The 57,228-nt window shown below is 63.3% G+C and carries 52 protein-coding genes (2 of these 52 only partly in view); 32 read left to right on the plus strand and 20 right to left on the minus strand.

All coding sequences use genetic code 11. The annotated features are described in order from the left end of the window. Window positions 1-2,246: the 5' portion of a CHASE domain-containing protein gene (locus tag GM658_RS15690; RefSeq protein ID WP_155454992.1), read on the minus strand. It extends 841 nt beyond the left edge of the window; the window shows 2,246 of its 3,087 coding nt (coding positions 1-2,246); its start codon is at window positions 2,244-2,246; the stop codon falls past the left edge of the window. A gap of 81 nt (window positions 2,247-2,327) precedes the next feature. Here GM658_RS15690 and GM658_RS15695 point away from each other — a divergent pair, with 81 nt between their 5' ends. After that, window positions 2,328-3,977 carry a CehA/McbA family metallohydrolase gene (locus GM658_RS15695; protein ID WP_229416929.1) on the plus strand — a complete coding sequence of 550 codons (1,650 nt, stop codon included), beginning with the start codon at window positions 2,328-2,330 and terminating at the stop codon, window positions 3,975-3,977. Here the strand turns inward: GM658_RS15695 and GM658_RS15700 are convergent. Then, the gene (locus GM658_RS15700) at window positions 3,964-4,644 is read right to left on the minus strand and encodes a hypothetical protein (protein WP_155454993.1); all 681 of its coding nucleotides are present in this window, start codon (window positions 4,642-4,644) and stop codon (window positions 3,964-3,966) included. The two genes, GM658_RS15695 and GM658_RS15700, sit on opposite strands and share 14 nt — an antisense overlap. Before the next feature lie 74 nt (window positions 4,645-4,718). Between GM658_RS15700 and ypfJ the strand changes: the two genes are divergently transcribed. The 4 genes from ypfJ (at window position 4,719) to GM658_RS15720 (ending at window position 13,650) form a co-directional block, all read left to right on the plus strand. Further along, on the plus strand, window positions 4,719-5,606 hold the full coding sequence (ypfJ, locus tag GM658_RS15705) for a KPN_02809 family neutral zinc metallopeptidase (RefSeq protein ID WP_155454994.1): 888 nt from the start codon (window positions 4,719-4,721) through the stop codon (window positions 5,604-5,606). Continuing rightward, window positions 5,603-7,633, plus strand: a complete 2,031-nt coding sequence (locus tag GM658_RS15710; RefSeq protein WP_170298835.1) for a prolyl oligopeptidase family serine peptidase — start codon at window positions 5,603-5,605, stop codon at window positions 7,631-7,633. Before ypfJ ends, GM658_RS15710 begins: the two co-directional genes overlap by 4 nt. Before the next feature lie 276 nt (window positions 7,634-7,909). After that, window positions 7,910-12,802, plus strand: a complete 4,893-nt coding sequence (locus GM658_RS15715; RefSeq protein ID WP_155454995.1) for a HAMP domain-containing protein — start codon at window positions 7,910-7,912, stop codon at window positions 12,800-12,802. Then, window positions 12,790-13,650, plus strand: coding sequence for a CheR family methyltransferase (locus GM658_RS15720; protein ID WP_229416930.1), 861 nt, complete (start codon window positions 12,790-12,792; stop codon window positions 13,648-13,650). Before GM658_RS15715 ends, GM658_RS15720 begins: the two co-directional genes overlap by 13 nt. Here GM658_RS15720 and GM658_RS15725 read toward each other — a convergent pair. Continuing rightward, window positions 13,643-15,874, minus strand: coding sequence for an alpha-galactosidase (locus tag GM658_RS15725; RefSeq protein ID WP_155454996.1), 2,232 nt, complete (start codon window positions 15,872-15,874; stop codon window positions 13,643-13,645). The genes GM658_RS15720 and GM658_RS15725 overlap by 8 nt on opposite strands. 216 nt (window positions 15,875-16,090) lie before the next feature. Between GM658_RS15725 and GM658_RS15730 the strand changes: the two genes are divergently transcribed. The 5 genes from GM658_RS15730 (at window position 16,091) to GM658_RS15750 (ending at window position 23,086) form a co-directional block, all read left to right on the plus strand. Further along, window positions 16,091-18,427: a TonB-dependent receptor gene (locus tag GM658_RS15730; RefSeq protein ID WP_170298836.1), complete on the plus strand. Its 2,337-nt coding sequence runs from the start codon at window positions 16,091-16,093 to the stop codon at window positions 18,425-18,427. A 129-nt stretch (window positions 18,428-18,556) separates the two neighbouring features. Continuing rightward, window positions 18,557-21,199 carry a LuxR family transcriptional regulator gene (locus GM658_RS15735; RefSeq protein ID WP_155454998.1) on the plus strand — a complete coding sequence of 881 codons (2,643 nt, stop codon included), beginning with the start codon at window positions 18,557-18,559 and terminating at the stop codon, window positions 21,197-21,199. 150 nt (window positions 21,200-21,349) lie between these two features. Next, on the plus strand, window positions 21,350-21,613 hold the full coding sequence (locus GM658_RS15740) for a hypothetical protein (RefSeq protein ID WP_155454999.1): 264 nt from the start codon (window positions 21,350-21,352) through the stop codon (window positions 21,611-21,613). Beyond that, window positions 21,594-22,475 (plus strand): MbnB/TglH/ChrH family RiPP precursor modification enzyme, encoded by an 882-nt coding sequence (locus GM658_RS15745; RefSeq protein WP_155455000.1) that lies wholly within the window; start codon window positions 21,594-21,596, stop codon window positions 22,473-22,475. Before GM658_RS15740 ends, GM658_RS15745 begins: the two co-directional genes overlap by 20 nt. A 2-nt stretch (window positions 22,476-22,477) precedes the next feature. Further along, window positions 22,478-23,086 (plus strand): hypothetical protein, encoded by a 609-nt coding sequence (locus GM658_RS15750; protein WP_155455001.1) that lies wholly within the window; start codon window positions 22,478-22,480, stop codon window positions 23,084-23,086. Here the strand turns inward: GM658_RS15750 and GM658_RS15755 are convergent. Next, on the minus strand, window positions 22,972-23,874 hold the full coding sequence (locus GM658_RS15755; RefSeq protein ID WP_155455002.1) for a LysR family transcriptional regulator: 903 nt from the start codon (window positions 23,872-23,874) through the stop codon (window positions 22,972-22,974). The two genes, GM658_RS15750 and GM658_RS15755, sit on opposite strands and share 115 nt — an antisense overlap. 137 nt (window positions 23,875-24,011) lie before the next feature. Between GM658_RS15755 and GM658_RS15760 the strand changes: the two genes are divergently transcribed. The 6 genes from GM658_RS15760 to GM658_RS15785 are packed head-to-tail and all read left to right on the plus strand — an operon-like array spanning window position 24,012 to window position 29,605. Next, complete coding sequence (locus GM658_RS15760; protein ID WP_155455003.1) at window positions 24,012-24,878, plus strand: alpha/beta fold hydrolase; 867 nt, start codon at window positions 24,012-24,014, stop codon at window positions 24,876-24,878. A 1-nt stretch (window position 24,879) separates the two neighbouring features. Continuing rightward, window positions 24,880-26,049 (plus strand): substrate-binding domain-containing protein, encoded by a 1,170-nt coding sequence (locus GM658_RS15765; RefSeq protein WP_155455004.1) that lies wholly within the window; start codon window positions 24,880-24,882, stop codon window positions 26,047-26,049. 12 nt (window positions 26,050-26,061) lie between these two features. After that, window positions 26,062-26,811 (plus strand): ABC transporter ATP-binding protein, encoded by a 750-nt coding sequence (locus GM658_RS15770; RefSeq protein WP_371865128.1) that lies wholly within the window; start codon window positions 26,062-26,064, stop codon window positions 26,809-26,811. Further along, on the plus strand, window positions 26,804-27,526 hold the full coding sequence (locus GM658_RS15775) for an ABC transporter ATP-binding protein (RefSeq protein WP_155455006.1): 723 nt from the start codon (window positions 26,804-26,806) through the stop codon (window positions 27,524-27,526). The genes GM658_RS15770 and GM658_RS15775 overlap by 8 nt, the downstream gene beginning before the upstream one ends. 2 nt (window positions 27,527-27,528) lie before the next feature. Continuing rightward, complete coding sequence (locus GM658_RS15780) at window positions 27,529-28,536, plus strand: branched-chain amino acid ABC transporter permease (RefSeq protein ID WP_371865125.1); 1,008 nt, start codon at window positions 27,529-27,531, stop codon at window positions 28,534-28,536. Between the two features lies 1 nt (window position 28,537). Then, the gene (locus GM658_RS15785; protein WP_211841873.1) at window positions 28,538-29,605 is read left to right on the plus strand and encodes a branched-chain amino acid ABC transporter permease; all 1,068 of its coding nucleotides are present in this window, start codon (window positions 28,538-28,540) and stop codon (window positions 29,603-29,605) included. Here GM658_RS15785 and GM658_RS15790 read toward each other — a convergent pair. Genes GM658_RS15790 through GM658_RS15800 form a run of 3 tightly spaced genes read right to left on the minus strand, consistent with a single transcriptional unit; the run spans window position 29,574 to window position 31,677 of the window. Next, window positions 29,574-30,332, minus strand: coding sequence for a substrate-binding periplasmic protein (locus GM658_RS15790; protein WP_155455007.1), 759 nt, complete (start codon window positions 30,330-30,332; stop codon window positions 29,574-29,576). The two genes, GM658_RS15785 and GM658_RS15790, sit on opposite strands and share 32 nt — an antisense overlap. Window positions 30,333-30,335: 3 nt before the next feature. After that, on the minus strand, window positions 30,336-30,959 hold the full coding sequence (locus tag GM658_RS15795) for a glutathione S-transferase family protein (RefSeq protein ID WP_155455008.1): 624 nt from the start codon (window positions 30,957-30,959) through the stop codon (window positions 30,336-30,338). A 19-nt stretch (window positions 30,960-30,978) separates the two neighbouring features. Then, on the minus strand, window positions 30,979-31,677 hold the full coding sequence (locus tag GM658_RS15800) for a glutathione S-transferase family protein (RefSeq protein ID WP_155455009.1): 699 nt from the start codon (window positions 31,675-31,677) through the stop codon (window positions 30,979-30,981). A gap of 457 nt (window positions 31,678-32,134) precedes the next feature. On the opposite strand from GM658_RS15800, the gene GM658_RS15805 reads away from it, so the two are divergent. Continuing rightward, window positions 32,135-32,749 carry a YceI family protein gene (locus GM658_RS15805; RefSeq protein WP_155455010.1) on the plus strand — a complete coding sequence of 205 codons (615 nt, stop codon included), beginning with the start codon at window positions 32,135-32,137 and terminating at the stop codon, window positions 32,747-32,749. Here GM658_RS15805 and GM658_RS15810 read toward each other — a convergent pair. After that, window positions 32,733-33,362, minus strand: coding sequence for a LysE family translocator (locus GM658_RS15810; RefSeq protein ID WP_155455011.1), 630 nt, complete (start codon window positions 33,360-33,362; stop codon window positions 32,733-32,735). The two genes, GM658_RS15805 and GM658_RS15810, sit on opposite strands and share 17 nt — an antisense overlap. Window positions 33,363-33,545: 183 nt before the next feature. Between GM658_RS15810 and GM658_RS15815 the strand changes: the two genes are divergently transcribed. The 3 genes from GM658_RS15815 to GM658_RS15825 all read left to right on the plus strand — a co-directional run bounded on the left by GM658_RS15815 (window position 33,546) and on the right by GM658_RS15825 (window position 36,780). After that, complete coding sequence (locus GM658_RS15815; protein ID WP_155455012.1) at window positions 33,546-35,174, plus strand: ATP-binding protein; 1,629 nt, start codon at window positions 33,546-33,548, stop codon at window positions 35,172-35,174. Further along, complete coding sequence (locus GM658_RS15820; protein ID WP_155455013.1) at window positions 35,171-35,788, plus strand: phosphohydrolase; 618 nt, start codon at window positions 35,171-35,173, stop codon at window positions 35,786-35,788. The genes GM658_RS15815 and GM658_RS15820 overlap by 4 nt, the downstream gene beginning before the upstream one ends. A 293-nt stretch (window positions 35,789-36,081) precedes the next feature. Then, window positions 36,082-36,780, plus strand: a complete 699-nt coding sequence (locus tag GM658_RS15825; RefSeq protein WP_229416931.1) for a response regulator — start codon at window positions 36,082-36,084, stop codon at window positions 36,778-36,780. A gap of 286 nt (window positions 36,781-37,066) precedes the next feature. Here the strand turns inward: GM658_RS15825 and GM658_RS15830 are convergent, their stop codons facing one another. The 4 genes from GM658_RS15830 to epsC all read right to left on the minus strand — a co-directional run bounded on the left by GM658_RS15830 (window position 37,067) and on the right by epsC (window position 40,871). Beyond that, on the minus strand, window positions 37,067-37,270 hold the full coding sequence (locus GM658_RS15830) for a hypothetical protein (protein WP_155455014.1): 204 nt from the start codon (window positions 37,268-37,270) through the stop codon (window positions 37,067-37,069). Window positions 37,271-37,471: 201 nt separating this feature from the next. After that, a complete protein-coding gene (locus tag GM658_RS15835; protein ID WP_155455015.1) occupies window positions 37,472-39,232 on the minus strand; it encodes an amidohydrolase in 1,761 nt (586 codons plus the stop codon). 4 nt (window positions 39,233-39,236) lie between these two features. Continuing rightward, the gene (locus tag GM658_RS15840) at window positions 39,237-39,803 is read right to left on the minus strand and encodes a YceI family protein (protein WP_155455016.1); all 567 of its coding nucleotides are present in this window, start codon (window positions 39,801-39,803) and stop codon (window positions 39,237-39,239) included. 126 nt (window positions 39,804-39,929) lie between these two features. Continuing rightward, entirely contained in the window at window positions 39,930-40,871 is a 942-nt protein-coding gene (epsC, locus tag GM658_RS15845; RefSeq protein WP_155455017.1) for a serine O-acetyltransferase EpsC, read from the minus strand. Window positions 40,872-40,988: 117 nt separating this feature from the next. Here epsC and GM658_RS15850 point away from each other — a divergent pair, with 117 nt between their 5' ends. After that, window positions 40,989-42,206 (plus strand): multidrug effflux MFS transporter, encoded by a 1,218-nt coding sequence (locus GM658_RS15850; RefSeq protein WP_155455018.1) that lies wholly within the window; start codon window positions 40,989-40,991, stop codon window positions 42,204-42,206. On the opposite strand, the gene GM658_RS15855 is transcribed toward GM658_RS15850, so the two are convergent. Genes GM658_RS15855 through GM658_RS15870 form a run of 4 tightly spaced genes read right to left on the minus strand, consistent with a single transcriptional unit; the run spans window position 42,176 to window position 45,060 of the window. Beyond that, the gene (locus GM658_RS15855; RefSeq protein WP_155455019.1) at window positions 42,176-42,433 is read right to left on the minus strand and encodes a hypothetical protein; all 258 of its coding nucleotides are present in this window, start codon (window positions 42,431-42,433) and stop codon (window positions 42,176-42,178) included. The two genes, GM658_RS15850 and GM658_RS15855, sit on opposite strands and share 31 nt — an antisense overlap. A gap of 50 nt (window positions 42,434-42,483) precedes the next feature. Continuing rightward, window positions 42,484-43,104: a helix-turn-helix transcriptional regulator gene (locus GM658_RS15860; protein WP_155455020.1), complete on the minus strand. Its 621-nt coding sequence runs from the start codon at window positions 43,102-43,104 to the stop codon at window positions 42,484-42,486. Further along, complete coding sequence (locus GM658_RS15865; RefSeq protein ID WP_155455021.1) at window positions 43,101-44,342, minus strand: MFS transporter; 1,242 nt, start codon at window positions 44,340-44,342, stop codon at window positions 43,101-43,103. The genes GM658_RS15860 and GM658_RS15865 overlap by 4 nt, the downstream gene beginning before the upstream one ends. A 55-nt stretch (window positions 44,343-44,397) precedes the next feature. Next, window positions 44,398-45,060 (minus strand): GntR family transcriptional regulator, encoded by a 663-nt coding sequence (locus GM658_RS15870; RefSeq protein ID WP_155455022.1) that lies wholly within the window; start codon window positions 45,058-45,060, stop codon window positions 44,398-44,400. A 129-nt stretch (window positions 45,061-45,189) separates the two neighbouring features. Here GM658_RS15870 and dctP point away from each other — a divergent pair, with 129 nt between their 5' ends. The 10 genes from dctP to GM658_RS15920 are packed head-to-tail and all read left to right on the plus strand — an operon-like array spanning window position 45,190 to window position 54,210. After that, window positions 45,190-46,206 (plus strand): TRAP transporter substrate-binding protein DctP, encoded by a 1,017-nt coding sequence (gene dctP, locus GM658_RS15875; protein WP_155455023.1) that lies wholly within the window; start codon window positions 45,190-45,192, stop codon window positions 46,204-46,206. After that, entirely contained in the window at window positions 46,203-46,757 is a 555-nt protein-coding gene (locus GM658_RS15880; protein WP_170298837.1) for a TRAP transporter small permease, read from the plus strand. The genes dctP and GM658_RS15880 overlap by 4 nt, the downstream gene beginning before the upstream one ends. After that, the gene (locus GM658_RS15885) at window positions 46,754-48,103 is read left to right on the plus strand and encodes a TRAP transporter large permease (RefSeq protein ID WP_155455025.1); all 1,350 of its coding nucleotides are present in this window, start codon (window positions 46,754-46,756) and stop codon (window positions 48,101-48,103) included. Before GM658_RS15880 ends, GM658_RS15885 begins: the two co-directional genes overlap by 4 nt. Then, window positions 48,104-49,771: a malonate decarboxylase subunit alpha gene (mdcA, locus tag GM658_RS15890; RefSeq protein WP_155455026.1), complete on the plus strand. Its 1,668-nt coding sequence runs from the start codon at window positions 48,104-48,106 to the stop codon at window positions 49,769-49,771. Window positions 49,772-49,779: 8 nt separating this feature from the next. Next, window positions 49,780-50,094 (plus strand): malonate decarboxylase acyl carrier protein, encoded by a 315-nt coding sequence (gene mdcC / locus GM658_RS15895; RefSeq protein ID WP_155455027.1) that lies wholly within the window; start codon window positions 49,780-49,782, stop codon window positions 50,092-50,094. Next, a complete protein-coding gene (locus GM658_RS15900) occupies window positions 50,091-50,975 on the plus strand; it encodes a biotin-independent malonate decarboxylase subunit beta (RefSeq protein ID WP_155455028.1) in 885 nt (294 codons plus the stop codon). Before mdcC ends, GM658_RS15900 begins: the two co-directional genes overlap by 4 nt. Window positions 50,976-50,977: 2 nt before the next feature. Then, window positions 50,978-51,694 carry a biotin-independent malonate decarboxylase subunit gamma gene (mdcE, locus tag GM658_RS15905; protein ID WP_155455029.1) on the plus strand — a complete coding sequence of 239 codons (717 nt, stop codon included), beginning with the start codon at window positions 50,978-50,980 and terminating at the stop codon, window positions 51,692-51,694. Further along, entirely contained in the window at window positions 51,678-52,376 is a 699-nt protein-coding gene (mdcG, locus tag GM658_RS15910; RefSeq protein WP_155455030.1) for a malonate decarboxylase holo-[acyl-carrier-protein] synthase, read from the plus strand. Before mdcE ends, mdcG begins: the two co-directional genes overlap by 17 nt. Then, window positions 52,373-53,320 (plus strand): triphosphoribosyl-dephospho-CoA synthase MdcB, encoded by a 948-nt coding sequence (gene mdcB, locus GM658_RS15915; protein ID WP_155455031.1) that lies wholly within the window; start codon window positions 52,373-52,375, stop codon window positions 53,318-53,320. The genes mdcG and mdcB overlap by 4 nt, the downstream gene beginning before the upstream one ends. Beyond that, complete coding sequence (locus GM658_RS15920; protein WP_155455032.1) at window positions 53,317-54,210, plus strand: ACP S-malonyltransferase; 894 nt, start codon at window positions 53,317-53,319, stop codon at window positions 54,208-54,210. The genes mdcB and GM658_RS15920 overlap by 4 nt, the downstream gene beginning before the upstream one ends. Here the strand turns inward: GM658_RS15920 and trxC are convergent. Beyond that, window positions 54,207-54,641, minus strand: coding sequence for a thioredoxin TrxC (gene trxC / locus GM658_RS15925; RefSeq protein WP_155455033.1), 435 nt, complete (start codon window positions 54,639-54,641; stop codon window positions 54,207-54,209). The genes GM658_RS15920 and trxC overlap by 4 nt on opposite strands. A gap of 61 nt (window positions 54,642-54,702) precedes the next feature. Between trxC and GM658_RS15930 the strand changes: the two genes are divergently transcribed. Further along, window positions 54,703-55,584, plus strand: coding sequence for an alpha/beta fold hydrolase (locus GM658_RS15930; RefSeq protein ID WP_155455034.1), 882 nt, complete (start codon window positions 54,703-54,705; stop codon window positions 55,582-55,584). Here GM658_RS15930 and GM658_RS15935 read toward each other — a convergent pair. The 3 genes in view from GM658_RS15935 to GM658_RS15945 are tightly spaced (each overlapping or abutting the next) and all read right to left on the minus strand, a layout consistent with a single transcriptional unit that may run on beyond the window. Then, a complete protein-coding gene (locus GM658_RS15935; protein WP_155455035.1) occupies window positions 55,558-56,388 on the minus strand; it encodes an ABC transporter substrate-binding protein in 831 nt (276 codons plus the stop codon). The genes GM658_RS15930 and GM658_RS15935 overlap by 27 nt on opposite strands. After that, the gene (locus GM658_RS15940) at window positions 56,389-57,039 is read right to left on the minus strand and encodes an energy-coupling factor ABC transporter ATP-binding protein (protein ID WP_155455036.1); all 651 of its coding nucleotides are present in this window, start codon (window positions 57,037-57,039) and stop codon (window positions 56,389-56,391) included. It abuts the gene before it with no gap. Further along, on the minus strand, window positions 57,039-57,228 hold the 3' end of the coding sequence (locus tag GM658_RS15945; RefSeq protein WP_155455037.1) for an ABC transporter permease. It continues 518 nt past the right edge of the window; 190 of the gene's 708 nt are visible here — the last part of the coding sequence; the start codon falls outside the window, past its right edge; it ends in the stop codon at window positions 57,039-57,041. The genes GM658_RS15940 and GM658_RS15945 overlap by 1 nt, the downstream gene beginning before the upstream one ends.

Consider the following 57,228-nt stretch of genomic DNA (forward strand, 5'->3'; position numbering starts at 1 on the left):
ATCGGCGCCAGGATATCCGGCTGCAAAGCATTGCTGTCGGTTGCCTGCAGCAGGTGCGTGCCCTTTTGCAGCTTGGCCGTGAACCAGAAGGTGGAACCCTGCCCAGGTTCGCTCTCCACGCCCACGGTGCCGCACATCAGCTCCGCCAGCTGCTTGCTGATCACCAGGCCCAGGCCAGTGCCGCCGTATTTGCGCGTGGTCGACGTATCCCCCTGGTGGAACGACTGGAACAGGCTCGATACCTGGGCCGGGGTCATGCCGATGCCTGCATCCTGCACCTCGAAACGCACCACGGTATAGTTGTCGCGGTCTTCCACCGGCCGGGCGCGGATGTAGATCTTGTTATTTTCCGAGAACTTGATCGCGTTGCTGGTGAAGTTCAGCAGCACCTGTTCCAGCCGCAGCGGATCGCCGCGCAGCTGGTGCGACAGCCCCGGCCAGATTTCGAACACCAGCTCCAGGCCCTTGCGGCTGGCAGCATCGCCCAGCTGGCTCGAAATATTGGTCAGCAAGGATTCCAGCGCGAAGTCCAGCACTTCCAGGTCCAGCTTGCCCGCCTCGATCTTGGAAAAGTCGAGGATATCGTTGATGATGCCCAGCAGGTGCTGGCCCGAATGGTAGATCTTCTGCAGGTAGTCCTTCTGCTTCGGACTGGTGGCGCCCTTCAGCGCCAGGTGCGCCATGCCGATCACGGAATTCATCGGCGTGCGGATCTCATGGCTCATGTTCGACAGGAAGTCGCTCTTGGCCTGGTTGGCGGCGCGCGCCTGCTCCTTCAGCATATGCAGCTCGGTGACGTCGGTGGACAAGGCAATCACCACCGTCACGTCCTTGTCCAGCCGCACTGGCGCCTTCACCGTCCACAAGTGGTGCACCACCCCGTGACGGTCCGTGTAGCTCGCCTCGCCCGAGCGCTTCTGGCCATCCGCCAGTACCACGCGGTCTTCGCGCCAGGCTTCGTCGGCATCGCGCTTGTGCATCACCTCGACGTCGAGGCGGCCCAGGATCTCCTCCACCGGCAGCCCGATCACCTCCGCCATCTTGGCGTTGACGTAGACATAGCGCCGCTCCTGGTCCTTCATGTAGACATGCGCTTCCACGTTATCGAGCACGCTATCCAGCAAGCGGCGCTGCTCCAGTGCGTTGCGGCGCTGCGAATACATGGTGAAGAAGTAGCCGTACATCAGCAGCGTGCCGGCGAACCCGGTCATCAGCGCGATCGGGGGAAGCCAGCGGTCGAAGCCTACGATCATCGCGTCCTTGCGCGCATAGAACTGGGCCTTCCACAGGCTGCCATTGAAATCGATCGGCAGCACGGAAACGAAATAGTCGCCCGGAACGCCAGGCAGCGCGGCGGGCTTGTCGATCGAACCGTTATCGTTGAACAGCAGGCGATCCTCGCTCTCGATGGTCAGGCTGCGCTTGTCCGGATCGGTGGAGGAATCCGAATACAGGATCATGTGCACGTCACGGTTGGCCATTTCGTCGATCGCGCCCTGGATCAGCTTCGACACCGAAAATCCAATGCCCACCGAGCCAAGGAAGTTGGCGCGCCGGCTGGTGACGTCGTTGACCGGCATGCCGCGCTTGTACACCGGCAGGCGCATGCCCAGGCCAATGTGCGGAACCGGCTGCTTGACCACCACCGGCTGGCCGGAAGCGCTGATTTCCCCAGTGTCGCGCGAGAGCTGCATGGCGCGGTCAATCGCCTGGTTGGCGGTGATGTCCACGCCGAATTTCTCCATCAGCATGCCCATCGGCTCAAGATAGGTCAGCGGCGAGTAATGTTCGCGCTTGCCGGGCGGCTTGATATCGAATTTGGGATAGCCGCCGGGCGTCAGGCTCGAATCGGCCCGCACCGCCGCCACAAAGGCATCGCGCTGCTCCTCAGGCACGTCGGGCGCGAAATTGATCGCTTCGATGGCGGGGAAATGCTTGCCGATGTTCAGGGTGTTCACGTACTGGCGGAACTGCAGGCGGCTCACATGGTCGGATGTCTGGAACAGCGCAACCAGGCCGCGCACCACGTCCGAATAGGCTTTCACGCGCGCCGAAATGCTGTACTGGGTGGCGCGGTTCATATTGTCGAAGCGCAGCTGTGCCTCGTCCTCGACCGTGTTGGACGTGGTCGCATACAAGGTGGCGCCAACGGCGGTCGCCAGGGCCAGTCCCAACCCCCAGAACAAAACCCGCCCGCTCGCTAAGCCACCCAGCTTAAGCTTTATCCATTGAGAATAGTCTTGCATTTGAGCAGCATACTATTAAAGCAGCCTGGAACGGAACCAATTCCTTGTCCCCTGGTCCAACGCGGTTCAGGAGGACTCATCATGAAAAATGGTTTCCACATCTTACCGGCATCGCGCGCTTGCCGGAATTTCCTAGCCTGCTTGCACTACTTCACCACCTGCATGGCCGCGCCGGCCGGTGCGGCGCCGCCCGCGCCTGCCGCGCCAGTGCTGGAGCACCAGGAATTCGACGCCATGCTGGAGGCAGCCTTCCCATCTCCCGCGCCGGGTCGAAACAGGGCTTTCATAGTGCACTTTACGCTGCCGGGCCCACATCCGGTGCACCAGGTCGACTGGCGCCTGGGCCTGTACCGGCCCGACGGCAGCCTGCTGCGCCAGTGGCATGGACGCCACGCCATGTACCGTGAAAATAGTATGCTGAAGATCAATTGGCAGGCGGCGAGTACATTGCCGACCGGCATTTATGAATTACGCCTGGAAGCGGGCGGCATCCGCCAGCAGCGGCCCATCGCCATCGGCCGCCCGTCCCTGCTGTTTGCTGCCTCGGCAACTGCGATGCTGCCCAGGCACGGCCCTGGCTGGACGTCGCGGCCGCGCCTCGACACCCTGGGCTTCGACATCGTTGTCGGCGACCTGCACAGCCAGACCAACCACAGCGACGGCGGCGGCGATCCAGCGCATTGCCATGGCGCCCAGCCGCCCCAAAGCGGCGCTTTCGGGCCTGAAGACGCGTTCCAGTTCGCCCGCAGACACGGCCTGGACTTCCTGATGGCCTCCGAGCACAACCATATGTATGACGGCAGCGATGGCAGCGACCCGGCCGCCGATCCGCAAGCGGCGCGCGAGCGTTACCGGCTGGGGCTCGCCAGCGCCGAACAATTCAGCGCACGGCACCCAGGCTTTGTAGCCTTGTACGGCATGGAATGGGGCGTGATCAGCGGCGGCGGCCACCTCAATATCTTCAACAGCCCCGCCCTGCTGGGCTGGGAACGCAGCAGCAGCGGCGAGCCGTTTGCCGACGTCGTCACGCCGAAAAGCGATTACGCCGCGCTCTACACCCTGATGAAAGAACAGGGCTGGCTAGGTCAATTCAACCACCCCAACACCAGCCAGTTCGCGATCAATGGTGCGCCGCTGGCCTTCAGCGCGGACGGCGCCGCCGTCATGGCCCTGTGTGAAGTGATGAATAGCAACGCGTTTTCCAACCGGCTGGACGAGCGCGAAACGCGCCACAGCTTTTACGAGGAGGCCTGCGGCAAGCTGCTGGAAGCCGGCTACCGGCTGGCCTTCAGCAGCGACCAGGATAACCACTGCGCCAACTGGGGCGCGTCCTATGGCAACCGCACGGGCATCCTGCTGCCCGCCGGCACCGCGCCGACGCGGGAAGCGTTGCTCGACGCCATCCGCGCCCGCCGCGTTTTTGCCACCATGGACAAGCATTCAGCCATTGCCCTCACCGCCAACGGCGCCATGATGGGTGCAGAGCGCGACAACAGCGGCCCGCTCACACTGCGGGTACACTTCAACAGCAGTGCAGGCCGTGGCATTGCGGCCCTGGACATCATGCAAGGCGTGCCCGGCCGGCATGGCGCAGTGCAGCCGCTGCCGGGCGGCGGTGCGCTGCAGCAGACGTTCACTCCTGAACCGGGAGCGCATTTCTATTACGCCCGCGTCACCCAGGACGACGGCAAGCAGCTCTGGTCAGCCCCTGTATGGATCAATCAACGGTGATGTGAACCGGCTTGATCTCGCGCGCCAGCATCTGGCGCACGATTTCCGCCTCCTTGCGCACGATAGGCGGCACTTGCGGCCGATGCTCGCATTCGGCCAGCAATTTCTGCGCCGCCTCGGAATCGAGTTTTTCCCCTTCGCGCGACATGCGCAGCAAGCCATAACGCAGCGCTACCTTGCACAAACCGGCGCTGTCCGGCGCTGCCAGCAGGTCGGCCGGCGCCACGGCGCGCGCCGCAGCCATATCCGCATCCGCGCAAGAGCCGCCTAGACGAAAGTTCAGCGCGTCCAGCGCCGGCGCTTTCGGCAACAAGGCCTGCGCCTCCGCCGCGGAAAATGGCCCTGCATCGCCGCAGCCGGCGAACACGCGGCCGATGGCTTTCGGCTCGCCCATATTGGCCGCCGCACGCGTCCAACGGACAGCTTCCGCAGGCTGGCGCTTGTCAAAATACTCGGCCAGGGCAGCCATTGCTGCGCGGTCGCCATGCCCGGCAGCCGATTGCGACTGCACCAGGCAATACGGGCTCAATTGGGAAGGCGGCTGCTGCGCACAGGGCACACTGCCCCGGTCTTTCAAGCGCATGTTGTACCAGACGGCGCCGGCCGCCAACAGCAGGGCCGCAGCCGCGGCCAGCGACAGGATCATGGTTTTGCGTGGAATCTTCATGATGAGCATTGTACGTGCGCCTGCACGTCGCACCAATGCGTTACACTTAGCGAAAATAAACTAGGAGTTAAAGCATGCGCTGGGAAGGCAATCGGGAAAGTGACAACGTCGAAGACGTCCGCGGCGAAGGTGGCGGCGGAGGCGGCGGATTCGGCTTCGGCGGCCGCTCGATCGGCATCGGCACTATTGTCATCGCGTTGATTGGCGGCTGGTTGCTCGGCGTCAATCCCCTGACCATCCTCGGACTGCTGAGTGGCGGCGGCGGGCCTGCACAGGTAAGCCAGCAACAGCACCAGCCACGCCAGGAATCTGCCGCTGAAGCACGCGAATTCAAACTGATGAAAGTGGTGTTGGCCGACACCGAAGACGTGTGGACGGACCTGTTCCGCCAGAACGGCGGCACTTATCAGAAACCCAAGCTGAAGATCTTCAGCGGCAGCTACCCGACCGCCTGCGGCATGGGGCGCTCTGCCACCGGCCCGTTCTACTGTCCAGGCGACAAGGACGTCTACATCGACCTCGACTTCTTCCGCCTGATGGAACAGCGCTTCCACGCACCCGGAGAGTTCGCGCAAGCGTATGTGCTGGCGCACGAAGTCGGCCACCACGTGCAGAACCTGATGGGGATCAGCGACAAGGTGCATCACGCGCAGCAGAACTCCTCCGAACGCCAGGGCAATGCGCTGTCGGTGCGGCTGGAGCTGCAGGCAGACTGTTTCGCCGGCGTGTGGGCCTACCACGCCAACCGTGCCCGCAGCATCATCGAGAAAGGCGACGTGGAAGCGGCCCTGAATGCCGCCACCGCGATCGGCGACGATACGCTGCAAAAACAGGCGGGCGGCGAAGTGGTGCCGGATTCCTTCACCCACGGCAGTTCGGCACAGCGCGTACGCTGGTTCACGCGCGGCATTGAATCGGGCGAAATCTCGCAGTGCAATACCTTTGAGGCGCGCCAGCTGTGACGGCGCCGGTGGGAACGGCCGATCCTTATCTCTGGCTGGAAGAAGTGGGCGGTGAGGAGGCCCTGGCCTGGGTCGAGCAGCAAAACGCCATCGCCCTCAAGGAACTTCAGGCGCAGCCGGACTATCCCGGCATCCACGAGCGCCTGAAGACCATCCTCAATTCCAAAGAACGCATCCCCTACGTCAGCAAGCGCGGCGACTACCTGTACAACTTCTGGCGCGACGCCCGGCACACGCGCGGCATCTGGCGCCGCACCACGCTAGATGAATACCGGAAGGCGGAGCCGCAGTGGGAAACGGTGCTCGACATCGACAAGCTGGCTGCAGACGAAAACGAAAACTGGGTCTGGCACGGCGTGACCGGCCTCTATCCCAAGGGCGAAAAATGCCTGGTGCAGCTGTCGCGCGGCGGCGGCGACGCCCATGTGGTGCGCGAATTCGACATGGTCACGCGCAGCTTCGTCACCGACGGCTTCAACCTGCCCGAAGCGAAAAGCGATATTGGCTGGATCGACGCCGACACCATCTTCGTGTCCACCGATTTCGGCGAAGGCAGCATGACCACCTCCGGCTACCCGCGCATCGTCAAGGAATGGAAGCGAGGGACGCCGCTGGCAGCTGCCAGTACGCTGTACGAAGCGAAGGAAGACGACCTCGGTGTCGGCGCCTACAAGGACTTCACACCCGGCTACAGCCACCAGTTCATCGCACGCCAGATCGGCTTCTACGAAAGCGAGTTGTTCGTACGCGACGGCGCCACGCTGGCCAAGGTCGGCAAACCGGACGATGCCAATGCCTACACGGTGCGCGACCAGTTGATCATCGACTTGCGCTCCGACTGGGCGGTCAGCGGGTCGACCTACCGGCAAGGTTCACTGCTGGCGATGGATTTCGAACAGTTCATGCGCGGCGAGCGGCGGTTCGAGGTGTTGTTCACGCCAACGCCAAGCAGCTCGCTCGACAGCGTCTCCGCCACCCGCTCGGCGCTGCTCCTGAATGTGCTGGACAACGTCAAGAACCGCCTGGTCGAACTGCGCCATGTCGATGGCCAATGGCAGCGCCGCGACGTCAACGCGCCAGCCTTCGGCACGCTGGAAGTGCAGGCGCTGGACTCCATCGAGTCCGACCAATACTTCCTGACGGTGACGGACTTCCTGCACCCGACCACGGTGTGCCTGGCCAATGCAGGCTGCGACGAACGCACGCCGCTGAAGTCCCTGCCCGCCTTCTTCGATGCCGAACCTTACACCGTGCACCAGCATATGGCCGTATCAAAGGACGGCACCCAGGTACCCTACTTCGTAGTAATGGAAAAGGACACCAGGCTTGATGGCAACAACCCCGCCGTGCTGTACGCCTACGGCGGCTTCGAAGTCTCGATGAAGCCCTTCTACAGCGGCACCACCGGCGAAGCATGGCTCAAGCAAGGTGGCATCTACGTGCTCGCCAATATCCGCGGCGGCGGCGAATTCGGCCCGCGCTGGCACCAGGCCGCGCTGAAGGAGAACCGCCAGCGCGCCTTCGACGACTTCATCGCGGTGGCGGAAGACCTCATCCAGCGCAAGATCAGCAGCCCGCGCCACCTCGGCATCATGGGCGGCAGCAACGGCGGCCTGCTGGTCGGCGCCGCCATGACCCAGCGCCCCGACTTGTTCAACGCAGTGGTCTGCCAGGTGCCGCTGCTCGACATGCAACGCTACAGCAAGCTGCTGGCCGGCGCCTCCTGGATGGGAGAATACGGCGACCCCGACGACCCGGAACAATGGGCCTACATCAGCCGCTACTCGCCCTACCAGAACGTCTTCAAGGACAAGCACTACCCGCGCGTCCTGTTCACCACGTCCACCCGCGACGACCGCGTGCACCCCGGCCACGCCCGCAAAATGGTCGCCAGGATGAAAGGCCAGGGCCACGACGTCCTGTATTGGGAAAACACCGAAGGCGGCCACGCCGGCGCCGCCAACAACGACCAGCAAGCCCAGATGTGGGCGCTGACCTACACCTTCCTGTTGAAGCAACTGAATTAAAAGTCGGGGTCAGCTCTGGCAATCGGACATGTTTTTCGCAATGCGAAAAACATGTCCGATTGCCAGAGCTGCCCCCGACTTTCACCCCGATTCCAACTTCCCTTCAATCGTGCGCGTTCGAATATGGCAGGTCGTTATGCTGGGGAAAGTGTTGCCTCACGTGTTGCACAGTTGACAAAGTGAAGCTTTTGACCAGCTTTGTACTTGACTGTCGCTGCTTCCGGAGTGACATTAGGTCTTCCCTCGCTTTCCACCTTTACCCCTGAGGTAGCGTCAATGAATGATATGACTGAATTGCCGGAAGAGTTGGACCTCAAGCTGATCCTCTCGACTCTGATGGCACTGAAGAAGGGCGACTTCTCGGCGCGGCTGCCGTCCGACTGGACTGGCGTCTCGGGCAAGATCGCCGACACCCTCAACGACATCATCGAAACCAACGAGCGCATGGTGAAGACGGTGACGGAGGTCAGCCGCGTGGTGGGCCGCGAAGGCCGGCTGACGCAGCGCGCGAATGTGCATGTTTCCGGCGGCTGGTCGACCATCATCAGCGCAGTCAATACGCTGATCGACGACCTGGTGCGCCCAACCACCGAAATGGCGCGCGTGATCGGCGCTGTGGCAAAGGGCGACCTGTCGCAGACCATGGCGCTGGAGGTCGATGGCCACCCTCTGAAAGGCCAGTACCTGCGCGCGGCGATGACCGCGAACACCATGGTGGAGCAGTTGACCTCCTTCTCATCGGAAGTGACGCGCGTGGCGCGCGAGGTGGGTACTGAAGGTAAGCTGGGCGGCCAGGCGCAGGTGAAAGGCGTTGCAGGTACCTGGAAGGACTTGACCGACTCCGTGAACTCGATGGCAGGTAACTTGACTTCCCAGGTGCGTAACATCGCGGAGGTGACTACTGCGGTGGCGAACGGCGACTTGTCCAAGAAAATTACAGTGGACGTGCGCGGCGAGATCCTTCAGCTGAAAGACACCATCAACGTGATGGTGGACCAGCTGCGTTCTTTCGCGTCAGAAGTGACCCGCGTAGCGCGCGAGGTGGGTACCGAGGGTAAGCTGGGCGGCCAGGCATACGTGCCGGGCGTGGGCGGTACGTGGAAAGACTTGACCGACAACGTGAACTTCATGGCGTCCAACTTGACGGGCCAGGTACGTAATATCGCGGCGGTAACCACCGCCGTGGCAAACGGCGACTTGTCCAAGAAAATTACGGTGGACGTGAAGGGCGAAATCCTTGAACTGAAAAACACCATCAACGTGATGGTGGACCAGCTGTCTTCCTTCGCGTCGGAAGTGACCCGTGTGGCGCGTGAGGTGGGTACCGAGGGTAAGCTCGGCGGCCAGGCGCAGGTGAAAGGCGTGGCCGGCACGTGGAAGGACTTGACCGACTCCGTGAACTCGATGGCGGGTAACCTGACTTCGCAGGTGCGTAACATCGCGGAGGTGACCACCGCTGTGGCGAACGGCGACTTGTCCAAAAAGATCACGGTGGACGTGAAAGGCGAGATCCTCGAGCTGAAAAACACCATCAACGTGATGGTGGACCAATTGAACTCCTTCGCATCCGAGGTGACCCGCGTGGCGCGTGAGGTCGGTACCGAAGGTAAGCTGGGCGGCCAGGCAAACGTCTCCGGCGTCGGCGGTACTTGGAAGGACTTGACCGACAACGTGAACTTCATGGCGTCCAACCTGACGGGCCAGGTGCGTAACATCGCGGAGGTGACCACCGCCGTGGCGAACGGCGACCTGTCCAAGAAAATTACCGTGGACGTGAAGGGCGAGATCCTGGAACTGAAAAACACCATCAACGTCATGGTGGACCAGCTGTCCTCCTTCGCCTCCGAAGTGACCCGTGTGGCGCGTGAGGTCGGCACCGAGGGTAAGCTGGGCGGCCAGGCATACGTGCCGGGCGTGGGCGGTACGTGGAAGGACTTGACGGACAACGTGAACTTCATGGCGTCCAACCTGACGGGCCAGGTGCGTAATATCGCTGCGGTGACCACCGCCGTGGCGCGCGGCGACTTGTCGAAAAAGATTACCGTGGACGTGAAGGGTGAGATCCTTGAACTGAAAGACACCATCAACGTGATGGTGGACCAGCTGTCCTCCTTCGCATCGGAGGTGACCCGCGTGGCGCGTGAGGTCGGTACGGAAGGTAAGCTGGGCGGCCAGGCAAACGTGTCCGGCGTGGCCGGTACATGGAAGGACCTGACCGAAAACGTGAACCAGCTGGCGGCAAACCTGACCAACCAGGTGCGTGCGATTGCGGAGGTGGCGACCGCCGTGACGCGCGGCGACTTGTCCCGCTCCATCCAGGTGGAAGCGCGCGGCGAGGTGTCCTACCTGAAGGACAACATCAACGAGATGATCCGCAACCTGAAGGAAACCACGCAGAAGAATGCGCAGCAGGACTGGCTGAAAACCAACCTGGCGCGCTTCACCCGCCTGCTGCAAGGCCAGCGCGACTTGCAGGCGGTGACGAAGCTGATCCTGTCGGAGCTGGCGCCGCTGGTGTCTGCCCACCACGGCGTGTTCTATATGATGGACTCGCAACTGGCCGACGCCCGCCTGCGCATGATTGCGAGCTACGGCTACCGCTCCTCGCGCAAGCTGCCGACCTCTTTCCTGCCCGGCGAAGGCCTGGTGGGGCAGTGTGCGCTGGAGAAGGTGCGTATCTGGCTGACCGACGTGCCGCGCGATTACATCGTCGTCAGTTCCGGCCTGGGTGCGGCGCCGCCGACCAATATCGTGGTGCTGCCTATCCTGTTCGAACAACAGGTGAAGGCGGTGATCGAGATCGCCTCGCTGGACCGATTCACCGAAACCCACCTTTCCTTCCTCGACCAGTTGATGGAATCGATCGGCGTGGTGCTGAACACCATCGAGGCAAACAGCCGTACCGAATCGCTGCTGACCCAGTCGCAATCGCTGGCGCAGGAACTGCAGCAGACCAACCAGGAGCTGGCGGAAAAAGCCCGCCTGCTGTCCGAGCAGAACATCGAGGTGGAACGCAAGAACCGCGAGGTGGAACAGGCGAAACTGGCGCTGGAAGAAAAAGCCACCCAGCTGGCCCTGTCCTCCAAGTACAAGTCCGAGTTCCTGGCCAATATGTCGCACGAACTGCGCACGCCGCTGAACTCCCTCCTGATCCTGGCGCAGCAGCTGGGCGACAACCCGGAGGGCAACCTGTCCGGCAAGCAGGTGGAGTTCGCCAAGACCATCCACGGCTCCGGCTCCGACCTGCTTACCCTGATTAACGACATCCTGGACCTGTCGAAGATCGAATCCGGTACCGTCACGCTGGACGTGTCGGAGTACCGCTTCGCCAACCTGCGCAGCTACGTGGAGCGTACCTTCCGCCACATGGCCGAAGCCAAGCACCTGGGCTTCACGGTGGAACTGGGCGACAACCTGCCGACATCGCTGATGACCGACACCACGCGCCTGCAGCAGGTGCTGAAAAACCTGTTGTCCAACGCGTTCAAGTTCACCAATCACGGCCAGGTTTCGCTCGGCATCGCCCTGGTGCAAAGCGGCTGGAGCAGCGACCACCCCAACCTGGGCAACGCGGACGCGGTGCTGGCCTTCTCGGTCAGCGACACCGGTGTCGGTATCGCGGGCGACAAGCTGCAGCTGATCTTCGAAGCATTCCAGCAGGCCGACGGTTCCACCGCGCGCAAGTACGGCGGCACCGGCCTTGGCCTGTCGATTTCCCGCGAACTGGCGCGCCTGCTGGGCGGCGAGATCCGGGTCGAATCGACGGTCGGCGCAGGTTCCACCTTCACGCTGTTCCTGCCGTATAACCGCTCCGGCTTCGTGTACTACGAAACGGCACGCCAGCCGGCGATGCCGCGCTTGCCCGCTCCCGCAACGAACACGCCGATTATCGCTACGCCGTCCGTGGTGTACGCGCCGCCACCGCAAGAGCAGGTAGCCGAACAGGATGAGCAAGTCTTCGGCTCGACCATCGACGACCGCGGCCTGACCGCGCCAGGCGATCCTTCCGTGCTGATCATCGAAGACGACGATCGGTTCGCCAAGGTGGTGCTGGACTTTGCGCGGGAAAAGAACTTCAAGGGCATCGTCACCCACCAGGGCGACTGGGCACTGAGCCTGGCGCGCGACTACCTGCCGTCCGCCATCCTGCTCGACCTGGACCTGCCGGACATCGACGGCTTCACAGTCCTGGAACGCCTGAAACGCGATCCGAGCACGCGCCACATTCCGGTGCATGTGATGTCCAGCCTGCGCGAGCGTGAACGTGCGCTGCGTTCGGGCGCCATCTCCTACCTGAACAAGCCGGTCAGCAAGGAAGACCTGAACGAAGAATTCATGCGCATCCAGCGCTTCCTGATCGGCGGCAAACGCAACCTGCTGGTGGTGGACGATGAGGAGAACCAGCGCGACGCCATCGTCAAGCTGATTGGCGACACCGACGTCGACATCACGGCCGTCGGCACCGGCCAGGAAGCGCTGGCCGCGCTGCATGCCTCGCACTTCGACTGCATGGTGCTGGACCTGACCCTGCCCGACATCAGCGGCTTCGAACTGCTGGACCTGATCGGCAAGGACCAGCGCCTGCGCGACCTGCCGATCGTGATCAACACCGCCAAAGAGTTGAACCGAAAGGAAGTCGCGAAGCTGAAACGCTATGCCAAGACCATCGTCATCAAGGATGCCCGCTCGCCGGAGCGCCTGCTGGACGAAACCGCCCTCTTCCTGCACCGCTCGCAAGCCAACCTGCCCGAAGCGCAGCGCCGCATGCTGGAAGAAGTGCATGCGGCCGACGCTGGCCTGGCGGGCCGCAAAGTGCTGATCGTCGACGATGACTTGCGCAATATTTTCGCCCTGTCCTCGCTGCTGGAACGCCAGCAGATGCTGGTGTCTTTCGCCGAAAACGGGCGCGACGGCATTGAGGTGCTGGAACGCGACCCGACCATCGAGATCGTCCTGATGGACATCATGATGCCGGAAATGGACGGCTACGACACCATGCGCGCCATCCGCCGCATCCCGAAATTCCGCTCGCTGCCGATCATTACGCTGACAGCGAAGGCGATGAAGGGCGACCGCGACAAGTGTATTGCGGCCGGCGCCTCCGACTACATCACCAAGCCGGTTGACGTGGCGCAGTTGCTGTCGCTGATGCGCGTTTGGCTGCACTGATGGGCGCCAACGAAGAACTGCGCCGCAACACGGCGCCGGAGCTGGAAGAACTCGAGCTGGAATTGCTGCTGGAGGCGGTCGTGCGCCGCTTCGGATTCGACTTCCGGCTGCACGACCGCGCGCCGCTGAAGCGCAAGCTGTTCGGCTTCATGCAGCTGCGCGGGCTGGCCACGCTGTCGCAGCTGCAAGATCACGTGCTGCACGATCCCGCCACCGCGGGCAACCTGCTGCGCGCCCTGCACGTGCCGCCCGCCACCTTGTTCGACGATCCGGCGGAAGCGCTGATGCTGCGCGAATCCGCCGAACATTCCTTGCGCGGCGCCGCCCTGCCCCGCATCTGGCTGGCCGACTGCGCCGGCGCCGGCCAGGCATGGACGCTTGCCATTATCCTGTCCGAAATGGGGCTGCTGGCGCACGCCGAAATCCACGCCACGGTCGCCAGCGACGACATGCTCGATGAAGCAGCTGCCGCCTGGCTGACCGAGGCCGAACTGGAACGGGCACAATCCGCTTACGCACAAGCGGGGGGAAAGGGCCGCCTGGCCGACTACTTCACTATCCAGGGCGGGCACGCCGTGCTCGCGCCCTCGCTGCGCTGCCATATCACGTGGGCGCAATACAACCTGGTCACCGACGCTTCGTTCAATGAGTTCAACCTGATCGCCTGCCAGCGCGCCTTGCCCGACTTCGGCCCGCTGCTGCGCCAGCGCGTACTGCAGCTATTTCACGATAGCCTGGTGCCTTTCGGCACGCTGGGACTGGACCGCGAGCTCGATCCCGCCGATCCGTTCAGCGCAGGATACCTGGCCTTAAGCCCAGGACAGCCCTGGTACAAACGCGTTACCTGAAGCCTTCCGCTTCCAGTACAAATGCGGCGGCCTGGAAGTCGCCCTCCAGCGCCGCTTTCAGGCCGTTCCCCATCCAGTACGCGCCGCTGGCTTTGGAAGGCGTTCCCGCCGCTGCCGCGCCCGAGATCGCGCGCAAGGTATAGACGGCGTCCGGCAGCAGGCCGCGCAGCTGGATCATCGGCTGTGCGGAGCGCATCATGCTTGAGTGCAGGAAGGCGAACAACACGGCCTGCTTGCGGTCCTGCGACACGGACAGCGTGGCCGAACGCGGCGCGCCATTCCCCGGCGAGACCAGGCGGTACAGGTTCCCAAGCTGCACCGTCGACCGGATCCGTTTGTATTCCGCTACCAGGCGCTTGGCTTTGGCGAAATCGTCTTCGGTCCAGTGCTTCAAGTTGGCGCCGATGCCAAGCCCGCCCTGCATCGCCGAAAGGAAGCGGTAGTCGAGCGACGTCACGCGCCTGTTCACGAAATTCGGCGAATCGGTGACCCAGGCCATCATGATGGCAGGGCTGTAGGCGTGGCTGAATCCATCCTGGATGACCAGGCGGTCATATGGATCGGTGTTATCGGAAGTCCAGACCTGCTCGGTGAGTTTCATGATTCCCAGGTCCACCCGGCCGCCGCCGCTGGCGCAGGATTCGATCTCCAGGCGGGGGTGCCTGCGGCGCAGCTCCGCCAGCAGGCGATACAGGTTGTCCACGTAGGCGACATAAAGCCGCTGCTGTTCATCCGGCGCCACTTCCGGCCAGCCTGGCTCCGACCAGGTGCGGTTATGGTCCCACTTCAGGTATTCGATGTTATTGCTGGAGACCAGGTCATCCAGCACCTTCAGCAGATGCTCGCAGACGTCCTTGCGCGCGAGGTTGAGCACCAGCTGGTTGCGCGCCTCGGAGCGCTGCCGGCCCGGGAAGTTGATTACCCAGTCCGGGTGCGCGCGATAAAGATCGCTGTCGGGATTGACCATTTCCGGCTCGACCCACAGGCCAAACTGCATCCCAAGGCCGTTGACGTGCTTGATCAGGGGACCAAGTCCATTCGGGAACTTCTTGCGGTTGACGACCCAGTCGCCGAGGCCCGTCTTGTCATTATTGCGGGCGCCAAACCAGCCATCGTCAACTACAAAACGCTCAACACCGATACTGGCTGCCTTCTCCGCCAGCGCCATCTGGCCTGCCTCGTTCACGTCGAAGAAAGTCGCTTCCCACGAGTTGTAGAGGACGGGCCGCAAGCGCGGGACCGGAGCGTTCGGCAAGATCTTCTCGCGCTGGAAGCGGTGGAAGACGCGCGACGCACCGCCAAAGCCTTCGTTTGAAAAACCGGCATAAAACACCGGCGATGCCAAGCTCTCGCCGGGCTTGAGGCGGTAATTGAAGTCGAAAGGATTATAGCCGGCGGTAGCGTGCACCCCGCCCATCGCGTCCATCTCGACGTTGATGCGCCATGAACCGCTCCAGCCAAGCGCCCCGAACCAGACTGGCCCCGCCTCCTCGCCGGTCGTATTGCGGCTCAGCGCAATCCATGGATTGGACTGATGCGAAGTGACGCCCTTGCGGCTTTCCACGAAAAATGCGCCCGGCGTGACGGCCCGGGTCTGGAGCATGAACTCTCCCGCCCAACGGCCGGACAGGAACGACAACTGGTAATCATCGCTGTAAGGAAGGTTCACGCAAGCCGCCGCCATCTGATCCACCTGGATCCAGCTGCCGGTGCGGTTTTCAACAACGGCGGAACGCGCCAGGATGCCGGTCGCCTCGTCCATCGCATACGTCAATGAAACGTGGACCGCGCGCTTAACGTCCTTCAACTGCACTAGCAGCTGGTCGCCGCGGAATTGATGGCCGGTATACCGCAAGTCAAGATCCCGCACACCATCAGGGAAGCGCACTTTCAGCGCGGGTTCCGTGGTCAAGCCCCCGCCAAAACCGGCGAATTCGTAGGGCGTGACGGCAATCGGCACTTCGTTCGACGAATTCCCTTCAACAATGACGGCTGCCGGCAGTTTGTCACTGGCGTCCAGCGCAGGCCCCCAGTACAGGGACTGCAGCTGCCCCTCCGCATTGACGCCAAACGCGTAGCTGCTGCCGCCGCCATCGAACCGGAAAACCTTGCCGGCATCATCCACCAGTGCCCGCGCCCTCGCGCCGCCGGTAAAAGCCAGGCTGGCAGCAGAGCCCAGCAAGCCGAGAAAGACTTTGCGCCGCGTTTCGTTCGTCCCCGTCATCGATTCCTCTTCGAGATAGCGTCAGTACCCCGAGCTTATCAAACAAGCCAACCGCTATAACAAAGCTATATCAGCAAGGACTAGATCAAGGCGAAATCGAAATATCACTACTTTCGATCGTGTGCAAAATTGCACAACGTGAGTGCGGCACTGTCAGTTTCGCACAGTTGGCAAAACATGCACACTCCTCGCATAACAAAACCTGAGGAGACTTTGATGCGTGTGTCGAAAAACAATGTCATGCTGCGCCGCTCCGTGGCCGCGGTCATGATGACCCTTCCCGCCATGTACGCCCATCCAGTACTGGCGCAAACGGCCGACGGGGAGAAAGCTGAAGGCGCGATCGACCGTGTCATCGTCACTGCGCGCAAACGTGCGGAGCTGATCCAGGACGTGCCGGGCGCCGTCACCGCCCTTTCCGGCGCCCAGCTGGAAAAACAGGCGCTGCCCGACATCACCGCGCTGACCGACATCGTTCCGAACACCACGCTCAAGGCCTCGCGCGGCACCAACACCACCCTGACCGCCTTCATCCGCGGCATTGGCCAGCAAGACCCGGTGGCCGGCTTCGAACAAGGCGTCGGCATCTACCTGGACGATATCTACCTGGCGCGCCCGCAAGGCGCCCTGACCGACATCTACGACCTGGAGCGCATCGAAGTCCTGCGTGGTCCGCAGGGCACGCTGTACGGCCGCAACACCATCGGCGGCGCGGTAAAGTATGTGACGCGCAAGCTCTCGCCCAACCCGAGCTTTGAAATCAAGGGCGCGCTGGGCAACTACAAACAGCACGACCTGGTATTGAAAGGCAGCACACCGATCAACGACATGCTGCGCGTGGGCGCAACCATTGGCACCTTCAACCGCGACGGCTTCGGCAAGAACGTGGTCAATGGCCGCGAAAACTACAACAAGGACGTCAACGCGGCCCGCGTGAGCGCCGAACTGGTACCCAGCACCGACCTGTTCATCCGCCTGGCCGCCGACTACACCAAGGACGACTCCCAGCCCAAGCAAGGCTACCGCCTGCTGAACGCCCCGCCGCCAGGCAACGAGCCGCCGCTGGACGGCGCTTACGACACGCGCGCCAACCTGTACAAAGTGAATGGCCACGACCAGCAGGTGACCACCAAGGGCGCTTCGCTGACCATCGACTACAACATTACGCCGGATACGATGTTCAAGTCGGTGACGGCGCACCGCTCTTCGAAATCCTATGCACCGATCGACTTCGACTCGCTGAACGCCGCACTGTGGGAAGCCCCGGCCATTTACAGCGACAAGCAGGACAGCCAGGAATTCCAGCTCACCTACACCGGCTCCAAATGGCAAGGCGTGGCTGGTTTGTTCTACATGAAGACCAACGCCTTCAACGAATTCGACGTGCTGTATGGCGCCGGCGCCGGCTTCTCGCTGCTGACGCGCGACGATATCGACTCCAAGACCTGGGCGGTGTACGCCGACGCCAGCTACAACGTGACCGACGCCTTCAACGTGAGCGTAGGCGGCCGCTGGACCGACGACGAACGCGAAGCCGCCATCTACAAGCGCACCTATCTCGGCCTGGCCGGTTCGCCCAACCTCGGCAATCCAGCCGCAGTCGGCCTGGCGCCCAACACCGACCTTGGCAAGGACGACCTGCACCGCAAGGACAAGAAATTCACTCCGAAACTGGGCTTCGGCTGGAAGCTCTCGCCCGAGCATAACCTGTACGGCGGTTACCAGAGCGGCTTCAAAGGCGGCATGTTCGACCCGCGCATGGACCTGGCGGCGACGGGCGGCCCGAATACTCCCGCTTCGCTGGAAAAGCGCAAAGGCGTCAATCCCGAAGAAGTCGACTCGCTTGAACTGGGCCTGAAGTCCTCGCTGAACGGCGGCCGCCTGCAGACCAATGCAGCCGTGTTCTACACCGACTACAAGAATGTGCAGATCCCCGGCTCGATCCCCACCTTCAATGCCCAAGGCCAGGTGAACGGCTTCGCCGGCACGCTGACCAACGCCGGCAAGGCCAAGATCAAGGGCGTAGAACTGGAAGCGATTGCCCGCGTGACGGACCAACTGTCCCTGAACGGCATGGTCAGCTACATCGACGCCAAATACAAGGAATGGATGGTCGCCAGCGGCGCCAACCTGATCAACGTCGCCGGCAGCGCCGAATTCCAGAACACGCCGAAGAAATCGGCCAACCTGGGCGCGACTTACGAATGGCCGGTCAGCCTGTTCGGCCGCGGCGGCAGCATGAGCTTCAACCCCAGTCTGTCCTACAAGGACAAGGTCTACCAGGCCGAAATCGTACGCCTGACCGGCATTGCCTCGATGGACGCACTGGTGCCGCAAAACCAGATGCTGGCGCAAGGCGGCTTCACCTTGTGGGATGCCGGGCTGGTATGGACCAGTTCCGACCGCCGCCTGCAAATCGGCCTGCACGGCCGCAACCTGACGGACAAGCGCTACAAAGTAGCAGGCTACGCCTTCGGCGGCTTCTTCAGCACCGTCACCACCTACTACGGCGACCCGCGCACCTACAAGCTCACCGCCTCGTATAAGTTCTAAGAGAAAAGTCGGGGCAGCGGAAAAAAGGGGACGTACCCCTTTTTTCCGCTGCCCCGACTTTCATGCACGTTACGATTGGTGAGATTTCTTTCGCGCTGACAGGCTTATGATGGCGGTGAGGAGAGCCAGATGTTGCTCGAGCGCGAAAGGGAGTTGGAAACACTTCAGCGGCTAGCCAGTCGTGCCGACTCCGGCGTGGGCGGCATGGCTCTGGTGCTGGGTGAAGCCGGCATCGGCAAGTCGTCCTTGCTGCAGGCTTTTGCTGCGCCCTTGAGGGACCGCTTCCTGCTGCTGCAAGGCGCTTGCGAAGACTTGTCCACGCCCCGTGCGCTGGGGCCGCTGCGCGACTTCGCCTGCGAACTGGGTTCCGATGTCGTCTGCGCCATCGATAACGCGGCCAGTCCCGACCAGTTGATGCCTTTGCTGCTGGGCCGCCTGGCCGCGCAGCCGCGCCCCGTGCTGGTCCTGTGCGAAGACTTGCACTGGGCCGACCAGGCCACGCTGGATTTGCTCAAGTACCTGGCGCGCCGCATTGCCGGGCAGCGCATCGTGCTGCTGGCCAGCGTCCGCAACGATGAACTGCCTCCCGACCACGCTTTCTGGCGCTGGGCCGGCGACTTGCCTGCCGCAAGTACCCAGCGCATCGCGCTGTCGCCGCTGTCACCGCAAGCCGTGGCCACGCTGGCACGCGATGCACCTTGCGACCCGGCGGAACTGTACCGCGTCACCGGCGGCAATCCCTTCTTCCTGTCCGAATTGCTGACCGATTGCGACAGCACCCTGGGCCACTTGCCGGCTTCGGTGCGCGATGCGGTGTGGGCGCGCATGTCACGCCTGCCCGCGCAAGTGCGGACGGTGCTGGAACTGGTCAGCGTCAGTCCTGTCGCGCTGGAAGAGTGGCTGCTGGAAGCGGTTCTGGGCGACGATGGACATGAGGCCATCGATGGCAGCGTCGACAGCGGCCTGCTGCAGCGCGCCAGTCCCGGCCATCTGTCGTTCCGCCATGAACTGGCGCGGCAGGCAGTGCTGAGCGGCCTGCGGCCGGCAGCCTCGCGCGCCCTGCACAAGCGCCTGTGCAAGGTGCTGACCGAACAGGCTCCCAGCCACGCCCGGGTCGAGCTGGCAAGACTGGTGCACCATGCCACCGGCGCCCAGGACGCGCACATGGTGCTGCAATTGGCGCCGCGTGCAGCGCGCCAGGCGGCGCGGCTGGGGGCGCACCGGCAGGCGGCGGCCCACCTGGCCAGCGCCCTGCAGTTTGTCGACGCCGTCAGCTGGACCGGCGATGCCGCCCAGCTTTACGAGGACTGGGCATATGAGGCGGGCCTGCTGCGCATCGATGAGCGCTTGATCGAAGCCCGCAAGAAAGCCATCGAACTGTGGCAAAGCGTGGAGCGGCCCGACAAGGCGGGACTGAACCTGCGCTGGCTGGCGCGCACCTATTGGTATCGCGGCGAGTCGAAGGAGGCCGAGCGCTACGGCCTGGAAGCGATCCGCACGCTGGAGCAACTGCCGAACAGCAAAGAGCTGGCCATGGCCTACAGCATGCGTTCCCAGCACCAGCTGCTGCAAAACCATCCCGCTTCCGCCATCGAATGGGGCCGGCTCGCACTGGAACTGGCCACCACGCTGGACGACCACGATACGCGGGTGCACGCCCTGACCAATATCGGCAGCGCCAAGCTGTTCCTGGGCGACGGCGGCGGCCAGCAGGAACTGGCGGAAGGATTGCAGTGCGCGCTGGCTCAGCACCTGCACGAACACGCGGCGCGCATCTACAGCAACTGGATCGAGTACGCGGTGGTGTTCAAGCAATTCGCCCTGGCGGAACGCCTGCTGGCCGAGGGCCTGGCATATCACCGGGAACATGAACTGGACGCCTGGGTGCACTACCTGACCGGCTGGCAGGCGCAGCTCCACCTCGACAAGGGCGAATTCGCCGCCGCTGCCGCGCTGGCGCGGCAAGTCCTTGCCCTGCCTGACCTCAGCCTGGTGATGCGCCTGCCGGCATTGACGGTGCTGGGCCGCACCCTGTCGCGCCAGGGCGAGGCGGAAGCCGCGCGCTGCCTGCAGGAGGCCTTGCAATGGGCACGGGCCACGGGCGAATCGCAACGCCTGCTGCCCGTGCTGCTGGCCCTTGTGGAAGCTGCTTGGCAGGCGCAGGACATTGAAACTTGCCGCCGCTGGCTGGAAGAAGCGGCCCAATTCGACTTCTCCGGCGTGAATGCCTGGGACCTGGCCGAAGTCTGCACATGGCAGCGCCGCGCCGAGGCAGCGCCCCTGCCCGAGTGCGAACTGCCGCCGCCAGCACCGCGTGCAGCCGAACTGTCGGGCAATGGCCAGGCCGCCTGCGATACCTGGCTGGCGCTCGGGCTCCCTTACGAAGCTGCCCTGGCCCTGCTCGACATTCCAGGCGATGCGGCGGCGCAAGCCATGCCGAAGGCTGTCGCCCTGCTGGAGCAGATTGGCGCCGTCCCGGCAGCGGCCATGGCGCGCCAGCGCGCGCGCGCCTGCGGCGCTCAGGCCCAGTTGCCCAAATCGCGGCGCGGGCCTTACGCGGCAGCGCGCGAACACCCCAGCGGCCTGACACGCCGCGAAGCCCAGGTGCTGGAATTGCTGCTGGAAGGACTGAGCAACCTGGAAATCGCCCAGCGCCTGTGCCGCTCCGAACGCACCGTTGAACACCACGTTTCCACACTCCTCGGCAAGATGGGCGCCAGCACCCGCCTCGACCTGCTGCGCCGTCCGCCCTCCTCCCTGCACAAAAACTAGGTGCTGGCCTGCCCGGAAAATGGGTGCCAGTACCAATTCGCGGCGCCCGCCCGCAGCCTAAAGTGACAGCCATGGAAAACCCGGGGCGCGGTTCACCGCCTGGTCCAGCCCACCCGCCCCGGTTCACTAACGGACCGCCTGGAGAACGTCATGGAAGAGCTGAGCATGCGCAATACCCAAAGCAAGAACAATCACGTCAAGATTGTCGTCAGCGAAGGCAAGGTCACGCTGGAAGAACTGCACCGTGCACTCGACATCGCAGTGGCCCAGATGGTGCCCAAGGGCGGGTGCAATTGCGGCCTGACGGGATTCGACCTGACTTTCCTGCGCGGCGACCCGGCCATCGGGCGCGTGCTGCGCGAAGTGCCGCATATTGAAGGCGCGGTGATCCAGCATGTATCCGTCTTCGGCTGAATTGTTGTCTGCCGACCCACGTCCGCCACTGGGCGTGGGCGTCAGCTACGAAGGACGCGATCCGGCCTTGCTGGAAATGATGCTGCCATATGCGGACATCATCGAGGTGACGCCGGAAACCATGTCGGTGGCCGATGGCGACCGCATTGCGCTGGACCCGGCAATCCTGGCCGAACTGAAAAATATCGACCGCGAAAAGACGATCGTGGTGCATGGCGTCAGCCTGTCCATCGGTTCGCACGACGGCTGGTCGCCCACCTACCTGCACTTGCTGGACGAATTGATGGACCAGGTGCGGGTGCGCTGGCACAGCGAGCACCTGGGCTACACCCGGGTCGACGGCGAGCATCTGGGCATCATGCTGGCCCTGCCCCGCACCGAGCAAGCCGCCGAGCTGGTGGCACAGCGCGCCTGGTGCCTGCAGCAGCGCTACGGCCTGCCTTTCCTGCTGGAGAATATCGTGCACGTGGTGCCGGACTGCCCGGCCCACTACAGCGACGCCGGTTTCCTCAACGCCATCGCGGCGCACAGCGGCTGCGGCTTGATCCTGGACGTCTACAACCTTGAGTGCGATGAGCACAACCATGCGCTCGACATCCAGGCCTTCCTGGCGGAGCTGGACGGCAGCCGCGTACGCGAACTGCACGTCGCCTGCGGCGTGCAGCACAATGGCTTGATGCTGGACGTGCATTCGCGCCTGCCGCGGCCGTGCACCATGGACCTGGCGCAGCAAGTGCTGCGGGACGTGGCCACCGAAGCGCAAGTGATCGTGTATGAATTCATGCCCGAGGCAGTGCCCGGCCTGGGCCATGCAGCCATTGCCGACACCTTGCGGCAAATGCGCCAACGCGAATGGAGGTAGCGATGGATCTGGCCAGCCACCAGCGCATCCTGCTTGGCCTGATGCGCGCCAATTACCAGCCCGGCGCCGGCGACGCGCCGTATTACCATCATGTCGCCGCCTCGCCCGATTTGCAGGAAGCGCGTGGGAATGTCCACTTGTGGCGGATCTACGTGCTGGAACGCACTTGCGTGCTGACGGTTGAATTGCTGCGCCAGGCCTGCCTGCTCGACGAGGCTCTGGAAGCATTCATCCGGGAGCAGAATATTCCGCCTTTCCGCGAATACCAGCCGCTGGCCTTCCTGGATTTCCTGGCCGGGCATGATGACCCGCTGGTCGTTTCAGTCTCGCAGTTCGAACTGGCCCTGATGAAAGTGCGCGAGGGCGACCCGTGCCACTACTTTGTGGACTGGAGCTACGCCCCGGCGCCCATCCTGAACGCGCTGGCGCAAGGCGCCGCTTTGCCCGACACCGCGCCGCCCGACCTGCACCGCATCGAGATCGGCATCGACTTGCCTCACTTATTCGAAATAAACAGGCTGGCGCGCGATTCCGCAAACTGGCGCAGCAGGTTCCACACGGCGCGCACGCGCGGCAGCCGGTACAAGTCGACCGGCGCCACCAGCCAATAGGCACGCTCGACGAAGACTTCGTCCTGCAGCACCGGCACCAGGCGGCCATCGGTCGCCATATACGGCGGCGCCATCATCAGGCCCAGGCCCGCCGCCGCCGCCTCAGCCTGCGCCAGCATGCCGGTGCAGCACAGGCGGCGGCGCGGATTGACGCCCAGTTCATCGAGGAAGTTCAGCTCATTGCTGGCGAGGCGATCCTGCACGTAATCGACAAAGTCGTGGCCGGCCAGATCGCTGCGCTTCTGGATCGGCGCATGGCGCGCCAGGTATTCCGGCGAACCGTAGACGTAAAGGCGGAAGGACGCCAGGCGCGTCACCATGTAGCGGCCCGTGTTGGGCGCATCCAGCGTCACGCCCAGGTCGGCCTCGCGGCTGGCCAGGTTGGCGAAACGGGGCTGCACCAGCAGGTCCACCGACAGCTCGGGATAATCCTGCAGGAACTGCGCCAAAAGCGGCGTGATGAAACGCACGCCCAGCGCCTCCGGCACGCCCAGCCGCACCACGCCGCGGATCGCGACCTCGGTACCGGACAACTGGCCCTGCGCCGCCAGTACCGCGCTTTCCATGGCCTCCGCATGCGGCAGCACGGCGTGCCCCATCTCGGTCAGCTCATACCCTTCACGCGAGCGGTCGAACAAGGTGGCCCCCAATTGCTGCTCGAGGCGGTCGATGCGGCGCGAAACGGTGGTGTGCTCCACTTCCAGCCGGCGCGAGGCGCCGGACAGGGTGCCGGAGCGCGCCAGCTCCAGGAAGAAGCGCAAGTCGGTCCATTCGGGCAGTGTTTTCATGCGCCTTATTGTGCATCATTTTCGGTCCGCATTGCGCCAATGTGCAAAATTGCACACACAGTGGGCGCAGCCTCCGGTTCCGTGATCGATGCATTTCTTGCACACTGCACGCTCCTGCAACGCTGCCCACGAGGACCATGTATTCCGAGATCAGCTACACCAGCGACGATGGCCTGCGCCTCTATGCGCGCGACTACCCTGCCGCCAGCGGTCCGGCGCGCCTGCCCGTGATCTGCATCCACGGCCTGACGCGCAATTCGGCCGACTTCGAGGACGTCGCGCCCTGGCTTGCCGCCCAGGGCCGGCGCGTGATCGCCGTCGACGTGCGGGGCCGCGGCAATTCCGAATACGACCCGAACCCGGACCGCTACACCACCATGGTCTACGCCAACGACGTGGTCAAGATGGCGAACGACCTGGGCATCGAGCGTGCGGTCTTCATCGGCACCTCGATGGGCGGCCTGATCACCATGACGCTGGCCCTGCGCAAATCGAGCCTGGTCGCCGCCGCTGTCCTGAACGACGTCGGGCCGACCTTGTCCGAGCGCGGGCTGGCGCGCATCCGCAGCTATACCGGCAAAGGCGAACAGTTCACCAGCTGGCAGCAGGCAGCGGACTACATCAGCAGCATCAATGGCGTCGCCTTCCCCGCCAACACCGCGCAGGAATGGGAACGCTGGGCGCACCGCGCCTTCCGTGAACAGGGCGACGGCACCCTGGCCATGCGCTACGACCCGAACATCGCCGTTCCGATCCGCGCCAACAAGCTGCGCTCGACGTCGATGGCAGCGCACTTCGCCTTCCGCCGCCTGGCCCGGCGCCGCCCGACCCTGCTGATACGCGGCGGCCTGTCGGACCTGATCGAGCTGGCGCAAGCCAGCGGCATGCGCGCAGCCGCACCGCGCATGCTGTATGCTGAGGTGCCCGATGTCGGCCATGCGCCGATGCTGTCCGAACCCGCCGCGCAGGAAGCGCTGCGCAGCTTCCTCGCCACCGTCGATTGATATGAGAAAACTGATCCCCCTGGTGTTTGCGCTGGCGCCCATGCTGGCTGCGGCCCAGGACCTGAAGGTCGCGCTCATCGCCGGCAAGACCGGCATCCTCGAGCCCTATGCCAGGGAGACCGAGACCGGCTTCATGATGGGCCTTGAATACCTCACCAGCGGCAAGATGGACATCAACGGCCGCAAGCTGAAGGTCATCGTCAAGGACGACCAGAGCAAACCTGACCAGGGCCGCACGCTGCTGGCCGAAGCCTACGACGACGACAAGGTCGATATCGCCGTCGGCACCAGCTCTTCCGGTTCCGCCATCGCCATGCTGCCCATCGCGGCCGAGTACAAGAAGATCCTGGTCGTCGAACCGGCCGTGGCCGACGCGATCACCGGCGCGAAGTGGAACAAGTACATCTTCCGCACCGCCCGCAATTCCATGCAGGACGGCCTGGCAGCCGCATCCACCTTCAAGCAAGGCAGCGTGGCTTTCCTGGCGCAGGATTACGCCTTCGGCAAGGACGCCGTCGCCGCTGCACGCGAAGCACTCAGGCTGACGGGATCCAGAGCTAATGTCGTCCACGAGGAATATGCGCCACAGAACGCGACCGACTTTACCGCCTCGGCGCAGCGCCTGTTCGACAAGCTGAAAGACGCGCCCCAGCCGCGCGTGCTGCAGATCATCTGGGCTGGTCCCAACCCGATGAACAAGATCGCCGACATGAAACCGGAGCGCTACGGCATTACCCTTGCGCCGGGCGGCAATATCCTGCCCGTGCTGAAGACCTGGAAGTCGTTCGCCGGCACCGAGGGCACGATCTATTACTACTACGGTTTCCCGAAGAACAAGATGAACGACTGGTTCGTGGCCGAACACATGAAGCGTTATAAAAAGCCGCCGGACATGTTCACCGCCGGTGGCTTCACGGCCGCCAGCGCGGTCTACACCGCCCTCGCCAAGACTGGCGGAGGGAATACACAGAACATGATCGCCGCCATGGAAGGCATGGAATTCGATACGCCGAAAGGCAAAATGCACTTCCGCAAGGAAGACCACCAGGCCATGCAGCCGATGTACCACTTCCGCATCAAGAAGGACCAGAAGGACGAGTGGGACCTGCTGGAACTGGTGCGCGAGATTCCGGCCTCCGAACTGCCGGTACCGATCAGGAACAAGCGCTGAAACATGACTGCTTTGCTTTCCACACGCGGGCTGACCATACGCTTTGGCGGCCACACGGCCGTCGACAACGTCAGCGCCGATTTCCATGCCGGCCAGTTGACCGTCATCGTCGGTCCCAACGGCGCCGGCAAGACCACTTACTTCAACCTGATGTCCGGCCAGTTGCCGGCCACCAGCGGCACGGTTCTGCTGCGCGGCGAGGACATTACCCGGCGCGGCCCGGCGGCACGTACCCGCAAAGGGATTGGCCGCGCCTTCCAGCTGACCAACCTGTTCCCTCACCTCACCGTGCACGAGAACGTGCGCCTGGCCGTCCAGGCGCGCGCCAATGCGGGCATGAAGCTGTGGTCCATCTGGTCCAGCCACAGGGACTTGATCGAACGCGCCGACCATTACCTGCAGCGCGTGGCGCTGGCCGGGCGGCGCGGCACGCTGGTAGCCGCCCTGTCGCACGGCGACAAACGCAAACTGGAAGTCGCGATCATGCTGGCCCTGGAGCCGGAAGTGATGATGTTCGACGAGCCGACCGCCGGCATGAGCGTGGACGAAGTACCGGTGGTGCTGGACTTGATCCAGCAGGTCAAGGCCGAGCGCACCAAGGCCATCCTCCTGGTCGAACACAAAATGGACGTGGTGCGCGCGCTGGCCGACCGCATCATCGTGCTGCACAACGGCGCCCTGGTGGCCGATGGCGAGCCTGCCGCGGTCATGTCCTCCGCCATCGTGCAGGAAGCCTACCTGGGAAGCGCAAGCCATGACTGACGCCCTGCTCAAGCTCTCCGGCGTGCATACGCACATCGGCGAATACCACATCCTGCAAGGGGTCGACCTGCATGTGCCGCGCGGCGGCCTCACAGTGCTGCTGGGCCGCAACGGCGCCGGCAAGACCACCACCCTGCGCACCGTCATGGGCCTGTGGCAGGCCAGCGCAGGCAAAGTCGAATTCGGCGGCCGTGACATCAGCAGGCTGCGCACGCCGGAGATCGCCCAGGCCGGCATCGCCTACGTTCCGGAATCCATGGCCGTGTTCAGCGACCTGACCGTGCGCGAGAACCTCTATCTCGCGGCCCGCAGCGGGCCGATGGATACCACGCGGCTGGAATGGATCTTCTCCTTCTTTCCCGCCCTGAAGAAGTTCTGGAACTACCCGGCAGGCAAGCTCTCCGGAGGCCAGAAGCAGATGGTCGCCATCGCACGCGCCATCATCGAGCCGCGCCAGCTGCTGCTGATCGACGAACCGACCAAGGGGCTGGCGCCGGCCATCATCCAGAACCTGGCCGACGCCATCCGCCAGCTGAAAGGCCAGACCACGGTGCTGCTGGTGGAGCAGAACTTCCACTTCGTGCGCCAGCTCGGCGACACCGTGGCGGTGATGGACGATGGCCGCATCGTCCACAGCGGCCCCATGGCCGAACTGGCTGCCGACCGCGCCCTGCAGCAACGCCTGCTCGGCCTGGCCCTCGACTCACACCAATAGGAGTGACAGTGAGCGCTACGACACTGCCCACGAAGTTGCCCGCGATTCCCCGCGACTACCTGGCGCCGCTGCTGGTGCCTGCCCTGATGCTGGCGATGCTGCCGCTGGTCGGCAGCTTGCCAACCTGGATTACCCTGACCGTGGCGGGGCTGGCGATGGGGATGATGATCTTCATCATGTCCAGCGGCCTGACCCTGGTCTTCGGCTTGATGGACGTGCTGAACTTCGGCCACGGCGCCTTCGTTTCCGTGGGCGCCTTCGCCGCCACGCTGGTCCTGGTGCCGATGCACGGCTGGCTGGAAGCCGACTCGCTTGCCATGAACCTGGCCGCGCTCGCCCTGGCAATCGGGCTCGCCATGACCGTCACCGCGCTGCTCGGCTGGGCTTTCGAACGCCTCATCATCATGCCGGTCTACGGCCAGCACCTGAAGCAAATCCTGATCACGATGGGCGGCATGATCGTGGTCGAACAATTGATCCAGGTGATCTGGGGCGCCGAGCAGCAACCGATGCCGCTGCCAGCCGCCTTGCGCGGAGCCATCGTGCTGGGCGACAGCGCCATCGAAAAATACCGCCTGCTGGCGGTGGCGGTCGGCCTGCTGGTCTTCGTCACGCTCACGCTGGTGCTGAACCGCACCAAGCTTGGCCTGCTGATACGCGCCGGCGTCGAGAACGGTGAAATGGTCGAAGCGCTGGGCTACCGCATCCGGCGCCTGTTCGTCGCGGTATTCGCCGCGGGGTCGGCGCTGGCGGGCTTGGGCGGCGTCATGTGGGGACTGTACAAGGAAACCCTGACCGCCTCCATGGGCAGCGAAGTGATGGTCATGGTTTTCATCACCATCATCATCGGCGGGCTCGGATCGGTGGGCGGCTGCTTCATCGGCGCCCTGCTGATGGCGCTGAGCGCCAACTACGCCGGCTTCCTTGCCCCGAAATTCGCTCTGGTCTCCCATATCGTTCTGATGATCGCCATCCTGCTGTGGCGTCCAGCCGGCCTGTCGAGGAAATGAAATGCTGAATACCTTGTTTTCCGGCGACCTGCCGCGCAGCCGCGCCATGTCTGTCCTGCTCCTGCTGGTCGTACTGGGCCTCGCACTGGCGCCATTTGTCACCAAAGGCGTCCGTCCGCTGAATACGGCCGCCACCATCTGCATCTATATCGTCCTGGTGGCCTCGTACGACCTGCTGCTTGGCTATACCGGCATCGTGTCGTTTGCCCACACCATGTTCTTCGGCATTGGCGCCTATGGGGTCGGCCTGGGCTTCGACAAGCCGGTGCCTGCGTGGAGCGGCATGGCGCTGGGCCTGGCCGCAGCGATCGTATTGACGCTTGCGCTGGCGTTCATCATCGGCCTGTTTGCACTGCGCGTGCGCGCCATCTTCTACGCCATGATCACACTGGCGGTGGCATCCTCTTTCGCCGTGCTGGCATCGCAGATGTCGGCGCGGACCGGCGGCGAGGACGGCAAGACCTTCGACGTGCCTGAACTGCTGTCGCCCGCCAACGAATTCGGCGAATTCATGGGCCGCATCGTGGACGGCAAAGTGCTTACCTACTACATCGTATTCTTCTGCGCGGCCCTGATCTTCCTGGCCCTGCTGCGCGTGGTGAATTCCCCGTTCGGCCGCGTGCTGCAAGCGATCCGCGAAAACGAATTCCGCGCCGAGGCGCTGGGCTACCGCACCGTTGTCTACCGCATTGCCGCCAACTGCATCGGCGCCGTCGCCGCCACCCTGGCCGGCGCGCTGATGGCGCTGTGGCTGCGTTATGTCGGCCCCAAGACCACGCTGGGCTTCGAAGTCATGACCGACATCCTGCTGATCGTCGTCATCGGCGGCATGGGCACCATGTACGGCTCCGTGATCGGCGCCGCGCTCTTTATCCTGGCGAACAACTACCTGAAATCGCTGATGGCGCATGCAGCAGGCGCTCTAGCCGGTGTGCCGGTGCTGGAAGCGGCCCTGCATCCGGACCGCTGGCTGCTATGGCTCGGCATCCTGTTCATCCTTGCCATCTATTTCTTCCCGAGCGGGATTGCTGGAAGGCTTAGCGGGAAGGCAGTCCGGCCAGGTACCTAGCCTGCAGCCGATCGGCTTTGCCGCTACTGCGCAACTCCTGCACGGCATGGCGCAATTCCGTCTCCAGCGCGTCATCGGCGCTGCGGCGGCCCAGGTGCAAGTGGATTTCGCGCGACTGGACCACAATCGACGGGCCAAGCCGCGCACGCTGCACACCGAGCAAACGCATGGCGTAGAACACTGCGAGCCTTGTGCCGAGTGTTGCATCGAGCCGCCCTTCCTGCAGCATGCGCACAGCCTGCAACTGGTCGGTGATTTCATGGCGACGGTACTCGCTATCGTCGAGGAAAGCAGCGCCGTAATCGGAGCCTCGCAAAACGCCAACCGTGCGGCCTCTCAAATCCTCCTGGCCTTCCAGCACAAGCCCTGCGCGGCCGATGGCAATCACATCGGCCGTCCATAGCATCCCCATCGGCTCGGCCGCTTCTGCAATGACTGAATTGGACGTGGCGATCATCAGGTCTGCCTCGCCGGAACGCAGCATCGCGATGGCGCGGGCATAAGGGGCGACGGTGACGTCGATATGACGGCCCGATACGCGCTCAATCAGTTCAAACGCATCGACAAACATGCCGTTCTTGCGGCCATTCGCATCCACCATTGCATAAGGAGCGATGGCCAGGGCAACCGCACGCAATGGCCGCTGCCGGCTGGCGCGCAGCGGCAACGCGGCCAGGGCCAGCGCACCAGCTAATCCTGCGACCAGGCGGCGGCGCAGCCCCGTCATGCTTCAAGTCCCTGCGCTGGCGCTTGGGCGCTCGAGCATCCGGTCGCGCCAGGCCTGGAGATGGGACAGCCCTGCATCGGATGGACGGAACTTCATCAGGCCGCGCGCAAATTCCATCGCGCAGAAAGCAGTAATGTCGGCGATGGTGAACCGCTGCCCCGCCACGAATGGCTGCGCGGCCAGCACGCCATCGAGCCAGCGCGCGTTCTCGCGGAATTTGTCGCCCTGCGAGGCGCCGAATTCGGGAAACTGCGGGTTCTCGAGCGAAGCAAAGCCGGGATGTCCATGGCGGATGCTATTGGCCGCGATAGCGAACAGGTGCAGCTCCATGCGGCGGTCCGCCATTTCGATGAAGGCACGCTCTTCGGCGCCTTCGCCCATCAGGTTCGGCGCCGGATACAGTCCCTCCAGGTAGCTGCAGATGGCACGCGTTTCGCACAGGATGCGGCCATCATCGAGTTCCAGCGCCGGCACGCGGCCAAAAGGATTCAGAGCCAGGTAGCTCTCGCTGCGATGCTCGCCTTTGCCCAGGTCAACCGCCTGCAGTTCGATCTCGATGCCCTTCTCCGCCATGAACATCGCCACGCGGCGCGGGTTGGGGGCACGGGGGGCGGTGTACAGCTTCATTCAATCTCCTTATAAATACTCAGCGCGACTGGCCGGTTTCCAGCATTTTGCGCGCTTCGGCAGCAAATTGGTCCACTTTCTCCTGGCTGTCAGCACGATCCAACACATTGCTGGGCGGCCGTTCGATCCCGCGCTGCACGGCCGGACGCGAACGGATCTGGCGAATCCAGCGCTGCAGGTGCGGCAAGCCTTCGGTCTCCACGCCGGACCAGCGATGGGTGCGCACCCAGGCCCAGTTGGCGATATCGGCGATCGAAAAGTCGCCGGCCAGGAACTCGTGCTGCTCGAGGCGCTGATCCAGCACGCGGAACAGGCGCCGGCACTCGCCCTGGTAGCGGTCAATCGCCGGCTGGATCTTTTCCGGGAAATAGCGGTAAAACACATTGGCCTGCCCCATCATCGGGCCGATGCCGCCCATCTGGAACATCAGCCATTGCATCACCAGCGAGCGGCCCTTGGCGTCTTGCGGCATCAACTGGCCGGTCTTTTCCGCCAGGTAGACCAGGATCGCCCCCGATTCGAATACCGCGAAGTTGTCGCTGGCGCGGTCGATAATGGCCGGAATCCGCCCGTTCGGGTTGATGGCGGTGAACCAGGGCTCCTTTTGCTCGTTGTCGCCCAGTTTGAGCACATGCAGTTCGTAAGGCAGCGCCAGCTCTTCCAGCGCAATGGAAATCTTATGGCCGTTCGGCGTCGCGGCGGTGTACAAGTCGATCATCGGCTACTCCCAGTTTTTCGGGCACAGGATAACCCGGCAGGCAAAAAAAAACCGGCCGATTGGGGGGGCCGGTGAAAAACGCTTTTTAGGGCGCGGGGATTGAAGAAACCGTGCCGGATTGAGGAATCCGGCAACCCGGCGCACAGGAATGCTGTACGCTATGGAGGTACTTTGCCAGCTTTTCTGGCGCCGAGGCTTAGGAGTTCATTAAGGTAGTTAAATATTCAAGCAAAAAAAACCCGCGTCTATGCGCGGGTGAAGGGATTCAAATCGGGAGAGATTTGAAAGTGCAAGGTGGATAATCACATGCGAATATGACGCGATGATTACCGCAAAACTAAAAACGTCACGACTTCGTATAAGATAGTACAATTTTTATAATAGAAACTCTCCAATAGTCACAATGCAGGAAAAAATTTGCAAATGGCCCTTTAATACCGCCTTATTTGCGGTGGTAATGGCCATTTCCGCCTGCACTACCCCGCCTTCACCGCCAGCGGCCCAGCCTGAACCGGCGCTGCAGGCGAATCTGGCAGCCCATCGAATCATTGCCGGCGAATCGCTGGTGACGATTACTGTTCGCCGCAGCGGCCCGCTGGCGCGCATGGGCCACGACCATGTCGTCGCCACGCGCCAGGTCGAAGGTTTCGTCGACCTGGCCCAAGGGCGTACCGAACTGCGTTTCCGCCTCGACCAGTTGACGGTCGACGAAGCGGCGCTGCGCAAGGATGCCGGCCTGGAAACCCAGCCCTCCGCCGACGCGATCGAAGGCACCCGCCACAATATGTTTATCAAAGTGCTGCAGGCGGAAGCCTATCCTTGGCTCGTGGTGCGCGCAGTTCTCGAGCCAGGCGCGCGCGACCTGCTGCGCGCGCAGGTCACCCTGCACGGCGTGACGCATGAATACCAGGTGCCGCTGCAGTTGAAGGAGGACGGCGCCAAAGTCCTGGCAACAGGCGCTTTCACTGCCAAACAAAGCGATTTCGGCATCAAGCCGTTTGCCGTGTTTGGCGGCGCCCTGTCGGTGAAAGACGAATTGGAATTGAAGTTCGCGATCAGCGCGCGACGATAAGGCGCAAACCCAGGCCAACGAAGATGGCGCCGGCGCCGCGGTCCAGCCACAGCCCGGCGCGCGGATTGCGGTTGATCCAGCGGCCCACCGCCCCGGAGAAATAGCCCAGCGCGCCAAACAGCAGGCAAGCCTGCATGGTAAAGATCAGGCCGAGCTGGGCAGTCTGCCAGCTCGCCTCGCCGCGCCCTGCCACCACGAATTGCGGCAGGAAGGACAGGAAGAACAGCACCACCTTGGGATTGATGGCGTTTGCGAACAATCCCTTGGCAAACAGCTTGCACAGCGATTCCTCCGGCAGCGCCGCTTTGCCCACCTGCGCGCCCCCCTTGCTGCGCAGTGCGCCAATCCCCATCCAGATCAGGTAGAGTCCTCCCGCGACTTTCAACGCGGTAAATGCCGTCGGCGAAGCCGCGATCAGGGCGCCCACGCCAAGGGCAGCGAGCAGCGTGTGGCTGAGGCAGCCTAGCGCGCAGCCCAGGCCAAAGACAACTCCCTGCTTGCGTCCGCGCGACATGCCCATACTTAATACCATCAGGTTATCGGGACCCGGTGAAACGGTAATCAGCATGGCGGCGGCCAGGAAAGCCAGCCCTTGTTCAGGTGAAATTAGCATAGACAAGATCATACACGAGGGCACCTGGGCATAACAATTCGTTATCATCGAAAATCGATTTGTCCATTACAATAATTGCTATTGAGGAGATAATTTAGTTTGCCTTCTTCGTTTGCATCGCTTATTCAAACTGCAGCACCCCTGTTAATAATCCTGGGGTTGGCGGCGTTTATCCTTTTGATAATGGAGAACCGCCGCCTAAAGAAGCAGCTGGCGGCTCGGGAAGCCGCGCTTAAGCAAACGCAAATCCAGAATGAAAAGCTGGGCCGCCATCGCATCGACTTTCTGGCGGCCATGAGCCACGACATCCGCACTCCGCTGGCGGGCGTGATCGGCATGCTCAAATTCGCCCTGCGCGACCGTACCATTGCCGACCGCACCGTGGAATACCTGCGCATCGGCCTGAAGAACAGCGAAGCCCTGCTCGCCATCCTCAACGACCTGCTCGATTTTTCCCGCATCGACGCCGGCCGCCTCTCGATCAATACCCAGGACCTGGACCTGATCGACATCATCGACGAAGCGATCACCATCCTGCGCCCGCAAGCCGACGCCAAAGCCCTGCTGCTGCGCTGCGAGCTGGCGCCAGGGTTGCCGCGCCACGTGCAGGGCGACCCCAACCGCATCCGCCAGATTCTGCTGAATCTTCTGGGTAACGCTATCAAATTCACCGAGCGCGGCGAAGTGCGCCTGCGCGCTTCCGGCGAAACAACGGACGGGCTGGCGCGCGTGAGCTTCAGCATTACCGATACCGGCCCCGGCATTCCCCTGGAAATGCTGCCGCGCCTGTTCCGCAAGTTCGAGCCGGCCGACCTGTCATCGACCCGCCGCGCCGACGGCCCCGGCCTTGGCCTGGCCATCTGCAAGGAACTGGTCGACCTGATGGGCGGCCAGATCGAAGCCGACACCCGGCTTGGCAAAGGCTCGACCCTCCGCTTCTCGCTGCCGCTGGCCCTGGGTGGCCCGCCGGAGCAGGATCCGCTCAACGTGCCGGCCCACCTGCGCCATGCCTACCGCCTGCGCGTGCTGTGCGCCGAGGACGTGCGCACCAACCAGATTATCATCGGCACCCTGCTGGAAGGCATGGGCCACGAAGTAGTCGTCGTGGAAAACGGCATGGAAGCATTGCGCGCCCTGCACGACCAGGACTTCGACCTGGTGCTGATGGATGGCCGCATGCCGCAGATGGATGGCGAACAGGCTGCACGCCTGATCCGCCGCGGCGGCAGCCTGGACCTGCCAGTGCGCGATGCGCTGGTGCCGATCATCGCCCTGACCGCTAACGCCAGCGACCTTGACCGCGCCCACTACCTGTCGGCCGGCATGGACGGTTTCCTCAGCAAGCCGGTCGACGAACGCCTGCTGTACGACCAGCTGGAAAAGACCATCGCACAGCTACTCAATCGCGGCCGGCAGCTGCAGCGCACCGCTCCCTCACATGCCGAACTGGACGATATGTTCGGCGTCGAGCCCGCCAGCCCGGCCATCCACATCGTGCCTCTCAGCGGCATGACGGCGCGCCACCAGCAGCGCATCGCGCAAGCCTTCCTGGACGAAGCGCCGCGCCGCCTCGACGAAGGCCGCCTGGCGCTGCAAAACGGCGATGGCGAAGGCGCCACCAGCGCTTTCCACGCGCTGAAGGGCAGCTGCGGCTACCTCAGTACGCCGGAATTGCACACCCTGTGCCACCAGATGGAAAAAGCCAGCGCAGCCGGCGAACTGCAAACCGCCTCCGCTTTGTTGCCAGAACTCGAGACACTCATCCTGCAAGCTTGCGCCGACCTGCGGCGCGACGATACGATAGCAGCATGACGACACAACGCGCCTGGGTGCGCATGCCATCCGGCCGCCGGCTGGATCTGCTGGACCCCACGCCCTTCGATTGGGACGATGCCGACCTGGCGCTGGGCCTGGCCCGCACCTATCGCTGGGGCGGCCATTCCGCCTGGCCGCTGCCCCTCTCCGTGGCGCAGCATTCGATCACGGTGCTGCAACTGCGGCGCATGTGGTCGCCTGAACCGCTCGACCCGCTGCGTTCCCTGCGCGAACTCCTGCATGATGCCGAAGAAGGCTTGCTCGGCTTTGACTGCATCTCGGTGCTGAAGCCCTTCCTCGGCGACAGCTTCCGCGAATTGAGCCAGCGGCTGGAGCAAGCCGTGTTCCTGCGCTATGGCTTGCCGGCGTGGACGCCGAAGGAATACCAGGTCCACAAGCGCGCCGACCGCCTGGCGGCCGCCAGCGAGGCGGTGCACGTGGTGGGCTGGAGCAGCTCAGAAGTCAAACGCACATTGAAGATCAGCGCAGTGCCGCTGACTGAAGATCCGCTGCAGGCTTTATATGGCGAAGCAGCGTGGGAACCCTGGCCGCCGGGACTGGCTTGCGAACGCTTCCTCGCTGAATTGAATCGTCTCAAGGCGGCGGCTTGATAGTCCGGATGATAAAATTGCCGTAATGCGAAGTTTTTAAAGACGATTTTTTAGTTATCCACTTCTACTGTGGATAAACGTGTGGAAAAGCGGGCCTCGACAGCCCGTTTCGCCTTTAACGGCGCGGCTTTCAATAAAATGCCCATTTCTTTGGCAAGCATTTAGTCCGAATAAAATCAATGACTTAGCAAGCCGGCGTGTATGCCTTTTTGCAACTCACTGAGCGTCTGGAAAATATTTTGACAAAAGGTCTGCCGCAGAATAGTGTGTCCACAACCGATAAAGGAAAATGCATGGACGTGAAAGTTCCTGACGACGACGCTAGCGAAGGATGGATGATCGACGACGAGGCGCAAGCCAGCTCCGCCGAGCAGGCCCCCGGCGCCACTCCCGCCCCGTGGCGGGTGCTGATCGTCGACGACGACGTTGATGTCCACGTAGTCACCAAATTCTCTCTCAGCAATGCCGTCTTCATGGGACGCCGGCTCAGTTTCCTGCACGCCTATTCCGGCGAAGAAGCGCTGACCACCTTGCGCAATAATCCAGACGTGGCCCTGGTGCTGCTGGACGTGATCATGGAAACCAGCGATGCCGGCCTGCGCGTGGCCAGCCAGATCCGCTCCGAACTGAAGAATGAACTGGTGCGCATTGTGCTGCGCACCGGCCAGCCGGGCCAGGCGCTTGAGCACAGCATCATCCTCGATTACGACATCAACGATTTCTGGTGCAAGACCGACCTCACCACGCGCAAGCTGTTCACGACGGTGATCTCTTCCCTGCGCAACTACTCCGATTTGCAGATCCTGCAGACCCAGCTGGCCCAGTACAACGCCCACCGCGAACAGTTTGCCGCGATCCTGCAAGGCTTGCAGAAGGGAGAAGCCTGGTCGGGCAAGCTGGTCATCGGCCAGCCGGCCTCAACTGTGGATATCCAGGTCCAGCCAGGTGCGGAACCGGGCAGTTTCAAGGCCACCGGACACATCCTCAAGTAAGCACTGTATGCACGTACAGTTCTTATTTCACGGCTAACTGAGCGTCAAATCCGCTCAAAACAGCGTAAGTGGCGGATTGAAAAGGGCTTTTCCGATTATCCACATTGTTTGTGGATATCTTTGTTGATAAAGGGGTCTTGACAAGGCAAACAGCCCTCAACGACGCCATTTCCAACAAACTGCCTGTTCAATGTGCAGAAAAAAGCACCTTACAAATCAAAGACTTAGAATCTCACAAATTCTCACATGCGATCTTTAACTAATTAAAGTCGCGCGTTACTTCCCGTTAATTCTTGTGCATAACCTGAGCAGCAGAGCGCCTTCGCTCGGGCTGCAGCAGGACGCGCTGGATGATGTGGGAAGCGATGTTGTGGGATTTCAGATATTCCACCGCGCACAAAGTGTTCAAGCTGGCTTGCACTTCGATACCGCGGTCGACGATTTCGCTTCGCGCCGAATCAACGCGGGGCAGGAATTGCAGCAGATCCATAAAAGCACCTTCAGGCGGGGGGGCGGTCAAGGAAGTATTGACCATGACCCGAATAAGTCAATGGCCCGCCCACAACATCACTGCAGAGCCCGTGTCCCACCCTGGGGTCACACCCGAAATGAGACACGAGCTCGGCCGCTGGCGGCCGAGTTCGTGTCTCATTTCGGGTGTGACCCCAAGGGGGACACGGACTGGGCAGTGCTACTGGTTCTGGTAGCCGCCGTAGGCCTTGACGGGGCTCCACTCGGGCTGGACCGGGAGAAGCTCGGGGCTGTAGCGGGCGAAGTCGGGGCCGGCGTGGACGATGCGGCCATTCACGACGGTCAGCGCGCTTTCCAGGGTCTTGATCTCGGCTTCGGGGATGCTGAAGTAGTCCTTCGGCAGGATCACCAGGTCGGCGTACTGGCCTTTGGCGATCTGGCCTTTCTGCTTTTCCTCGCCGCTGAACCAGGCGCTGCCCTGGGTCATCAGCTTCAGCGCTTCGTAGCGGGTCAGGCGGTCTTTTGGCTGCCACATCGACATGCCGCCCGCGGTTTTGCCGGTCACGGCCCAGTAGATCGACGGCCAGGGGCCGTAGCTGGAGACGCGGGTGCCGTCCGTGCCCAGGCCGACCGGCATCTTCATGTCCAGCATCTTGCGGATCGGGGGCATCTGCCGCGTTTGCGCGCCGTAGCGCTGCCAGTAATGTTCGCCCTGGAAGTACATGCGATCCTGCACTGCGATGCCGCCGCCCAGCTTCTTCACGCGGGCCAGCTGTTCGTCGCTGATCGTCTCGGCGTGGTCGAAGAACCAGCGCAAGCCGTTGAACGGCATCTCGCGATTGATTTTTTCGATCACAGCCAGGTCGCGTTCAATCGATTCGCCATAGGTTGCGTGGATACGGAATGGCCAGCGGTTCTTGACCAGCAGGCGCAGCACCGGTTCCAGTTCGCTTTCCATCTGGGCCGGCATTTCGGGGCGCGGCTCGAGGAAGTTCTCGAAGTCGGCGGCGCTCCGCACCAGGTTCTCCCCTGCCCCTTCGGTCAGGTAGCCGTTCGCGTAGAACATATGCTCGTTGCGGCCTGGCTTGGTCATGGTGAGCCAGCGCTGGTAGTCTTCCAGTTCCTTGCCCGGCTTTTGCGCGAACAGGTAGTAGGAGGTGCGCACGGTCAGCTTGCCGTCCTTGGCCAGTTCCAGGCTGACCGCGTAATCATCGGGATAGGCCTGGCCGCCGCCGCCGGCATCGATGGCGCTGGTCACGCCCAGGCGGTTCATCTCGTGGTAGTACTGGATGGTGGAGTTCAGCTGCTGTTCGCGCGGCAGTGCGCCGGTCTTGCCCAGCGTGGAATACAGCACCATGGCGTTCGGCTTGGCGACCAGCAGGCCGGTCGGCTTGCCGTCGGCGCCCAGCTCCACTTCGCCGTCCTTGTATCTGGTATCCTTGTCGTAGCCCAGCACTTCAATGCCCTTCCTGTTCACGAAGCCCAGGCCATACAGGTAGAGGATGAAGACCGGCTTGTCCGGCACGGCTTCATTGATTTCTTCCAGCGTGGGCAGGCGCTTTTCCTCGAACTGGAATTCATTGAAGCCGCCCACCACCTTGATCCATGCGCCGTCCGGTGTGCGGGCGGCCTGCTCGCGCAGCATCTGCATGGCGCGCTTGAGTGAGGTCACGCCGTCCCAGCGCAGTTCGGCGTTGTAGTTCAGGCCCTCGCGGATGATATGGAGGTGGGAGTCGTTAAGTCCAGGAATGACCGTGCGGCCGCCGGCATCAATCACTTGCGTCCCGGGCTTTTTCAGCTTGAGCACCTGGGCATTGCTGCCCACCGAGGTGATGAGACCGTTCTTGATCGCCACCGCCTGCGCATAGCTGCCTTCGCGCGTCATGGTGGCGACCTTGCCATTGGTGATGATCATGTCCGTCGCATACGCTTGCGACAGACCTGCAGCCAGCAAGGCTGCGGCCAGCATCGGTCGTTTCATAGGATTACTCCTTGATGGCTTCTACCGAAAAGCCCAGGGTTACGTCGTCGCCGACATAAGGCGCGTATTTGCCGGCGCCGAAATCGGAGCGCTTGATCTTGGCAATGGCGTTGGCGCCGCAGGCGTCGCGCTTCAGCATTGGGTGCGGCATGCACTGGAAGGAGGTCACTTCCAGGTTCACTGGCTTGGTCACGCCCTTGATGGTCAGGTTGCCTTCCACGCCAACCAGCTTGTCGCCGTTGAACAGGAATTTGGTGGACTTATAGGTGATGGCCGGGTATTTGGCGGAATCGAAGAAGTCTGCACCTTGCAGGTGTTCGTTGAAGGTGTCGTAGCCGGTGTTGACCGATTTAGGGTCGATGGTCACCTCCACCGAACCGGTCTTGGCGGCGCGGTCGATCTGGATCTTGCCGACGGTGCTGTTGAATTTGTTCACCTGGGTCGAGTAGCCGAAGTGGCTGTACTCGAAGCGGGAGAACGAGTGGGTGGTGTCGATATTGTAGGTTTCAGGTGCGGCGGATGCGGCCAGGGAAAAACCAGCAGCGATGGCAAAGGCGATCAGTTTCTTCATTGTTTTGCTCCAAAGTGGGGGATGGTGACCCATTATGCGACGGCAACCGATCAGTGTAAAACGCATAATCTGCACGCTACTGATCGACTTTTTCGATAGTAGGCACGACTTTGGAACGAAAAACAATCACTCTTTCGAGGTATCGCCCTCGCAATCGCTGCGCATCTGCGCCTGCGACACATTGCTGTTGGGCGGCACGCTTTGCGTCAGCCAGACGTTGCCGCCTACCGTGCTGCCGGCGCCGATCGTGATCCGTCCCAGCACCGTGGCGCCGGCGTAAATCACGACGTCGTCTTCCACGATCGGGTGGCGCGGCGCCCCCTTGATCAGATTTCCCGATTCGTCGGCAGGGAAGCGCTTGGCGCCGAGCGTCACGTGCTGGTACAGGCGTACCCGTTCGCCGATGATGGTGGTTTCGCCGATCACCACGCCGGTACCATGGTCGATGAAGAAGCTGGCGCCGATCTGCGCCGCCGGGTGGATGTCGATTCCTGTGCGCGAATGGGCGATGTCGCTGACGATGCGGGCGATAAACGGCGCCCCCAGCTTGTGCAGGCTGTGCGCCAGGCGGTAATGGAGGATGGCGACCATGCCTGGATAGCACAGGAGGATTTCCGCAATCGAGGTGGCGGCAGGATCGCCGGCATAGGCCGCCTGCACGTCCGACACTACCAGGGCGCGGATCTGCGGCAGCGACGCGGCAAAGGCCTTCGTGATGGCATGGGCCGCCTGCGTCTGCTCTTCTTCGCTTTCGGCCACCACGGCGCCGAACTGCAGGCCGCGCCGCACCTGCTCGTTCAGGCGGTCGAGCATGGTGTTCAGCGTGTCGCCGACGAAGTAGTCGATGCTCTCGTCGGTCAGGTTCGGGCGTCCATAGTGGGTCGGGAATAGCGCGGCGGCCAGCCCCTCCAGGATCTGCACCAGTTCCGCGCGCGAAGGAAGCTCGCGCACGCGGCGCTGGTGGCGGATATTGTGGGTCGCTTCGCGCGATACGCGCAGCTGGTGGACCACTTCGTCGAGATCCCAGCGCGCGGCGCCGCTCGCGGCGCCGTAAGAGTCGTTAGCCATAAGGCACGAGCATAACGAGGCGGCGCCGGAAAACGAAAGAAACAATAGTCGAATGCTTATGCTCTGCAGGCATATAGGGTTTCCCTTAAAATAGCGGGTTCACCCCTCTGGTACTCAATGAAAAACATCCTGCTTACATTGCTGCTGGCTGGCCTGACCATGGTCGGCCCCTTGGCAATCGATACCTACCTGCCCTCTTTCCCTGCGATTGCCGCGACGTTCAGCGCCAGTCCGATGGCGATCCAGCAGACCCTGAGCCTGTTCCTGTTCACCTTCGCCTTCATGATGCTGTTCTACGGCACCCTGTCGGACAGCTTTGGCCGGCGCCCGGTGATCCTGTGGTCGCTGGTGCTGTACGTCCTGGCCTCGCTGGGTGGCGCGCTGGCGGGTTCCTTCGGCTTCCTGCTCGGCGCGCGCATCCTCCAGGGCTTGGCGTCCGGCGCCGGTTCGGTCATCGGCCGCGCCATCGTGCAGGACCGCTTTGATGGCGTGGCGGCGCAGAAAATGCTGGGCAATATCATGATGGTGTTCGGCCTGGCGCCGGCCATCGCCCCCGTGCTGGGTGGCTGGATGCAGGTGACGTTCGGCTGGCGCTCGATCTTCTGGTTCCTGACCGGATTTGGCCTGCTGATGTGGGTGTCCGTCTGGCGCTGGCTGCCGGAAAGCCTGCCGCAGGATAAACGCCATCCGCTGCACCTGGGCGCCATCGCACGCAATTACTGGATGGTGCTGAAGCACCGCCAATTCCTGCTGCTGTCGGTGGCGCTGGGCGCCGCCTTCGGCGGCTTTGCGCTGTATATTGGTTCCGCCGCCTACTTCATCATGGAGATCCTGAAGCTGCCGGAAACCGCCTTCGCCTGGCTGTTCATCCCCTTGATCAGCGGCCATGTGCTGGGTGCGAGCGTGAGCGGCAAGCTGGCGCACCGCCTGGCGCCGCCGAAGCTGATTGGACTCAGTTATGCGCTGATGGCGGTAGCCGCCGCGCTGAACGTGGCGTACAACTGGTTCTTCGCGGCGACCGTGCCATGGGCCGTGCTGCCGCTGTTCCTGTTCTCGTTCTCGCTGGCCCTGGCGATGCCGCCGCTGACGCTGGCCGGCATGAACCTGTTCCCGCAGCATAGCGGGCTGGCTGCGTCGATGCAGTCGTTCCTGCAGATGATGTTGTTTGCGCTGGTATCGGGGCTGGTGGCGCCGCTGCTGTTCGGCAGCGCGCTATACCTGGCGTTCGGCCTGGCGGCCTGCCTGGTGGTCAGCTACGCCAGCTATCGTGGGGCGACGCATGGCCAGCATGGCCCCGCCCACGATCAAGGCCAGGGCGCCGGCGTCACTTCCTGATATTGCGGGCCGCCCTGAGACGGTTCGAGGGCCGGCTGCGGCTTCTCGTGCCCGGGCCGGAGGTTGGGTGGCAGGCCGAGACCCAGGATTTCCTTCCGGCCTTCGACAAAGTCGGAAGTGCTGAGCGGATGTTCCGGATCGGGCCAATTGGCAATGGCCCAGTTCTGCACTTCTACAAAACGCTTCCACACCTCAGCGACATATTTCCGCCTGATTTCATCTTCCATTGGCGCCTCCGTTCGGTTTCCCCCACTCTACACCAGTGGCGCGAAAATTGTCACACGGGCTTGATCCGGTAGACACAGCGGCGTTCACCAGCCAGTATGTGTTCTTCACGCTGCACGGCGCAGCCTGGCCCCAGCACCCGCTGGAAAACGTCGAGCTCGGAGCGGCAGAAATTCTGGCATTCGCGGGCGGCGGCGCAAATCGGGCAATGGTTTTCGACCAGGAGCAGCGAACCGTCGTCTTGCGTTTCCACTTCCGCCATATAGCCTTCCACGTCGCGTGCCAGGGCCAGCGCCTGCACGCGTTCCGGCAGCGCGCCCGCGGCGCCGAGGGTCTCGCGGTAGAACATCTCACTGGCCTGCTCGCGGGCGGCGATCAGCTTGTCCATCCCCTCCTCGCCAAACAGTGCGCGCACCTGCGAGATAAGTTGCAGCGTCAAGTCGGCGTGGCGGTCCGGGAAACGGGCATGGCCGGCATCGGTCAGCAGCCATCGGCGCGAAGGACGGCCGACTTTCTCCGCCACGTCTTCAAACGTCACGAAGCCTTTCTCTTCGGCGGCATCCAGGTGGCGGCGCGCGCCCATCGACGTCAGGTCAAGCAAGTCGGCCAATTGCTGCGCCGTGCGCGGGCCGCGCGTTTTCAGCAGGAAGAGAACCTGGTCGGCGGTGTTCATGTTCCAGCTCCTTCCGCCGCAGCCTCAGTGCGATGCATGGACGCCCTCGCCAGTTCGCCGCGCCAGGCGCGCAGGCGCCAGCCAGCCCACGCCGCGAGCACGGCGCCAAGCAGCAGGATAAGGCGCGTATCGGCCAATGCCAGCACTGAGCCGACAGCCGCCATCACGATATTCGCAAAGCAGAACGTCATCGACAGCAAGCCCATGACCGAGCCTTGCCCATGCGATGCGAACCGGTCCGCCGCCCACGACTGCACCGTTGCGTTGTAGAAGGCATTTGGCAGGCCGAAAAGGCAGATCGCCATCATCCCCACCCACAGGTTGCCGAGGGCGACTCCCGCCACCGCAGCGGCCAGGCCGAACGCCAGCCAGCTTGCGCGATGCAGCGGTTCGCTGCGGCTTGGGCGGCCCGAGATGATAGCGGCGAGCGTCATGATGGCGCACATGGCCATATTGACGGTCGCGATGCCGCGTGCATCGTAGCCGCCTTGTTCCACCAGCCACAGGGGATAGTATTCGTAAAAACCGGTAATGCCGCAGGTCAGCGCGAGCTGCACGATGAACAGCGTGCGCAATTCAGGGAAACGCAGGAGATTCATGGCGTGATGCGAGCGCGCCACCTGCCACCACGATGCGCCGTCCGCAGGCGCCTTGGCGGCGCGCGGCACCGTCAGGGCCACCAGCGCTGCTGCCAGTACCAGCGCCGTCACCGCTACCCAGAACGGCACGGTGATGCCGAATCCCAGCGTAAAACCGGCCAGCACGGGCCCTACCAGCCAGCCCAGGTGGAGCGAGCCATTCACCAGCGACAAAGCACGCAGGCGCTGGGGACCTTCAAGCTTTTCCGCCACCAGGGCACGCGCTACCGCACCATTCCCCTCCAGCAGACCGGTGCCGAAGCGGGCCAGGATAAACAAAGGGTATGACTGCATCACCAGCGCCAGCGCCGTCAGCGCGTGCCCGGCTGCCGCGCCAAGAGCGGTCGCCAGCAGGATCGGGCGGCGGCCGTAGCGGTCCGACAATGGGCCCAGCAGCGCGGAGCCGATCACCAGGCCGATCGGGTTCACCGTCAGCGCGATTCCGAACAGCAGTTTGGGCGGCAAACCGAGGAAGTTGTTCAGGCTATTGTGGGCTTCCGCCGCAAACAGGGGCGGCAGGATCGGGTACGGCAGCGACGCGCCCGTAGTGGACAGCAGGCCAAGCAGGCAGGTCGCCGCAATCAGGAGGACATTGTTCATGCCCTCCAATATAGCGGCAGCCCGACAATAAGTAAACGAAAACGATTATTTATTATCAGGCAGCGGATTTGGTCAGCTGCGGCAGCGATGCCATCAAATCCGAGAAGCGCTGGCCCTGGATCATCACGTGGCTGCGCAGCAGTTCCGCCGCCTTGTCGCCATCACCGGCCAGGATAGCCTGCACCACGCCCTCATGCTCCGAATACGAATGGCCGATGCGGTTGCGCACGCGCAGCTGCAGGCGGCGGTAAGGCCGCAGCCGCCGGTACAGGCCGCGCGTCTGTTCGAACAGGAAGCTGTTATGGCTGCCCGCGTAGATCGCTTCGTGGAAGGCCTCGTTGCGGTAGTAATACTCGTCCGGCTCGCCCGCTTCCACCGCCGCCTTGCACGCTTCGTGCGCGGCCAGCAGCACATGCTGTTCTTCCGGCGTCATGCGGCGCGCAGCCAGGCGCCCGCAGGTCGCTTCCAGCTCGGACATGACTTCGAACATTTCGACCAGCTGTTGCGGCCCCAGTTCTGCCACGATGGCGCCGCGCCGGGGGCGGATCACCACAAGTCCCATCGACTCCAGCTGGATCAGCGTCTCGCGGATCGGCGTGCGCGACACGCCAAAGCGCGTGGCCAATTCGGTCTCGTCCAGGTGCTGCCCGGGCTGCAGCTCACCCATCGCAATCATTTCTTCGATGGTTTCCCGCAGGGTGGATGAATGTTTCGTCATGGAACTAAAAGTTCAGTATGTATATGAGACTCCATTATAAGACGCATATTTCACTTGACAATGTATTCGGTGAAGATATTCTTGTATACATAAAAATCAAAGCTGCATACTTACCCCTTGGAGGATGACATGACCCAGATGACCCGCAGGTCCGTTCTTGCCGCACTCGCTACCAGCCCTTTGTGGCTGCAAACTTCCTGGGCCCAGACCGGCGCCCTGAAGATTTCCCACCAGTTCCCTGGCGGTACGCTGGCCGAAGGCGATTTCCGCGACCGCCTGACCCGCATGTTTGCGGCGGAAGTGGAAAAACGCACCAAGGGCGCCCTGAAGTTTTCGATCTATCCCGGCTCTTCGCTGATGAAGACCAACGCCCAGTTTTCCGCCATGCGCAAGGGCGCGCTGGACCTGTCGCTGGTGCCGCTGTCCTATGCCGGCGGTGAGGTACCCGAAGTGAATATCGGCCTGATGCCTGGCCTGGTCACCACCTATGAACAGGGCTACGGCTGGAAGAACCAGGAAATCGGCAAGGCCCTGACGCAGCTGCTGTGGGAAAAAGGCGTGGTGCTGGTGAGCTGGATCTGGCAGGCAGGCGGCGTGGCTTCGCGCGTCAAGCCGGTGGTCGATCCGGAAGATGCCAAGGGCATGAAAATCCGCGGCGGTTCGCGCGAGATGGACCTGATCCTGAAAGCCGCCGGCGCGGCCGTGGTGTCGCTGCCTTCCAACGAAATCTATGCGGCCATGCAAACCGGCGCCATGGATGCGGCGCTGACTTCCTCCACCTCGCTGATTTCCTTCCGCCTGGAAGAAGTCTCGAAGGCGCTGACCACCGGGCGCGGCACTGCCTACTGGTTCATGTTCGAGCCTTTGATGATGTCCCGCTCCGCCTACGAACGCCTGCCGAAAGACCAGCAGGCCGCCATCATGGCCGTGGGCGCCGAACTGGAAGCCTTCGCCAAAACTGCCGCCCAGGCCGACGACACGCAAGTGGCCTCCGTCTACCAGAAGAGCGGCGCCAAGGTGGTCGACCTGAGCGCCGCCTCGGTCAAGAAATGGCAGGCCATCGCCCGCACTACCGCCTGGAAGGATTACGGCGAGCGTAACGACAACTGCGCCAAGCTGCTGGCGCTCGCGGAGAAGACGCTGTGAGCCACGGTTTCGAACTCAATCCGCCCAAGGAGGCGGCGCTGCCACAGGCTCCCGGCCTGGCGCCGGTCGCCGCGCTGCTGGCGAAGCTGAACCAGGGCTTGCTGGTCCTGTCCATGGTGGCGATGGTGACCACCGCCCTGATCCTGACCTATTCCGTGGTATCGCGCTATTTCTTCCACGTGCCGACGGACTGGCAGGACGAAGCATCGATCTTCATGCTGGTGGGCGTAACCTTCTTCTGCTGCGCTTATGTGCAAAGCTTCCGCGGCCATATCGGCATCGAGGCCCTGGCGGCCATCTTGCCGCCGAAGGCCAATGCGGTGCGCATGTTCATCGTCGATCTGCTGTCATTTGTATTCTGCGCCTTCTTCTCCTGGAAGTCGTGGACGCTGTGGCACGAAGCCTGGGTCGACGGCCAGACCACCACCTCCACCTTTGCACCTCCGCTGTGGATTCCCTACTCCATGATGGCGGCCGGCATGACCTTGCTGACCCTGCAGATCCTGCTGCAAGTGCTGGCTCGAATCACTGAAAAAGGAGCCGCAAAATGAGCGAACTGACTTTGGGTGCGCTGTACGGCATCGTCACCCTGGTGGTGATGTTTTCGGGCATGCCGATCGCCTATGCGCTGGGCATCGTCGCCACCACCTTCATGTATTTCTGCATGCCCGCCAGCTCGCTCGACACGGTCACGCAGAACGTGTACGAGGAAATGGCTTCGATCACACTGCTTTCGATCCCGCTGTTCATCCTGAAGGGTGCAGCAATCGGTAAGTCGCCTGCCGGTAAAGACCTGTACTCGGCGATCCACACCTGGCTGCACAAGGTGCCGGGCGGCCTGGGCATCGCGAACGTGTTTGCTTGCGCCCTGTTTGCCGCCATGGCCGGTTCCTCCCCCGCCACTTGCTCGGCCATCGGCTCGGCCGGCATTCCCGAAATGCGCAAGCGCGGCTACTCGCCGGGATTCGCCGCCGGCATCATCGCGGCCGGGGGCACGCTTGGGATCCTGCTGCCTCCTTCCATCACCATGATCCTGTACGCGGTGGCGGCCGAGCAGTCGCTGGGCCGCCTGTTCCTGGCCGGTATCGGGCCGGGCGTGCTGCTGGTGCTGCTGTTTGCCGGCTATGCGGTGTACCGCGCGCGCGTCGAGTACAAAATGGCGCTGCTCGCATACGAGAAAGGCGGCGTCAAATCGGCCTACCTGGAAGACGAACACTTTACCCTGCGCGAAAAAGTGGAGATGCTGCCGCGCGTGCTGCCCTTCATCGTGCTGCTGATCGGCGTGATGGTGGCCCTGTACGGCGGCTTTGCCACGCCATCCGAAACGGCGGGACTGGGGGCGCTGCTCGCGCTGGTGCTGATCGCCGTGGTGTACGGCGCCTGGCGTCCCAAGGACATGTCGCCGATCCTGTCTTCCACCATCAAGGAATCGACCATGCTGCTGCTGATTATCGGCATGTCGCTGCTGTATTCCTATGTGATGAGCTACCTGCATATCAGCCAGGCTGCTGCCAGCTGGGTGGTCGGTATGCACCTGTCGAAGTGGGTGCTGCTGGCGACCATCCTGCTGCTGGTGATCGTACTGGGCTTCTTCCTGCCGCCGGTCTCGATCATCCTGATGACGGCGCCGATCATCCTGCCGCCTCTGCGCGAAGCGGGCTTTGACCTGGTGTGGTTCGGCATCGTCATGACGGTGGTGATGGAAATGGGACTGATCCACCCGCCGGTGGGCCTGAACATCTTCGTCATCAAGAACATTGCGCCGGACATTCCGTTGAAGGATGTGATCTGGGGAGTGACGCCTTTCCTGCTGCTGATGGTAGCCGCCGTGGTCCTGCTGTGCATCTTCCCCGGCATCGCCACCGGCCTGCCCGACATGATCATGGGAGCCAAGTAAATGAACGCCCCAATCCGCATATGGGACAGCCTGCAGCGTAACCGCAACGAGCGCCTGGCGCGCGCCCGCAGCCAGCTCGGTGCCGACCTCGCGGGCAAGGCCCTGCCTGCGGCCCGCATCGCCGACCTGCTGCATGCAGTGCTGGAAAACGGCGACCGCGTCTGCATCGAAGGCAATAACCAGAAACAGGCCGACTTCCTGGCGCAGGCGCTGGCCGGACTCGATCCGCAGCGCGTGCACGGCCTGCACATGCTGCAGTCGGTGCTCGCCCTGCCGGAGCACCTTGACGTGTTCGAGCGCGGCGTCGCATCGAAGCTGGACTTCTCCTTTTCCGGCCCGCAGGCTGGCCGCGTGGCGAAACTGGCTGCGTCTGGCAAGCTGAATATCGGCGCAATCCATACCTACCTTGAACTGTTCAGCCGCTACTTCATCGACCTGCCGCCGCGCGTGGCCCTGGTCGCGGCGGAAGCAGCCGACCGCCACGGCAACCTGTACACCGGCCCGAATACGGAAGATACGCCGCCCATCGTCGAAGCCACGGCCTTCAAGAACGGCATTGTGATCGTGCAGGTCAACCGCATCATGGACGAACTGCCGCGCATCGACGTACCGGGCGACTGGGTCGATTTCGTGGTGCAGTCGCCGACGCCTTACTACATCGAGCCGCTGTTCACCCGCGACCCCGCGCAGATTTCCGAAATCCAGGTGCTGATGGCGATGATGGCGATCAAAGGCATCTACGCCGAGTACCAGGTACAGCGCCTGAACCATGGCATTGGCTTCGACACCGCTGCTATCGAACTGCTGCTGCCGACCTATGGCGCATCGCTTGGTTTGCGCGGCAAGATCGCCACCAACTGGGCGCTCAATCCCCACCCGGCCCTGATTCCTGCGATTGAAGCGGGCTTCGTGGAATCGATCCATTCCTTCGGCTCCGAGCTGGGAATGGAGAACTACATCCGCGCCCGCCCGGACGTCTTCGCCGTCGGCCCGGATGGATCCATGCGCAGCAACCGCGCTTACTGCCAGGCAGCGGGACACTACGCCTGCGATATGTTCATCGGGTCCACCCTGCAGATCGACCTGGCCGGAAACTCCTCCACCGCGACACTGGGGCGCATTTCCGGCTTCGGCGGCGCGCCAAACATGGGCGCCGATGCGCGCGGCCGGCGCCACGCCAGCCCGGCATGGCTGAAGGCGGGCGAGCAGGCACGCCATGGCAGCGGCGCCATTCCGCGCGGCCAGAAACTGGTGGTGCAGATGGTGGAGACATTCCGCGAACATATGCAGCCGGCCTTTGTCGAAAAGCTGGACGCATGGGAACTGGGCGAGCAAGCCGGGATGGCGATCCCGCCCGTGATGATTTACGGCGACGACGTGACCCACATCCTGACCGAGGAAGGGATCGCCAATCTGCTGCTGTGCCGCAGCACGGAAGAGCGCGAGCAGGCCATCCGCGGCGTCGCCGGTTATACGCCGGTCGGCCTCGGGCGCGACAAACGCATGGTGGAAAACCTGCGCGACCGCGGCATCATCACCCGCGCAGAGGACTTGGGTATCGACAAGCGCCAAGCCACGCGTGACCTGCTGGCGGCCAAGAACATGAAAGACCTCGTGCGAGCGTCGGGTGGCCTGTATGACCCGCCCAAGCGCTTCCGCAACTGGTAGGAGCCAAGATGGAAACACTCAATTACCGATTCGAACAAGGCCGCCGTTCCCTGTCGGCGGAGCCGCGCATCGTCGGCGTGGTCAGCTCGGGCAACCTGGAAGTACTGATCGAGAGCACGCCCCTGGACGGCGCTTGCGAAGTAGGCATCCAGACCGCCGCCGTAGGCTTCGGCCCGATCTGGCAGGCCGTGATCAGCGATTTCCAGGAGCGCTGGCAACTGGCCGACACGCGCATCGCCATCAACGATATGGGCGCCACCCCGGCTGTGGTCAGCCTGCGCCTGGACCAGGCGGTGGAAGAAATGCTGGGAGAAGCCAAATGAGCAGTTATCTGGAAGCCACTGCACGCGAGCGCCTGGCGCTGTTTGATAGCTTCGAGGAATTCATCGGGCCGGCCCAGCGCGTGGTCAGCCCGCACTTGGGGCAGCTCAACGCACCGGTGTCCTTCGACGATGGCGTAGTGGTGGGCCGCGCCAGGCTTGATGGGCTGACCGTGTTCGCCGCTGCGCAGGAAGGCGGTTTCATGGGCGGCGCCGTGGGTGAAGTGCACGGCGCAAAACTGGTCGGCCTGTTGCGCCGCGCCGTCCTTGAGCGCCCTGCCGCCGTGCTGCTCTTGCTGGAAACCGGCGGCGTGCGCCTGCATGAAGCCAACGCCGGCCTGATCGCAGTATCGGAAGTGATGCGCGCGGTGCTTGACGTGCGCGCGGCCGGCATTCCAGTCGTGATCCTGATTGGCGGCTCGAACGGCGCGTTCGGCGGCATGGGTATCGTGGCACGCTGCGCAAATACGCTGGTGATTTCCGAAGAGGGACGTCTGGCGATGTCCGGACCGGAGGTGATAGAAACCGCCAACGGCGTCGAGGAATTCGATTCACGCGACCGCGCCCTGGTGTGGCGCACCACCGGCGGCAAGCACCGCTACCTGATGGGCGACGTGCAGCGCATCGTGGAAGACAGCATTCCCGCCTTCCGCCAGGCGGCGCTGGACGCCATCGGAGAGGCCCGCGGCGGAACCGTGGAGCTCACGCTGGCCGGCCTGGAGGCGGAACAGGCCATGCTGGAGCAGCGCATCGAGCGTTTTGGCAAGCTGCGCGACCCCGCCGATATCTGGGGCGCAATCGGAATCTCTACACCGCAGGATATTCCCATGCTCGATATCGATTCATTTACCGCCGCGGCCGCGCCGCACCGTCTGGGAGCATGAGCATGGATTGGAAAGTATTGGCCGATGCCCTCTTCCCCGGCGGGCACGATATCGTCGAACGCGAACAATTCCTGAACGGCAGCGCGCGCGTGGACGGCGAAGCTGTCAGCGTGATCGGCACCACCGGCCACGCGCCGATCGGCGTGGAGATCGCACTGGCGCAGGCCAAAGCCGTGCTGGCAACGGTGCGCAACCATCCCGGCCGCGCCATTGTGCTGCTGGTGGACACGCAGGGCCAGCGCCTGCGCCACCGCGACGAAATGTTGGGCATCAACAGCTATATGGCCCACCTGGGCAAGTGCATCGACCTGGCGCGCCACAAAGGCCACCGCATCATCGGGCTGGTGTACGACCAGGCCCTGTCCGGCGGGTTCATCACCAGCGGGCTGATGGCCGATGCCTGCTACGCGCTGCCCGACGCCACGATCCGCGTCATGGGCTTGCCGGCCATGGCCCGCATCACCAAGGTGCCCGAAGAAAAACTGGTGGAACTGGCGCGCAGCAATCCTGTTTTTGCACCGGGACCTGAGAATTACCTGCGCATGGGCGGCCTGCAGGCGATCTGGGAAGGCGACCTGGCCGTACACCTGGCGCATGCCATCGCCAATGCGCCACACGACGACCAACGCAGCGCGCTTGGCTTGCTGCGCGGCGGTCGCAAGGCGGCCCAGCCAGTCATCGAAGCGATCATCGGCGGCGGCAATGTACGCTCGGCATGACCTGGTGTGGCTGACTGACGAAGGCTGGCAGCATGCGCTGTCCGCCGCCTTGCCAGGCACGCCGGCACATACCGTGATCGCACGCTGGGCCTGTGCGCGCTGGCCCCTGGTCGTGCGCCGCCGCGACACCGCCGGGCAGCCCAATGCGGACATCTGCGCCGAAGCTGGTGCAGGTGCCGAGGTAATCTGCCTCGGCCTTTCCGCTCCGCCGGACCCTGACAGCGGCGCGAAGCTGCGCCTTCCGCTAGCCATCCCCGCGCGGCATATTGCCCGCCATAGCGCTCCCCTGCAGCTTGACGCCGTCGCACACGCCATTCCGGCAGCCTGGCAGCTTCCCTTTGCCCGCCTGAGCGATGCGAGCGCCGGCATGGACCTGCGCGTGTTCGGCTCACTGGCCCTGCAGGCGCTGACAGGCCAGCCCTACTTGCGCGAGAGTTCCGATATCGACCTCCTGTTCCGTCCCCGCAGCACCAGCGAGCTCGATGCCGGCACCCTGCTGCTCGCCAGCTTCCTCGGCGAACTGCCACTGGACGGCGAAATCGTCTTTCCCAGCGGGCAGGCCGTGGCGTGGAAAGAATGGTTCACGGCTCGCGCCCATACCGAACGGGTCCTGATCAAATCGAAGGCCAGCGTCAAGCTCGCGCCGCGTGCCGAGTTGCGCGCAGAACTGGAGACCGCATGACTGTCCTTGCCACCCGCACCGATTGCGACGCCAGGAGGCCTCGTCCGGCCGGTACGGCTGCCGCCAGCGCTGCCGGCACCGGCTCCGGCACTGTGCCGCGCCATCATCACGCGCACGAACTATCCCGCGAGGTCGCCCTGCGCGCCGTGCGCAGCCTGTACCACGAACTGGCGCTCTACCCCAAGCCCGGCCTGGTCTCCTTCGTCGACAACGGCAGCCACACCGATATGAACGCCGCCACGTTCATGCGCAGCCTGTTCGCGCTGCGCCATTATTTCGCCCGCATCTGCAAGGCAGGCTACGACGGCGCACCTTTCGCGGTACTGAAAAACCTGGGCGTCGCAGCGGAACAGCGCATGATGGCCGCAACAAAAGGCATCAACACCCACCGCGGCGCCATCTTCGCCCTGGGCCTGCTGTGCGCCGCCGTGGGCCGCGTGCGCGCCCTGCAAATGACGCTGACGCCAGCCGCCCTGCGTACAGCCCTCCTCCTGCACTGGGGCGAAGAACTGGCCGCACACACACATGCCACCGGCGACTCGCACGGTCTGCAAGCCGCTGCGCAGCATGCCGCCAGCGGCGCACGCGAAGAAGGCGCCCTCGGCCTGCCGTCGGTATTCGACGTCGGCCTGCCCGCCCTGCAAGCAGCACTGGCACGCGGCGCGCCCATGCTGCACGCCCGCGTCGACGCGATCTTCGCCCTGATGGCGCACATCAGCGACACCAATGTCTACCACCGTGGCGGCGCAGACGGCGCAGACACGGTACGCAGACACGCAAGCCGATTCATGGAGCAAGGCGGCACGGCGAACGCGCAATGGAAAGTGCTCGCACTCGCATCTCACCAGCGCTTCACGGCGTTGAGGCTTTCGCCAGGCGGCGCCGCCGACCTTCTTGCAGCCACCTGCCTGGTACATAGCCTGACCACGATGCCGCCACCATGAGTAGCCGTCTGCTGATCCTGTGCCCCGGCCAGGGCGGCCAGCACACCGCCATGTACGACCTCGCCCGCGGCGACCCGCACGGCGCCGCACTGCTGGCGCGGCTGGCGCCTGACTTGCCCGACTTGTCAGACCCGGCCAGCCTGTTCGCAAACCGAAGCGCGCAACCAGCCATCGTCGCCGCCGGCCTCGCCATGTGGGAGGCGCTGCGCCGCGACAGTCCGCCACCCGCACTGGTAGCCGGCTACAGCGTCGGCGAACTGACGGCGTACGGCGTGGCAGGCGCCCTGAGCGCCGAGCGCACTGCAAAGCTGGCCGGACAGCGCGCCGAATTGATGGACGCTTGCGTCGCGCCGTGCACCCCGCAAGCCATGCTCGCGATCAGCGGCCGGCGTATCGCCACATTGCGCGCCCTGCTGGCGGCAAAGGGCTTCCATATCGCGATTGAGACCGGTGAAGACAGTTGCATTGCCGGCGGCCCGGCAGCGAATGCCGCCGCCATTTCGCTCCTCGGCGCACGCATTACGTCCCTGCCTGTTGCTGTCGCATCGCATACGCCCTACCTTCGGGCTGCGGTCGCGCCATTTGCCCGCCTGCTCGGGCAGGAAAAGTTCGGAACCATGCAGGCTCCAGTCCTGGCAGGCATCGACGCCAGTGCAGTTCGCGAACAGGATGCCGCCATCGACTGCCTGTCGCGCCAGCTGGCCGAAGCGATTTTGTGGAGCGATTGCATGGATGCCTGCGCCGAGCGGGGAATCACCGCGGCGCTGGAACTGGGTCCGGGCAGCGCATTGTCCAAAATGCTGTCCGCGCGCCATCCGGACATCGATTGCCGTTCGGTGGCCGACTTCCGTTCCCTTGACGGGGTGCGCCGCTGGCTGGAGCGTGTTTAACGCAGGTGCTGCTGCACCCAGGCGATGATGTTGTTGGTATCCATCGCTCCTGGCTGGCGCGCCAGTTCGCGGCCGCCTTTGAACACTGCCAGCGTTGGAATGCTGCGGATGGAAAAACGGCCGGCAAGCTGCTGCTCTGCCTCGGTATTGACCTTCACAACGCGGAAATATGGCTCGAGCTTGGCCGTCGCCTGCTCATAGAAAGGCGCCATTTGCCGGCACGGCCCGCACCAGGGCGCCCAGAAATCCACCAGCACAGGAATATCATTGCGCTCAACATGCTTGAGGAAGCGCTCCGTCGACAGGTCCACCGGATGGCCCGTGAACAGGGGCCGCTGGCATTTGCCACAAGTAGGCCCTTCCTCCAGGCGTACCGAAGGCACACGGTTGACCGCGTCGCAGTGGGGACAGACGATATGCAAGTTTTCCATAGGTTCCAGTATAGCGCAGGCTTATAATCCCGAGGGCACGCTTCGCCAGCCAGGAGGCAACATGGAATACGTGAACACCGACCGCTTGCGCATTGCCTTCCGCCAGTACGGGGACATGCAGGGAGAGCCCATCTTCCTCCTGCACGGCTGGCCTGATGATATGCACACCTGGGACGGCGTGCTGCCCGCGCTGGCCGGCGCCGGTTACCGGGTGATCGTGCCCAGCCTGCGCGGCTTCGGCGAAACCCGCTTCCTCGATCCATCCACGCCGCGCAGCGGCCAGTTATCCGCCCTCGCCCAGGATCTGCTGGACCTGGCGAGTGCACTGGACATCGAGCGCTTCAACGTAGTTGGCCACGACTGGGGCGCACGCGCCGCCTACAACGCGGCCTTGCTGGCGCCCAAACGCGTGATGCGCTGCATGGCGCTTTCGGTCGGCTGGGGCACCAATGACCCGAACCAGGCCTTGAGCCTGCACCAGGCGCGCAACTACTGGTACCAGTGGTATATGTCGACCGACCGCGGCGCAGAAGCCTTGCGCAAGGAGCGGCGCGATTTCGCGCTGCTGCTCTGGCGCACCTGGTCGCCATCCTGGCATTTCGGCGAAGGCATCTTCCACGACACCATGCACGCCTGGGACAACCCTGACTGGGTGGAAGTCACAGTGCACTCCTACCGCCACCGCTGGGGCCTGGCCTTCCCCGATCCTTTCTACGCCGCACAGGAAGAACGGCTGCGGCGCGAATCGGTCATCAGCGTGCCGACACTCACACTGCACGGCACGGAAGACGGCGCCAACAGCCCACAGACTTCCGAGCATAAGGAACACCTGTTCAGCGGCCCGTATCACCGCGCGCTGCTGGCCGGCGTGGGCCATTTCCCGCAGCGCGAGAATCCCAGCGCAGTGGCTGACGCCCTACTTGCCTGGCTCCAGCGCGGATAAATCAGTCTTCGCGGAGGGGAAGAACAGCTGCTGGCCCGCAGGGCGGAATTGTGCGATCTTCGCCTGTCCCTCCGGCGACGTCATCCACTCGATCAGCTGGCGCGCGCCCTTGTAATTGACGCCAGGATGTTTGGCCGGGTTGGTGGCGATGATGCCGTAAGGGTTGAACATGCGTGGATCGCCTTCGACCATCAGCGCCAGGCCGGTCTTGGCCTGGTAGACGCCGTAAGTCGCGCGATCGGTCAGCGTGTAGCCGCCGATTTCGCCCGCCATATTCAGCACTTCTCCCATGCCCAGGCCTGCCGAAACGTATTGCGCGCCAGGCGGCTGCGTGCCAACCTGCTTCCAGTAAGCCTTCTCCATGATATCGGTGCCGGAATTGTCGCCGCGCGAGATGAATTTCGCCGGCCCGGCTGCCAGCTTGCGGAACGCCGCCAGCACGTCCTTGCCGCCTTTGATGCCGGAAGGGTCGGCGGCCGGGCCGACTACGATGAAGTCGTTGTACATTACGTCGCGCCGGTCGACGCCCCAGCCTTCGGCCACGAATTTGTCTTCCGCAGGGCGCGCATGCACGAGGGTCACGTCCACGTCGCCGTTTTTCGATAATTCCAGCGCCTTGCCGGTGCCGACCGAGATTACGTGCACCTTGCTGTTGGTCCTGGCTTCGAAGGCGGGCAGCAGGTAGGCCAGCAAGCCCGAGTTCTCGGTACTGGTCGTTGTCGACAAGCGTATGACCTGCTGGGCGCTGGCGCCCTGTGCAACGAGCAAGGCAGCGGCAAAGGTCAGCAAAAGCCGGCGTTTCATTTACTTCTCCTCAAGGTGGCCGTCGCGCAGCTTCAGGCGCCGCACATCGGGCAGATTGATCAGGTCACGGTCGTGGCAGGCCATGACAACGGTGCTGCCGGCCTCGGTCAGCGATGGAATCAAGGCCAATACTTGCTCACGCGCCTCGCCATCCAGGCTGGCAGTCGGTTCATCCAATAGCAGCAGGCGCGGATGCAGGACCTTGGCGCGCGCCAGCGCCACGCGCTGCTTTTCCCCGCCCGATAGCGTAGCGGGCCGGCTGCCTCGCAGATGCTGCACACCGGCCCAATGCATGGCTTGCTCGACCAATTGTGCCGCTTCGGCACGCGCCATGCCGCGCGCATGCAGGCCATAGCCGATATTGCCGGCCACGCTGGTCGAAAACATCACCGGGTGCTGGTGCACGTAGACGATATCTCGGCGCAAAGCTGCCGGGTAAGGTGCCAGCGTCACCGGCACGCCCGCGAAGTGGACGCCTTCCGCTTCGGCCGGCGCCAGGCCGGCCAGCACGCGCAGCAAGGTGCTTTTACCGGCGCCGTTCATCCCCGTCAACACGTAGGCCCGTGCTGCTTCCAGCTGGAAGTCCCGCAGGTCGAACAGCAGGTTTTCCCCGTAACGCTTGGTGAGGCGGGCGATCGATAGCATCGGCATCAGCCCCGGCCCCTGGCTGCATGGGCATCACCCTGCAGCACCATCAAGGCGCCGTTCATTGCCAGCGCAATGGTGACCAGCACCACACCCAGCGCGATACCCTGTGCAAATTCTCCTTTGCTGGTTTCCAGCGCAATGGCAGTGGTGATGGTCCGCGTTTCGCCAGCGATATTCCCGCCGACCATCATG

It is taken from the genome of Massilia eburnea (assembly GCF_009720745.1).
Lineage (GTDB): Bacteria > Pseudomonadota > Gammaproteobacteria > Burkholderiales > Burkholderiaceae_D > Rugamonas > Rugamonas eburnea.

Coding starts and splice junctions, on each gene's coding strand:
- GM658_RS15695 (WP_229416929.1), top strand. CDS start 2,328: ATGAAAAATGGTTTCCACATCTTACCGGCATCGCGCGCTTGCCGGAAT.
- GM658_RS15700 (WP_155454993.1), bottom strand. CDS start 4,644: ATGAAGATTCCACGCAAAACCATGATCCTGTCGCTGGCCGCGGCTGCG.
- ypfJ (WP_155454994.1), top strand. CDS start 4,719: ATGCGCTGGGAAGGCAATCGGGAAAGTGACAACGTCGAAGACGTCCGC.
- GM658_RS15715 (WP_155454995.1), top strand. CDS start 7,910: ATGAATGATATGACTGAATTGCCGGAAGAGTTGGACCTCAAGCTGATC.
- GM658_RS15725 (WP_155454996.1), bottom strand. CDS start 15,874: ATGACGGGGACGAACGAAACGCGGCGCAAAGTCTTTCTCGGCTTGCTG.
- GM658_RS15730 (WP_170298836.1), top strand. CDS start 16,091: ATGCGTGTGTCGAAAAACAATGTCATGCTGCGCCGCTCCGTGGCCGCG.
- GM658_RS15735 (WP_155454998.1), top strand. CDS start 18,557: ATGTTGCTCGAGCGCGAAAGGGAGTTGGAAACACTTCAGCGGCTAGCC.
- GM658_RS15740 (WP_155454999.1), top strand. CDS start 21,350: ATGGAAGAGCTGAGCATGCGCAATACCCAAAGCAAGAACAATCACGTC.
- GM658_RS15745 (WP_155455000.1), top strand. CDS start 21,594: ATGTATCCGTCTTCGGCTGAATTGTTGTCTGCCGACCCACGTCCGCCA.
- GM658_RS15750 (WP_155455001.1), top strand. CDS start 22,478: ATGGATCTGGCCAGCCACCAGCGCATCCTGCTTGGCCTGATGCGCGCC.
- GM658_RS15755 (WP_155455002.1), bottom strand. CDS start 23,874: ATGAAAACACTGCCCGAATGGACCGACTTGCGCTTCTTCCTGGAGCTG.
- GM658_RS15760 (WP_155455003.1), top strand. CDS start 24,012: ATGTATTCCGAGATCAGCTACACCAGCGACGATGGCCTGCGCCTCTAT.
- GM658_RS15765 (WP_155455004.1), top strand. CDS start 24,880: ATGAGAAAACTGATCCCCCTGGTGTTTGCGCTGGCGCCCATGCTGGCT.
- GM658_RS15775 (WP_155455006.1), top strand. CDS start 26,804: ATGACTGACGCCCTGCTCAAGCTCTCCGGCGTGCATACGCACATCGGC.
- GM658_RS15785 (WP_211841873.1), top strand. CDS start 28,538: ATGCTGAATACCTTGTTTTCCGGCGACCTGCCGCGCAGCCGCGCCATG.
- GM658_RS15790 (WP_155455007.1), bottom strand. CDS start 30,332: ATGACGGGGCTGCGCCGCCGCCTGGTCGCAGGATTAGCTGGTGCGCTG.
- GM658_RS15795 (WP_155455008.1), bottom strand. CDS start 30,959: ATGAAGCTGTACACCGCCCCCCGTGCCCCCAACCCGCGCCGCGTGGCG.
- GM658_RS15800 (WP_155455009.1), bottom strand. CDS start 31,677: ATGATCGACTTGTACACCGCCGCGACGCCGAACGGCCATAAGATTTCC.
- GM658_RS15805 (WP_155455010.1), top strand. CDS start 32,135: ATGGCCATTTCCGCCTGCACTACCCCGCCTTCACCGCCAGCGGCCCAG.
- GM658_RS15810 (WP_155455011.1), bottom strand. CDS start 33,362: ATGCTAATTTCACCTGAACAAGGGCTGGCTTTCCTGGCCGCCGCCATG.
- GM658_RS15815 (WP_155455012.1), top strand. CDS start 33,546: ATGGAGAACCGCCGCCTAAAGAAGCAGCTGGCGGCTCGGGAAGCCGCG.
- GM658_RS15820 (WP_155455013.1), top strand. CDS start 35,171: ATGACGACACAACGCGCCTGGGTGCGCATGCCATCCGGCCGCCGGCTG.
- GM658_RS15825 (WP_229416931.1), top strand. CDS start 36,082: ATGGACGTGAAAGTTCCTGACGACGACGCTAGCGAAGGATGGATGATC.
- GM658_RS15830 (WP_155455014.1), bottom strand. CDS start 37,270: ATGGATCTGCTGCAATTCCTGCCCCGCGTTGATTCGGCGCGAAGCGAA.
- GM658_RS15835 (WP_155455015.1), bottom strand. CDS start 39,232: ATGAAACGACCGATGCTGGCCGCAGCCTTGCTGGCTGCAGGTCTGTCG.
- GM658_RS15840 (WP_155455016.1), bottom strand. CDS start 39,803: ATGAAGAAACTGATCGCCTTTGCCATCGCTGCTGGTTTTTCCCTGGCC.
- epsC (WP_155455017.1), bottom strand. CDS start 40,871: ATGGCTAACGACTCTTACGGCGCCGCGAGCGGCGCCGCGCGCTGGGAT.
- GM658_RS15850 (WP_155455018.1), top strand. CDS start 40,989: ATGAAAAACATCCTGCTTACATTGCTGCTGGCTGGCCTGACCATGGTC.
- GM658_RS15855 (WP_155455019.1), bottom strand. CDS start 42,433: ATGGAAGATGAAATCAGGCGGAAATATGTCGCTGAGGTGTGGAAGCGT.
- GM658_RS15860 (WP_155455020.1), bottom strand. CDS start 43,104: ATGAACACCGCCGACCAGGTTCTCTTCCTGCTGAAAACGCGCGGCCCG.
- GM658_RS15865 (WP_155455021.1), bottom strand. CDS start 44,342: ATGAACAATGTCCTCCTGATTGCGGCGACCTGCCTGCTTGGCCTGCTG.
- GM658_RS15870 (WP_155455022.1), bottom strand. CDS start 45,060: ATGACGAAACATTCATCCACCCTGCGGGAAACCATCGAAGAAATGATT.
- dctP (WP_155455023.1), top strand. CDS start 45,190: ATGACCCAGATGACCCGCAGGTCCGTTCTTGCCGCACTCGCTACCAGC.
- GM658_RS15885 (WP_155455025.1), top strand. CDS start 46,754: ATGAGCGAACTGACTTTGGGTGCGCTGTACGGCATCGTCACCCTGGTG.
- mdcA (WP_155455026.1), top strand. CDS start 48,104: ATGAACGCCCCAATCCGCATATGGGACAGCCTGCAGCGTAACCGCAAC.
- mdcC (WP_155455027.1), top strand. CDS start 49,780: ATGGAAACACTCAATTACCGATTCGAACAAGGCCGCCGTTCCCTGTCG.
- GM658_RS15900 (WP_155455028.1), top strand. CDS start 50,091: ATGAGCAGTTATCTGGAAGCCACTGCACGCGAGCGCCTGGCGCTGTTT.
- mdcE (WP_155455029.1), top strand. CDS start 50,978: ATGGATTGGAAAGTATTGGCCGATGCCCTCTTCCCCGGCGGGCACGAT.
- mdcG (WP_155455030.1), top strand. CDS start 51,678: ATGTACGCTCGGCATGACCTGGTGTGGCTGACTGACGAAGGCTGGCAG.
- mdcB (WP_155455031.1), top strand. CDS start 52,373: ATGACTGTCCTTGCCACCCGCACCGATTGCGACGCCAGGAGGCCTCGT.
- GM658_RS15920 (WP_155455032.1), top strand. CDS start 53,317: ATGAGTAGCCGTCTGCTGATCCTGTGCCCCGGCCAGGGCGGCCAGCAC.
- trxC (WP_155455033.1), bottom strand. CDS start 54,641: ATGGAAAACTTGCATATCGTCTGTCCCCACTGCGACGCGGTCAACCGT.
- GM658_RS15930 (WP_155455034.1), top strand. CDS start 54,703: ATGGAATACGTGAACACCGACCGCTTGCGCATTGCCTTCCGCCAGTAC.
- GM658_RS15935 (WP_155455035.1), bottom strand. CDS start 56,388: ATGAAACGCCGGCTTTTGCTGACCTTTGCCGCTGCCTTGCTCGTTGCA.
- GM658_RS15940 (WP_155455036.1), bottom strand. CDS start 57,039: ATGCCGATGCTATCGATCGCCCGCCTCACCAAGCGTTACGGGGAAAAC.